The sequence below is a fragment of the Flavobacterium rhizosphaerae genome, from assembly GCF_046000445.1.
In the GTDB taxonomy this organism is placed as follows: Bacteria; Bacteroidota; Bacteroidia; order Flavobacteriales; family Flavobacteriaceae; genus Flavobacterium; species Flavobacterium rhizosphaerae.
In genome coordinates this window covers 118474-176144 of sequence record NZ_JBELPZ010000006.1, presented here as the reverse complement: position 1 = coordinate 176144, position 57671 = coordinate 118474, and the positions used below count along the sequence as shown (strand labels likewise).

Genomic DNA, 57671 nt, shown 5'->3' with positions numbered 1-57671 from the left:
CCTTTTTATATTTATTTCCGTAGGCTACGGCACTCTGGTGCTCCATGCCTAAATACGGGGTTTCTACCAGTTTATAGCCGTCTTCATAAAAAGGGTAGGGGCCAAATTTCTCCTGAAAACATTCCAGCATTGGCTTAACTTCCTCAAACTGCTTAGCCGCCTTATCTTTATTTTCCTGAAGCACATAATAATCTAAATCCAAACCGTTTAGGTTGTCATGAATGTGGGCGTAATCGGCAATATTTACCGTAATGTCATAGTTGTTTATGGGGTTTTTTACTTCCCAGTCCCAACGGGTATAGCCATTACCCAGGTTGGTACGGCCCAATAGACTGCCGTTGCTAACATCCATAAGGCCGTTGGGTACTGCTACTTTTATGGTAGCACCTTGGTCAGGCTCATCGGTCTGGGTATCTTTAACCGGGTACCACAGGCTGGCCCCTGTACCCTGAACCGCTACGCCTATCCAGGGTTTATTGTTACTGTCCTGGCTAAAAATAAACCCGCCGTCCCAAGGGGCATTGCGGGCAATTACAGGGTTTCCGCTGTAATAAAAACATATTTTTTGCTCTGATTTTTCTGCTAAACTTTTAGGGAAATGTATAAACACAGCATCGTTATCACGTTTGTACTCCAGTACTTTATTTTCAAAAACAATACTGTCTACCTGCATGTTTTCAAACAGGTCAACCTGTATTTTAGCAGTTTCGGCTACCACATTAAACGTAATATCATTATAGCCTGAGATATATTTTTTATCCGGATTTATTGTAATATTTAGGTCATAACGCTGCACATCATAACTGGTGCGCTCGGGGCGCAACCCTCCTTGCAAGGTATCGCGCCTTGTAAAAGTTTGGGCTGCTGCTGAGAGTGCAAACAGCAATAAAAGTAAGGTGTTTAAACAATTTTTCATGTATGCGCTAACGGTTTTTACGTGTTTTGCAAATTATGAAATTGTTACAGATTTCTAAGCATTTACTTACACAAAAAGTCACAAAAAATTTAATATTAGCTTTTTGATTTTGATACGTTTTTATTTGTACTTTAACGTCATAAATCACTTAACCTTAAATAATTAACAATGAAGCAGAATTTACTTAAACAGTTTCTGTTTGTAACCTTTATGCTTTGTGCTGTAGTAAACCAAGCGGCCGCACAAAATATAAATACAAACCCGTATTGGGCAGGCAGTATTAAGCTTGTTGATAGTACTATTAAAGAAGGATATGTTATGGTGCCTAATTCTTCAAAGGAAAATTTTATAGCCTTTAAACCTACACAAAAAGGTAAAAAGGAAACCGTAAATCGTTCTGATATTGAAACGGTAACGGTTACTTCTGAACAGGGGCATACCTACCATTATGAAAATATACCTGCTGTGCCTACAATCAAAGGTAATGCTTCATTAGGTAAATCATTGTTATTGATAGCAGGCCGGAACAATTATGTGACATTTTATGTTGAGTCTCAAAAATACCGGGTTAACAGTGAAACGGGCGAAATATATTTGTTTTACCGGTACGTACAGGGTCGCGATTTACCCACAACGGCTTATTACATAAGGAAGAAAGGCGCTGAAAAAGCCAATATGCTCTACATTACCGGACACCTGGGCGGTATAAAAAAGGGCGTAACCTATCACCTTACAGAAGACCCGGAATTGGTAGAAAGGGTAAAAAATAAAGAACTGAAGGGAGAAGAAGATATACCCGAAATAATTAGTACCTATCTTAAAACTACCGAAAATTTAACCCCTAAAGATCAAACTAAAGGATAAAACGGCAGGCGCAGTTTTTAGTTACACCTGCAATATCCCCATATTAAAAGGCTTTTCAATAGGGGCATGGTTAGCGGCCTCTATGCCCATAGAGATCCATTTACGGGTGTCCAGCGGGTCAATTATACCATCGGTCCAGAGCCTTGCAGCGGCGTAGTATGGCGATACCTGCTCGTCATACTTCGCCTTTATTTTTTTAAACAGGGCTTCCTCTTTTTCGGCATCTACTGCTTCGCCTTTGGCTTTAAGGGAGTGGGCTTCTATCTGCATAAGTACTTTTGCGGCCTGGGCGCCTCCCATAACGGCAAGTTCTGCGCTGGGCCAGGCGGCTATCAGGCGTGGATCATACGCTTTGCCACACATTGCATAGTTGCCTGCGCCGTAACTGTTGCCTACCACAATAGTAAATTTAGGTACAACTGAATTGCTTACGGCATTTACCATTTTGGCACCGTCTTTAATTATACCGCCGTGTTCGCTTTTAGAGCCTACCATAAAGCCGGTAACATCCTGCAAAAATACCAGCGGAATTTTCTTTTGGTTGCAGTTGGCTATAAAGCGGGTAGCCTTATCGGCACTGTCACTGTATATTACACCACCAAACTGCATTTCGCCTTTTTTACTTTTAACCACCTTCCGTTGGTTGGCAACAATGCCTACCGCCCAGCCGTCTATACGGGCATAGCCGGTAATGAGGGTTTGGCCATAACCTTCTTTATACTCTTCAAATTCACTGTCATCTACCAGGCGTTTTATAATTTCAAGCATATCATACTGCTCATTACGCGCTTTTGGCAACAGGCCGTAAAGCTCTTTTTCATCAAGCGCAGGTTTTGCCGCTGCTTTACGGTTAAAACCGGCTTTATCAAAATCGCCAATTTTATCAACAATATTTTTAATGGTATCCAGGGCATCTTTGTCATCCTTGGCTTTATAATCGGTAACACCGCTTATTTCGCTATGTGTGGTGGCGCCCCCAAGGGTTTCATTATCTATATTTTCGCCAATGGCAGCCTTTACAAGATAACTGCCTGCCAAAAATATACTGCCTGTTTTATCAACAATCAGCGCTTCATCGCACATAATGGGCAGGTAAGCGCCGCCGGCAACACAGCTGCCCATAACGGCAGCAATCTGGGTAATGCCCATACTACTCATAATGGCATTATTGCGGAATATCCGCCCGAAATGCTCCTTATCCGGAAAAATTTCATCCTGCAACGGCAGGTATACCCCGGCGCTGTCTACTAAATAGATTATTGGTAACCTGTTCTCTATGGCAATTTCCTGCGCACGCAGGTTTTTCTTTCCGGTTATGGGGAACCACGCCCCGGCCTTAACAGTGGCATCATTAGCTACTACTATGCATTGCCTGCCCTGCACATAGCCAATTTCTACCACAACCCCACCAGAGGGGCAGCCGCCGTGATCAGCATACATGCCATCTCCTGCAAAGGCGCCAATTTCTATGCGGGGTGCATTTGCATCTAATAGATAATCAATGCGTTCGCGTGCAGTCATTTTACCCTCACCATGCAGTTTGGCAATACGTTTTTCGCCACCGCCCAGTTTTACGTGTGCCAGTTTGCGTTTTAAATCAGAAAGCAATAGTTTATTGTGGTCTTCGTTTTTGTTGAAGTTAATATCCATTTTAAAGCGATAATTTTAATGATTATGCAATTTAATAAGGTAAAAATACGAAATCGTTTACGAATTACAGATTGTACTTTGATAATATTAATAAAATAAAAAAGGAGCCGGTTAAAAAACACAGCTCCTTTATCATTATAATTTAGCAGCGCTTAAAACCCAAAAAAATCAAGAAGGTCATTTTTAATGGCCGGGTTTACCGTTGCAGCCAGCATTACCGATATGATAAGGCCTATAGAGGCAAATAAAAAGTCTTTACCGATAAGGCGCATGGCTTTTGTTTTATGCTTTTTGCCTTTTTTAAGCCGAGCCAGGTTTACGGCTATTTCGCGCCCGCCAATAAGCCCCAGAAATACCCAGGTGGTACTCATGGGTACGGTACTTATAAATAATTTATAGATAAGTATCAGGGCATAAGTAAAATCAATAAGTGTGGCAGCCCTTACATCAGAAATGCGTACTTTTTCGCTCACAACCTGCTGAATTTTATCGCCCCTAAGGTAAAATAGCAGGCCAAGCCCACAGAATATCACCAGGCAAAAAATAACAAATTGTGTAATATCCAGCCTTCGGGGTAAAAATACTGCCACATTAGCGCCATCCTGCATTACCCATACAGACCACAGCAGGCCGCTTACCAGCCATTGGGCCACCATCCAGCCGGGGTGTACCTCCCTGCTTTTAAATTTGCGGCGTATATAATTATAGCCAAAATACCATATCAACGCAGATACGATAAACGCTATAATATAACCCGAGACGCTTTTGGTTACCATAGAGGTAATACCGCTTGATGATGCCGTAAATACACTAAGCATTAAAAAAGTGGTAGATACCGGCATCCGTAAACGGGTTAGTATCAGCAGCACCAGGGGTGCCATAAGCATAAAAAACGAAAATTCTTGCGGGTGGGGGTATGGGCTGTTGCCCTGGGCATCCAAAAGGCGCTGGTAGGTAACATCGCCATCAAAAATTATGTAACTTACAGTTACTGTTGCCACAAAAATAGCCCCAACATACAGCCAGAGTACATACCATTTACGCTGCCTGTTGCTTTCTATAAACGTGCCGAGCGATTGTATACTGTCATTAGATACTGTGGCATAGGCTGCAGTTAAAAAACCTATCCACATAGCAACCTGTGGCTGCCCGTAAAATAGGGCGCTGGCCATAAAGATGCAGAAAATAATTATCAGGAATACTTTTTCGTCAGAAAAACGTTCTATAAGGCTTAAAGGAGGAGTTTTTTTTCGCTGTTTTATTTTCATTTGTATGTTATTTACAAGACAAAAGTAGCTTTTACATATGTAATTGCCCGTGTATGTTTTTAAAGCGATTGTTAAATCAGGCCATAACGCCATATAATAGGGGCCGGCCAAATTTAAAGTTAATGCATAAACAAAACAGTTCAAGTTAATTATAATACGTTTACGTAGTGTTTAATAATGTGTTGTTTATAATTTGTTAACCATTTCTTAACACATCAAAGGTACCTTTGCGGCAGTTTAAATTTATCTAAATGTCTATAAACAACATCTTTCAGTTTCTTGTACCAAAAGACAGGAAATTTTTCCCATTATTTGAGCAAGCTACTCAAAATCTGGTAATTTTAGCCGAAACACTGCATGAAGCTGTAAATGCGCCAAAATCCCAAAGGGAAGAATATTTCAGGAAAATTGAGGAATTAGAATCGGTTATAGAGGGTATAGCCCATACTATGAATCTGGAGCTGAGCCGTAATTTTATTACACCTTTTGACCGTGAAGATATTTATGCCCTTATATCATCTATAGATAATGTAGCCGATTACCTTTATGGCGCTGCCAGCAGGATGCGTTTATACCAGATAGAAAAAATTACCAAGTCTATACGCAAAATGACCGAGATTACCCTTGACGCGTGTAAACTGATACAAACGGCTGTATTTGACCTTAAGGATATGAAAAACCTTAAAGGTATTACCGAAGCCTGTAAAAAACTGAACAAGCTTGAGAATAAGTCTGACAGTGTTTTTGATAAGGCGGTTGCCGATATTTTTGAAAACGAAACCGATGTTAAACAGATCATTATTTATAAAGAGGTGTTATCTGCATTGGAGTCTGCTGCAGATAAATGCAAAGGGGTTTCTAATGTTTTAGAGTCTATTGCTGTAAAACATTCTTAATTACTAAATCCTGTACTACAACATTATGTTTACACTTCTTATTGTAATAATTGTTTTAGCATTTGCATTTGACTATATAAACGGCTTTCATGATGCCGCCAACTCTATAGCCACCATAGTAGCCACAAAAGTGCTTACACCTTTTCAGGCGGTGCTATGGGCAGCGTTTTTTAACTTTCTGGCTTATTTTATTTCGCGCTATATTATTGGCGAATTTAAAATTGGTAATACCATTGCCAAAACAGTAAGTGAAGATTTTATTACCCTCGAGGTTATTTTGGCGGGGCTTATTGCGGCCATCACCTGGAACCTGCTTACCTGGAAACTCGGTATACCCTCGTCATCATCGCACACGCTTATTGGCGGTTTTATGGGCGCAGCCCTTGCGCATGCAGCGTTGGTAGATGGTGCAGACCTTAGTACTGTAATAAATTATGCCAAGGTTATACCTATTGTACTGTTTATTTTCGCAGCGCCCTTTTTGGGTATGGTTGTGGCATACCTGCTTGCGGTTTTACTGCTCAATATTTGCCGTAATGCAAACCCAAGCAAGGCAGATAAATGGTTCCGCCGCCTGCAGCTGGTGTCTTCGGCGCTTTTTAGCCTTGGGCATGGTGCTAATGACTCTCAAAAGGTAATGGGTATTATTGGTGCTGCCGTAATTTATTATCATATCAGTACAGGCGACCCTGTATTTATAAATTCGGCAGACCCTTTTAAAACTTTTGTAATGGAGTGGGGCTGGGTGCCGCTTACCAGTTTTATCATGATGGGTCTTGGTACCATGAGCGGTGGCTGGAAGATTGTAAAAACCATGGGCAGTAAAATAACCAAAGTAAACTCTTTTGAAGGTGTGGTTGCCGAAACCTCAGGCGCTATAACACTATACCTTACAGAACATTGGGGTATACCTGTATCTACCACACATACCATAACCGGTTCTATTATTGGGGTAGGTATAACCAAAAGGATATCTGCTGTGCGCTGGGGTGTAACCATAAGCTTGCTTTGGGCGTGGATACTTACCATACCTGTTTCTGCTGTATTGGCAGCCATTGTGTATTACGTTATAAGAGGCATAACCGCATTATTCAGTTAATTTGCACAAAAAATATACTTAAAATCCGTTGCCTGCCGGTAACGGATTTTTTTTGTAAGATTTTCTAATAAGAGTTTAGTGAGCTTTTCTATCTTTACCACAAAAAGTATTGGCAATGAAGCGATTTTCAGTCGTTATAGTTTTATTAATTATAAATATTACAGCCTCGGCTCAAATTGCTTCAGTTTTTAATAATTCACGCCCGCGTTCTATGTCGCAACGGTGGGAGCTTGATACCCTTACTTCATCCGGTACTTTTGTATTTACCCCTTATAAACCCGTATATCTTTTACCCCTGCGGTGGAGCAGCCACCCTAACGGGCAACCCCAGAGCGGTAATACGGGAGAAGATTATATAAACCCCAATAATATAGACCTTAATAATCTGGAGGCTAAATTTCAGTTGAGCTTTAAGGTAAAAATATTTCAGGGAATTTTTTGGGGGCATGGCGATTTGTGGGGCGCGTATACCCAAAAGTCGCATTGGCAAATATATAATGCCTCTTTATCGCGCCCTTTTAGGGAAACCAATTATGAGCCTGAATTTATACTTAATTTTGCCACCAACTGGGATATATTCGGGGTAAAAAACCGCATGCTGGGTATAGCGCTTAACCACCAGAGCAATGGGAGGGATACCCCGCTGTCACGAAGCTGGAACCGTATTATAGTACAGGCCGGTTTTGAGGTGGGCGATTTTCAGGTATACCTGCGCCCGTGGTACCGCATGCCTGATGATGTAGATGATAACCCGGATATACAGCATTTTATAGGCAGGGGAGAGGCCATAGGTATTTATACCGCCGGCAGGCATATTGTAACCTTTACAGGGAGTACAAATTTTCAGCTTAACAGCCATTTGCACGGCTATGCCGAAGCCTCGTGGTCATACCGTATAGATGGCAACCTTAAAGGGTATTTGCAGGTAACACATGGCTACGGCGAAACGCTTATAGACTATAATAACCGCCAAACCACTATAGGTATTGGTATATCGCTTATAGAATGGCTTTAAGTTAAGCCTGTTTGTATGAATTACCGGGCACTGCCTCGGCTGCCTGTTGCCCAGAAGCAGAATATTTAAAAGGTAAAGACACAATAAAGGTAGTACCTTTTTCTTTACCCGGGCTCATGGCATAAATATTACCCCTGTGCAGCTCGACAAAAGATTTTGTTATAGATAACCCTATACCGGTTGAAGTTTCTTTACCTGTGGGCTTAGAGCTCAGCTTGGCAAATTTGGTAAATAATTTTTGAAGGTCGTTAAAATTAAGCCCCTGTCCTTCGTCTTTCACTTCAATATGCAAATAATTTCCGGCTTCGCGGGCACTTACTTTTATGGTAGTGTTATGGTAACTGTATTTTATGGCATTACTAAGCAGGTTGTGTAGCACATCCAGTATCTTTTCGCGGTCAGCCTCTACAGAAGGCAGGTTGTCATCAATATACAGCTCAATTTTTTGTTTTTTGCGATGCGCAAGCAATTCAAAATTGTTTACCAGGCGTTTAAACATGGCGGTAATATCTACATCCTGAATATTAAGGGCCATATCTTTTTCTTCCAGTTCACTGTGTGCCAGGTATTCTGAAAGTTTTTTCTGTATATTGTCTACTGCCGATTTTATATTAACAGTCATCCTTTCGGCAGTGGCAGTATTTTTGGTAATAATCTCATTAGCGAGTTTGATACTCGCCAGCGGATTTTTTATTTCATGCAGCGCAATATTCATCAGGTTAACCTGGCTTTCTAATGATTTGCGGTAACGCATTTTATTCTCCAGCTTATCAATAATAATCTTAGAGAGTGTCTTTAATATAGTAAGCTGCTCAGGCGTGCACTCGCGCGGTACAGAGTCAGTAACACAAATAGTGCCCATATTAAAACCTTCGGGCGATTTTAGCGGTGCCCCGGCATAAAAACGTATACCCCCATCTGCCGATACATAAGGGCTTTCAAGCAACTCCGGTTCGTTATGGGTGTCATTATAAACCGTTACCTCATTATGAAAAATGGCACGGCTGCAAATACTGTCGTTACGGTGAATTTCGTTTTTGTTGAGTGGGCTCAGGTTTGATTTTAAAAACACCCGGTTTTCATCCACAAAAGTTATAAAGGCCGAAGAAGTGCCAAAAACCTGTAGGGCCATTAGGGCTATGTTATCAAACGTATCTTCAGAATGGGTATCCAATATCTGGTAATCGCGTAGCTTTTCAAGCCGCAGGCCGTCGTCTTTCGGTATAAGGCTTTTCTTGGTCATTGTCATACAACATCATCAGGAATTTTAAGAAATGTTTAAAGAGAAAATTCCTGCCTGTAAAAATACAATTTATATTTTTATTGTAGTTATATTAACATAATATTATAATAAATAGGGTTGTAGGATGTAAATTCTTATTTGTCATTTAATTCCTTTAATCACTTTAATTTCGGCTCTGAATTATATTTTGATTTATAAATTCAATTTTAATAAAAAAACCTGCAACTTTTCAAGTGCAGGTTTACTATTGTAGATTTTTCCACTCGACTTTGTTCCGTCGAAATGGAAAATAGCTTACTCTTCTTCTTTTTGCCCCATCATCATCAGGTAGGCTTTTAAAAACGGATCAATTTCGCCATTCATTACGGCATCAACGTCACTGGTTTCCTGCCCTGTACGTACATCTTTTACCAATTTATAGGGGTGCATTACATAATTGCGTATTTGCGAGCCCCATTCAATTTTCATTTTACCCGCTTCAATTTCGTCGCGCATGGCCTGGCGTTTCTTTAGCTCAATTTCATATAATTGAGATTTAAGCAATTGCATGGCTTTGGTTTTATTATCCAGCTGCGAACGGGTTTCGGAGTTTTCAATAATAATACCCGTAGGGTGGTGGCGCAGGCGTACTGCAGTTTCTACCTTGTTTACGTTCTGGCCTCCCGCACCGCTGCTTCGCATAGTTTCCCATGATATATCGGCAGGGTTTACCTCAATTTCAATAGTATCATCGGCAAGCGGGTACACATATACCGAGGCGAATGAGGTATGGCGTTTGGCATTACTGTCAAACGGGGAAATGCGTACCAAACGGTGTACCCCGTTTTCACCTTTCAGGTAACCAAAACTATAATCGCCCTCAAACTCCAGCGTTACGGTTTTAATACCGGCAACCTCCCCGGCCTGAAAGTTAAGCTCTTTAACTTTATAGCCTTCTTTTTCGCCCCACATAATATACATACGCATCAGCATACTGGCCCAGTCGCAACTCTCGGTACCACCGGCCCCCGCAGTAATCTGCAATACGGCGCTCATGCTGTCGCCCTCGTCGCTCAGCATATTTCTAAACTCCAGGTTCTCTATATGGGTAATAGTGGCATTATATTGCTCGTCAAGCTCTTCGGCACTAACATCGCCCTCCTTAAAAAACTCATACATTACCTGTAGCTCTTCGGCCATGGTAGTACCTTTTTCATAGTCTTCAACCCATTTCTTTTTGCTGCGCAGCTGCCGCACTATAATTTCGGCTTCTTTAGCATTGTTCCAAAAATCAGGGGCAAAAGTCTTCTCTTCTTCGTTAGCTATTTCTATTAACTTCCTGTCGATGTCAAAGATACCTCCTCAGCGCACCAAGACGCTCTATAATACCTTTTATCTGTTCGGTATTTGTCATAAATTAATGTAGTTTTGTAGTTACGTTACGCAAAAGTAAGCATCCTTTTTTAATAATATGGAAATAAATCTGGTAAGCGATACGGTAACCAAACCGGGGCACGAAATGCTGCAGCACATGTTTAGGGCAAAGGTGGGTGATGATGTGTATAAGCATGACCCAACCGTGAACGAACTGGAAGAAACGGTGGCAAACCTTTTTGGTATGGAAGCCGCATTGTTTTTTCCCTCCGGTACTATGGCAAACCAGGCGGCCATTAAGCTGCACACCCAGCCGGGCGATGAGCTTATTTGTGATAAATGGGCGCATGTATATAATTATGAAGGCGGCGGTATTGCGTTTAACAGCGGGGTTTCGGCAAAGTTAATTGACGGTATCCGCGGCATGGTTACTGCCAAACAGGTGCAGGATGCTATAAATCCGCCCGATTTTTATCACAGTCCGCTCACTACACTGGTGTGTGTGGAAAATACTACCAACAAAGGTGGCGGAGCCTGTTACAGCCTGCAAACCCTGAAAGAGATAAAAGAAGTTTGTACCAGCAACAATCTTAAATACCACCTTGATGGTGCCCGTTTATGGAATGCGCTTGTGGCAAAAAAACAGCACCCCAAACAGTTTGGAGAGTTGTTTAATACCATATCGGTATGCTTATCTAAAGGATTGGGCGCTCCCGTAGGCTCAGTGTTAGCAGGCAGTAAGGCCGATATAAACCGGGCATTACGCATACGTAAAGTACTAGGCGGCGGCATGCGGCAGGCGGGGTACCTGGCTGCGGCAGGGCTGTATGCGCTTAAAAATAATGTAGGCCGCCTTGATGAAGACCATCGCCGCGCCAAACAACTGGGCGAAGTGTTACAGCAAATGCCATGGATAGATGTTGTAGAGCCGGTAGAAACTAATATACTTATATTTTCACTCAGGCCGCAGTATAATGAGCAGGCATTTATAGAGCTATTAAAACGCAGAAATATTTTTATAAGCGGGCTTGGTAAAGGCAAACTGCGCATTGTTACCCACCTTGACTATAAAGAGGTGATGCACCAGTATGTATTAGAAACGTTGACTAAAATCAATATTTAATTTTGTTTAAAGTTTCAGGTTTCGAGGTGCAAAATACTAAATATCTCTCCTTTGACATTATCTTAGATATCACTATTTTTAATTTACAATTCAGATTTTTTTAGTATGAATATACCTACTATTGGGTATTGTAATATTTTGATTTTCAGTTATATTTACACTATAACTTTAAAATTACTAAAATGGCAATTATTTACTATGATGCAGAAGACTTTTGCAATGTTTCGCAGGCTTCGTTCCCACTCACAATTTCAGTCAAAATAGGAGATGGGCAAGGGGGCGGTTATTTGATATTCAATGGTATTGATCTGATTAGTACCAATGCCCCGGGTACTATACACAGCATTAATGAAGCCGACCAATGGGTTACTGTTGCTGTTACCGTAAAGGATAAATTGTTAGAAACAAACTGGACGAGCATGACTGTTTATCTACAAAATGCTAACCAGGAAGAACGTATAAAGTTTGGCCCCTATAAAAAGGAAGTGCCACAACATCTTGATACGGTATGCTATACACTGCAATTGAAATTGAACAAACTGGAGCTATGAAAATAAAATTATTTTTAATTTTTCTGTTTATTAATGCAGCGGTATGGTCTCAGGATTTGCAGATACCCAACACCCCGGCATTTAGCATACTGGATTACGAACCATCGGCTGTAATGCGGCCTAATAACACAAAAAAATTAGCAACCGACGTACTTAATTCCTTTGACGAAAGCGGTAAACTAAAAATGAACCTGGGTATGGAAGTAGCTCCTTACTGGCTTAAAAGCAGGCCCCAACTTAGCCGCGAAGAGTATCTGGAGGCTAAAGGGAAACAGTTGCTATTACAAACGTTATCCCTTTCTGCCGCAACGGTACAAGATAGTGTTTCAGGTAATAATAATTTGGGTGTCGGGCTACGTATTCAATTGATTAGAGGGGTACTTACGGATGAATTTGAAAAAAAGGAAAGAGATTTAAAAGATAAACAAACCATTATGAGTTTTTTCAGCTCGGCACGTGGGTTTGTTAATAGGGGCAGTATCACTACAAAGCAAGCATTAATAGATAATTTAACAAGCAATATGCAAAGGGAAAATACTTCACCTGAATTAGTGGATACTTTCCTATCTATTACTAATGCAATAAAAGATAATTATGATGACACAAAAGAATCGCTTATAATGTTTTGTGCAGAAATTAACCGCCTTTTTGCTGAAAAGACCAATATGGATGCTTTAGCCGAAAATGTCATAGAACTTAGTAATAAACGTATAGGGTTTAGCCTGGAACTTGCTTCTGCAGCCAAATTTCAGACTGAAGTACACGACCAGGCATTTCAAAAATTTGGGTTGTGGCTAAATGCCAATAACTATTTTACTGATACTGATGCATGGACACTTACTACACGTTTTATGACACGTGTATCTGATACCACAAGTTATAATATGGATGCCGGTATAGGATATATTAAAGAGGGAAAAGATTTTAATGTTTCTGTTGAAGGTATGGCGCGGTGGTACCGCACCGAGATACCGGACTTAAACAGTGGTGGTATGGCAATTATACGCGTAGAAAAAGACTTTACTTACCGCCTGGCAGCCCAGGCATCATATACCTTTACCGAAAATATAAGCTTTAATATATCACTCGGAAAAGATTTTGACGATGTAAGAATAACCAACAATACTTTCTTTTCAATCTTTGGGCTTAATTATTCATTATTCAGTAAACAGAAAGTCACACCCGAACTAAATTAGTTATAGATAATGTTGAAAAAAGCCGCAACTTTTTAAGGGTTGCGGCTTAATAAAATAACAATATATATATAACCTAAGCGGTAGTGGCAACGGCAGGCTCAAAATCCATGATGACCTGGTTGCGGGTAATGTCTTCAAAAGTTTCGCGCTGGCGTATCAGGTGGCCTTTGCCTTCGTACCAAAGTACTTCGGCAGGGCGCACACGCGAATTATAGTTACTGCTCATGCTAAAGCAATAAGCGCCTGCATTTCTAAAGCAAAGCATGTCACCTTCTTTAATTTCGGCAATACGGCGGTTACTTGCAAAAGTATCTGTTTCGCAAATATATCCCACTACGCTGTAAAAACGCTCTTTACCTTTAGGGTTACTTATATTTTCAATAAAATGGTGAGACCCATAAAGCATAGGACGTATCAGGTGATTAAAACCGCTGTCTATCCCGGCAAATACTGTACTGGTTGTTTGCTTTACTACATTTACCTTAGCAATAAAAAAGCCTGCTTCGCTCACTAAAAATTTACCCGGCTCAAAGGCCAGGGTAAGTTCACGCCCATAGGCCTCGCAAAAAGTATTAAACCTGCGGCTTAGTTTTTTGCCAAGTTCTTCAATATCAGTTTGTATATCGTCTTTTTTATAAGGCACCTTAAATCCGCTGCCAAAGTCAACAAATTCCAGTTCTTTAAAATGCATGGCAGTTTCAAACAAAATTTCTGCAGCATATAAAAATACACCCACATCTAAAATATCGCTGCCGGTATGCATGTGTATACCGTTAATGTGCATGCCTGTATTCTCTACAATGCGCAATAAGTGTGGTAGCTGGTGAATACTGATACCAAATTTACTGTCTATATGCCCAACCGATATATTACTGTTGCCCCCCGCCATAATGTGTGGGTTTATGCGTATGCATACCGGTGTTTTTGGGTGCTTTGCGCCAAACTGCTCTAAAATAGAAAGGTTATCTATATTTATTTGTACGCCCAGTGCGGCTACTTCTTCAATTTCCTCCATACTTACACCATTTGGGGTATAAATAATAGTCTCTGGTGCAAAACCGGCCAAAAGCCCAAGGCGTACCTCCTCTATAGAAACCGTATCAAGCCCGGAGCCCATCTGCTTAAGCAATTTTAATATAGATATATTGCTGAGTGCCTTTACAGCATAATTTATCCTTAAATTACCTACTTTAGAAAAGGCTTTTTCCAGTTTACGATATTGTGATTGTATTTTAGCCGCATCGTAAACATACAGTGGCCCCCCAAATTCATCTGCTAATTGCAACAGCTGTTTCGCTTCCATATTTTTTGTTTATGTAAAGCAAAATTAGTCACTATGTTCTATGTAAACAAGCAAATAACAGAAGGTTAACAAAAAATAACAAATTGTTTTATTTATAACAAATATAGTTAATGATGTTATTTTCCGCTTCCTGTTCCAAACAGTACTAAAATGGGAAAAAAGATGATAAAAATTAATGTCTCTTTCATACCTATCAATTTTAAAGGCGGTAAGCCTGTTAATAATTTTAATGATAGCAAGGTGATGGTATGTAGTTTATGATTTTTTAAAAGTGAGTGTAAATCCGTCTGCAATGTGCAATTGTTTTATTACCATAGTTTCGCCTTCATTGCTTAGGTCTATACACCCTATCTCCATTTCATTAGCGGTTAAAAACTGTGGGCATAAATTTTCATCTGCCGCTATAGTAAAGCTATAGTTGCCACTGTCAAAAAAATCTTCTGCCGTTTGATCAGTATTATTATTTACAACGGTAATAGTGCTGTTGTCATTGTTAAAAGACCAGGTAATAGAGCCGGGCTCAAAGTCAGAATCAAATCCGCCAAAGCCACCGCTCACATTAATAAGGTTCCAGTTGTTGGTATATTGCACCGGTGAAGGATCATCGCCGTTGCAGGAACTGGCCAGTAAAATGGCGGACGTAATGAGGGTAAAAAATTTCATGTGTGGTGTGTTATTTACAGGTTTACATATATAGCTGTGGGGCTATATGCTATAGTAAGATACAAACCCTGTCTTGTGGTTGCGTTTTGCAGATGTATTTTTTTACAGGGCAAAAAGTTAAAAATTACTTTCAGCTATTGGATGTTATTTGCTATTTTTGTTCCACTTTTAATAAGAAAATGCATATATCATGAATTTACACGAATATCAGGGAAAAGAAATACTGGCAAGCCACGGTGTGCGTGTGCAGCGCGGTATTGTGGCAAACAATGCTGCCGAGGCTGTTGCAGCCGCTAAAGAACTTACAGCACAAACCGGTACCGGATGGCACGTAATTAAAGCCCAAATACATGCGGGTGGCCGTGGTAAAGGCGGTGGTGTTAAGCTTGCCAAAAACCTTCAGCAGGTTGAAGAGATTGCAGGGCAGATAATAGGTATGGACCTTATTACCCCGCAAACGCCTCCTACCGGTAAAAAAGTACACAAAGTACTTGTGGCTGAAGATGTTTACTACCCTGGTGACAGTGAACCTTCAGAATTTTATATGTCTGTACTACTTAACAGGGGTGCAGCGCGCAATATGATTATGTATTCTACCGAAGGTGGTATGGATATAGAAGAAGTTGCCGAAAAAACTCCGGACCGTATTTTTACCGAAGAAATAGACCCGGCTGTGGGCCTACAGGGCTTTCAAGCCAGGAGGATTGCTTTTAACCTTGGCCTTAGTGGCAATGCGTTTAAAGAAATGGTGAAGTTTGTTGACTCACTTTACAAAGCATATGTAGAGAGCGACTCTTCTATGTTTGAAATTAATCCGGTACTTAAAACGTCTGATGATAAAATTCTTGCGGTAGACGCTAAAGTAGTATTAGATGATAATGCACTTTTCCGCCAAAAGAAATATGCCGATATGCGCGATGTGCGTGAGGAAAACCCAATTGAGGTTGAAGCTAAAGAAGTTGGGCTTAACTATGTAGACCTTGACGGTACAGTAGGTTGTATGGTTAATGGCGCAGGCCTTGCCATGGCAACTATGGACCTTATTAAATATGCAGGCTTTGAGCCGGCAAACTTCCTTGACGTGGGTGGTACTGCCGATGCCAAGCGTGTAGAAACAGCTTTCCGTATCATTCTTAAAGACCCTAACGTAAAAGCAATCCTTATAAACATATTTGGAGGTATTGTACGTTGCGACCGTGTGGCCCAGGGTGTGGTTGACGCTTATAAAAATATGGGCGACTCTATCAAAGTGCCTATAATTGTGCGCCTGCAGGGTACTAATGCCGAAATTGCAAAAGAACTTATAGATAACTCAGGTATGCCTATTCTTTCTGCAACATTGTTCCAGGAAGCGGCAGACCAGGTTAAGGCAGCTTTGTCTTAATTAGAGAATAATATACCGATAAAAAATGGCTGCCGTAAGGCAGCCATTTTTTATTACGCAACGTTTTTATTTTTTATGCATCTTAATAAAAAACCATAATCAATTTTATCATGAAAAAAATATTTTCGCTATTAATATTGTCATTTTTATTTATGGGTTGCAATAATGATGATACAAAAAAACAAGAATATGGTAATCATCCCTCTATGCTTGTTGGGCAATGGAAATTAGTTGGCTGGTATAGTGATGAACCTCTTGACATCAATAATGACGGTGAAGCATCAACCAATCTTTATTCACAATGGAACGGTTGTAATAAAAATAATATACTTGTATTAAATGCTGATGGTACAAGCCAAATGATGGTTTTGGGTAATCCTGAAAACAGTGATTGTATTATATTTCATGATAATTATGAATATCTTCCATGGTATACGGAAAATATAAATGATCCGGCATTTTTCACGCTCACATTCATGGGTGATGATTATAATATTACCAATCAAATTGTACAGATGAGTGGAACACTCCTTACACTTAAAGACTCAGGATTTTTAACTTGTTGTGATCCGGGAATATCAAATTTCACAGGAGGCTATCTGAAATTTGAAAAAGTTTTGCAGGAATAGTAGATATATAAAACATTTTAACATTATCATAAATTTTAGTAAGACCAGCCTCAAAATCATTATCTTAGTACCATATCACTTACTATATGGATATTCTGGAAGTTGAACTGCACAGTAGCGATATTACTGCGACAGAAAAATTTTATAAAAAAATACTGGATGTTGAGCCTTACCATAAGGAACAGCAAACTCTGCTGTTTTACCAGATTGGTGGTACCAAATTAATATTTAAAGCTACAAGTAACCGCAAGCCGGTATACCATTTTGCTATAGAAATTCCCAACAATCTTTTTTTAGAGGCCTACCGTGTAATTAAAGAACGGGTTGAACTACTGCCGGTGCAAACCGGTGGTACCATAGCCGACTTTGCCAATTGGAATGCAAAGTCATTTTATTTTTATGATAATAACGGCAATATAGTTGAGGTAATTACCCGCAACTCCAAAAAAAACTCAGGGAGCATGCCTTTTACAAATGAAAGCTTTATAAACATTAGTGAAATAGGCTTTGCAGATGATAATGTGCCTGCTCTGGCCGCTTATTTGTGGCAGGAGTTTGGTATACCCAATTATATAAACCAGCCACCCAGAGATAATTTTACCGTAGTGGGCAATGAGAACGGCCTTTTTATTTTAGCACAAAAAGGCAGGCATTGGTATCCTACGGCAGTACAGTCGCACCAATATCCTTTGCGCGTGCTGTTTATCAACGATGGCAATGTAAACCACATTATCAGGGAATAATTACGCTATATTTTTAAAAATTCTCAGCAATTTGCTAAATTGCAGCCTTAAAATTGAAGATATTTCATTATGCAACCTGTAACTCCTTATATTCCTAAAAATAAAGTACGTATAGTAACCGCAGCCTCTCTTTTTGACGGGCATGATGCTGCCATAAACATTATGCGCCGCATTATACAGTCTACCGGTGTAGAAGTAATTCACCTCGGGCATGACCGCAGTGTGGAAGAAGTTGTAAATACGGCCATACAGGAAGATGCCAATGCCATAGCCATGACCTCGTATCAGGGCGGGCATAACGAGTATTTTAAATACATGTATGACCTTTTAAAGGAAAAAGGGGCAGGGCATATAAAAATATTTGGCGGCGGGGGCGGTGTAATACTGCCTGAAGAAATAAAAGAATTACAGGAATACGGTATAACCCGTATATACTCACCAGACGATGGGCGTGAACTTGGCTTACAGGGCATGATAAATGATCTTGTGGAACGCTCTGATTATCCTATTGGGGATAAACTTAACGGAGAGGTAAAGCATTTGGAAGATAAAAAACCTACTGCTATTGCAAGGGTTATATCTGCAGCAGAAAATTTCCCTGAAGTAGCAAAACCGGCACTGGAAACTATACATGAGCAAAATAAAGATATATCTACCCCTGTATTAGGTATTACCGGTACAGGTGGCGCCGGTAAATCATCATTAGTAGATGAACTGGTGCGACGCTTTCTTATTGATTTCCCCGAGAAAACACTGGGTATTATTTCTGTAGACCCATCTAAACGTAAAACAGGTGGCGCGCTATTGGGCGACCGTATAAGGATGAACGCCATAAATAACCCTCGGGTATATATGCGTTCGCTGGCTACAAGGCAAAGCAATCTGGCGCTTTCTAAATATGTTGCTGAGGCCATACAGGTACTTAAGGCAGCTAAATATGACCTGATTATTCTTGAAACATCGGGTATTGGGCAAAGCGATACCGAGATATTAGAACACAGCGATGTTTCTTTATATGTAATGACGCCTGAATTTGGTGCCGCTACACAGCTTGAAAAAATTGACATGCTTGATTTTGCCGACTTAGTGGCGATAAACAAGTTTGATAAACGCGGTGCGCTGGATGCGCTGCGCGATGTAAAAAAACAATACCAGCGTAACCATAACCTGTGGGATGCCAAACCCGATGATTTGCCAGTATTTGGTACTATTGCCTCGCAGTTTAACGATCCCGGTATGAATACGCTCTATAAAAAAATTATGGATGTGTTGGTAGATAAAGCAGGTGCAAACCTTACTTCTACCTTTGAAATTACAAGGGAAATGAGCGAGAAAATTTATGTTATCCCGCCAAAACGTACCCGTTACCTTAGTGAAATTGCCGAAAACAACCGTAATTATGATGCTATGGCTGCCAGCCAGCAGGAAGTAGCACAAAAACTTTACGGTATATATAAAACTATCGAATCTGTTGCGGGCACACAACCGGAGCTTACCAAATTTGGCTTGGATAGTGATAAGCTTAATGCTAAGGGAAGCGAAGACTTCCTTAAAATGCTCATTGCTGAGTTTGACCGTGTAAAAATGGATCTTGACCCTTATAACTGGGAGGTTATTACAACGTGGGATGATAAAGTAAATAAATACAAAAACCCGGTGTATACGTTTAAGGTACGCGATAAAGAAATTAGTATAAAAACACATACTGAGTCGTTATCACATACACAAATACCAAAAGTTGCCCTGCCAAAATACCAGGCGTGGGGAGATATTTTGCGTTGGTGCCTTCAGGAAAATGTACCCGGAGAATTTCCGTACACCTCAGGGCTTTATCCGTTTAAAAGGGAAGGGGAAGACCCAACCCGTATGTTTGCCGGAGAAGGCGGACCTGAGCGTACCAACAGGCGTTTCCATTACGTGAGTCTTGGGATGCCTGCAAAACGCCTTTCTACAGCTTTTGACAGTGTAACACTTTATGGTAATGACCCGGGGTACAGGCCTGATATTTACGGTAAAATTGGTAACGCTGGGGTATCCATCTGCTGTCTTGATGATGCCAAAAAGCTATATAGCGGCTTTAACCTTGCCCATGCCATGACATCGGTAAGTATGACCATAAACGGGCCAGCGCCTATGCTGTTAGGCTTTTTTATGAATGCTGCCATAGACCAGCAATGCGAACTCTATATAAAAGAAAACGCACTTGAAGATGAGGTTAATAAAAAAATAGAAGATATTTATAAATCCAAAGGCACTCAGCGCCCACGCTACAACGGAGAGTTACCAAAGGGTAATGATGGCCTTGGCCTTATGTTGTTAGGGGTTACGGGTGATCAGGTGCTTCCGGCGGATGTATATAATGAAATAAAAGTACGCACACTCAGCCAGGTACGGGGTACCGTTCAGGCAGATATATTAAAAGAAGACCAGGCACAGAATACCTGTATTTTTTCTACCGAATTTGCCCTTCGTTTGATGGGCGATGTGCAGGAGTATTTCATTACACAAAATGTGCGTAACTTTTATTCGGTTTCTATTTCGGGCTATCATATTGCCGAAGCAGGGGCAAACCCCATAACGCAACTTGCATTTACGCTTTCCAACGGCTTTACTTATGTGGAATACTACCTGAGCCGCGGTATGGATATTAACGCCTTTGGGCCTAACCTTTCGTTCTTCTTCAGCAATGGTATAGACCCGGAATATGCAGTAATAGGCCGTGTGGCACGCCGCATCTGGGCTAAGGCACTTAAAAATAAGTATGGCGCTAACGAGCGTGCGCAAATGCTAAAGTATCACATACAGACATCGGGGCGTTCTTTACACGCGCAGGAAATTGATTTTAATGATATACGCACTACGCTACAAGCATTATATGCCATTTATGATAACTGTAACTCTTTGCATACCAATGCATATGATGAAGCCATAACAACGCCTACCGAAGAAAGCGTGCGCCGTGCAATGGCAATTCAGCTTATTATAAATAAAGAATTAGGGTTGGCCAAAAATGAAAACCCGATACAAGGCTCGTTTATTATAGAAGAATTAACCGACCTTGTAGAGGAGGCTGTTTTAGCCGAGTTTGACAGGATAACCGAACGAGGAGGTGTTTTAGGCGCTATGGAAACCATGTACCAACGCAGCAAGATACAGGAAGAAAGCCTGTATTATGAAACCCTTAAACATACGGGCGAATTTCCTATTATAGGCGTAAATACCTTTTTGAGCAGTAAGGGGTCGCCTACAGTTGTGCCATTAGAGGTAATACGTGCTACAGAAGCCGAAAAACAGTTTCAGATAGATACGCTGGAAAACCTTCATGAAACATATAAAAATGAAGCACAGGAAAAATTAAGTACAATACAGGAAATTGCCGTTAAAAACCAGAATATTTTTGAAGAGTTGATGGAAGCTACCAAAGTATGTTCATTAGGGCAGATTACCGCTGCTTTGTTTGAAGTAGGGGGGCAGTACCGGAGAAATATGTAATTGAACTTTTTTTAAACCTGTATTTGAGTGTGTTTATTTATATTTAGATATTTGTTTTATGAAACAATATACTGTTTTAAAAAATGGAGCGCGTGAGTTTACCATAAAAAGAGAAGAAACCCTAATAGGGGGTATCACTTTTGCGAAATGGTATTCAGCGTATCCTCAAATACACCTTGCTGATGGCAGTGTTATCCGTACTGAGCAAAAAAGTTTTTGGAAAGGTACGCGGGAAATACTTTTAAATGAACAGCCCTGGCTGGAATTAAAAGGCAGGATTAACCCAATGTTTATACCGTATAAGCAGGCACATCATTTTTATAAAATAAAACAACGTGGCTTTTTTAAACAGGGGTACATTATAGTAAATTATAAAGGAGAGCAGGTAGCGTTGTTATATTCAACCTTTAGCTGGAAGGGTTTTAAAACTGAATACATACTTACGTGTGAAGATGATTTTGGCAACACGCCAACCGAAAATTTTTTATTGGTATACCTGGTATATTACTATAAGGAACAGCAACGTGTTGCCGCATCAGCAGGTTAATTAACGCTCACAATACCCTAAAAGGTAATATATTACAACAAAGGCAACAATAGTGCCCACACAGCCGCCGCCAAGTTTTTTGGCGCCCCAGCCCGCTATAAGGGCTTTAATTAGTTTGTTCATGATGTTTTATTTATTTACTAAAATTAGTAACATTTAAAACCGGCTGTGTATACTTTAACGTTTACTAAACAAAAAGCCCTGCAATTTGCAGGGCTTTTTATTGAAATACATTTTTATATTACTGTATTTCAATATGTTGTTCTTTTACGCCTTGTTGTTGTAAGGCAGACATTACCGCATCATAATTACTGGTGTCTAAGGTTTGTGAAAAATAACCCGGTATTATTACAATCCTGAATACCTGGTCAAGAGAAAAATCCTGCCTTAACATAGCATCAAAATCCGCATCAAAGTAGATTGACACACTATTTACTGAAAAATCAGTATAGTAATTCACAGTTCCTTCTGCAAGAGGATAGGTAGTAGGTATTTGTTCCCAAATGTCATTACCCTGATCAGATCCACTAAGCCTGTATACTAATATTACATCTTCGTTATTAATTCTAGGATTAAGGGGTATAGTAACGGTATAATCGCCATTTGCTGTAAAGTTAACATGATCAACTTCAAATACCTCGCTTCTGATATCGGTACCTGGGTAATAGTTATTATTATCATCGTCGTTAGAGCAGGCTGTAAGTGAAAATAAGCTGATAGTGGCGAAAAGTAAAAGTATCTTTTTCATAATTTAAAATTTTACTGGTTTATAATATAAGATGCTAAACCAAAAAGCAAGCCAAAAAATGTATTTTAAGAGATTTTACAAAAAAAAGTTTATTTTATCTTTGCCAAACTATGGAGAAACAACTAAAATTATTTATGGTTTTACTGGGTTGTACGCCCCAAAGCCGTGTTACAGAACAGCACGATATTTTTTTTGGTATTGGAGAATCATTATCTTCTTTAAAAGAGGATATGTATGCTTTTTGGCCCGAAGGAGGCGACCTGCATATTGACTCCTGGCGCGCCGTTACCCATGTGGGCGGGTATGATATACACATTGTGCCAAAAAAAGAAATGACAGAAGAAGAAAAACTGTTTTTTCTTAACCTGGGCGGTTATAAGCCCGGCGACCCCGAAGAGTATCATTATAAAATGCTGGCAGTGGCCCCGGCCATGTCAACCGCTGTAAAAGCGGCTAAACAAACTGCTTTTTATAAGCATTACGGGTTTAAGGGTGCCGAAAGCCATATTGATGAAAAATATGCCCTTGATGTAGATGATATGCATAAGGTGGAAGACCTTATACCCACGCACCTAAAAGAACTTTACAGCATTACCATACACAAAAATGAAGCCGGTACGGATGATGAATATCATATTGGTTACCTTAAGATAAGCAAACTGTAATTAAGGCTTTTTTGCCAGTTTATAACTGCCGCCTTCATATCCGGTTATGGTTACTGTATACAGCCCTGCCTGTAGCGTAGCTATATCAAGCTGGCTGCTTTGGCTTTCGAGCATGCCTGTAAGTATAACTTTCCCTGTAGCATCTGTAATATAAAAACTCTGGCCAATAAGGCTAACAGGGCCTTCTATATATAAATTATCAGCTGCCGGATTTGGGTAAATTCTTATCCCGGCACGGGCAAAAGTATCATTCATTACGCTAAGGTATTGCCCAACATATTCTGAAAGGTCTACAAAGTGCAATTGCTGTGGTGTATTAATAGCATTACCCTGCTGAAAATGTTCATTGCTCAGATAGTACCTTATGCCGTTATCCGTAGTGATACCTTCAACCTGATAAAATGGTAAGGCTACATTAATCTTTCTTTTATTACCGCTTAAAAAATCGGTATCCTTGTAATCATACAACAAATAAATAAAAGGCTGTAGGGTAACTGTATAACCGCTCAGGGCTATAATATTATTTTGTTCTATCCAGGTAGCCCCTGTTACCAGGCCTCCTACATCTAAAGTACCCATTAATTGCGCAGTATAATTGCCTGGTATTTTGGGTATGCTGTATATACCGGTTTGTTGGCTAGTCCATTGTTTGGTAAAAATATATATGTTGTTAATACCTGCAACAATTGCCTCACAGTCAAAGTCGGTAGTGTTGTTATTGGCAGTGCTAAAATCGGTTTGGTCTTCATAAGAAAAGTTAATATACTCTACCTGTGGTGTTGTGTTTGAGAGTTGCGTTTTATTTACACGTATTATTCTCAGGTCGGTACGATTACCATGGGCATTATTACCAGTATCGGCTATGTAAATAAAAGCATCATCCTGTGCTATATCTTCCCAGTCAACATTAGTTGCTCCGGACACAGGTAAAGTACTGCTTATCTGTCCTGTTACTGGGTCTATTCCATACACGTTAATATCATTATCATCATTGTGGGTATATACTAATCCATTCCACAGTATTAGCCCAGACGTTTCATTTACAGCACCGTCAAGGTTTACCGATGATTCCGGCGTTACAGAGGTTGTTGCATAGGTACAGGTTCCGTTATTTACTGTGGCATTAGGATTATAGTTCATAGACATAGGGTCTGTACAGCCGTATACCTGTGCCTGTACACCACTAGTAATTAAAAAGAAGGAAATTATGGTGTAATATAGTTTCATTTCAGTATGTTTTTAGTGATTCTTATAAAGTTACCACTAAAATTTTATAAACCCTTTTATTTAAATGGTAATAACTTAATTTTAAGGCTTATATATAAAATATGTTAAATTAAAAAAGCCATTCTTTAGGAGAATGGCTTTAGTTAAAAGTATATGGTTATTAACCTATTGCGGCGATTTTAGCGGCTTTAATTTTCCGCCTGAAATATATGGCATTGGCATTGCCAAAATATTTGGTAATAGTAAGCCGTGCCATAAGATAGCTTACGGTGCTTTCCGCGCCCTGATTAAGGTTTACACTATATTGTTCAAGCCCGTCAAAACAACCGCCCGTGCAGGGATTGTAAATAACATGCTGAAGGTGGTTGTTACCCAAAAACCAGTTAAAGGCAACTTCCATTTTATTAAGGTAAGTTTCTTCCTTAAATATATCATGAAATTTTTTCAGGGCCAGTATGGTATAGGCAACATCAATTGGCTGCTCGCCAAAACGCTCTTTATCATGTCCTTTAATCAGCCAGCTACGGTTAGATATTACTTTGATGCTGTTTTCCTCAAAAGTCTGAGAAATTAAAAAGTCCATTGCTTCTTTGGCAACATCTGCATAAACCTGCTCATTAGTTATGGCATAGCACAACAATAAAGCTTCCGGCAATACACTGTTGGCATAGGTAAGGTAACCTTCAAACCATTTCCATTCCTCGTCAGATTCGTGTCGGTACATTTGTACCAAACGGTCAGCAAATAGTTTTATATAGATAAGCGTATCTTTATCTTTTACATGACGGTTATAATAATATAACCCTTTAACTACAAAAGCCATAGCTCTTGTTGAATACATATTTTTGGTAAGTGAAAGCGATTTCTGAAAAACCGCCTCAGCCTTTTGGATAAAGCTTTCAGGGAGTATAGGCCCAAGCGAAATAAGGTATCCTAGTGCCCACATTGCCCTTCCGGAACTGTCTTCAAGGTTTTCATTGTCATTTTGGGTTGTAAAATTTTTATTTACATCCACATAATTCTTCAATCTTCCGTCTTCACTCTGGCAGAATGCAATATAATTAAGGTATGTTTCTATATATTTTAATACACTGGCATCACGGTATTTTTTATAATGCATGCACATAGAAATCATGGCGCGGGCGTTATCATCTATGGTGTAGCCTGACTCCAGGTCTGGAATGTTAAGTTTTGAGAACTGAAGCATACCAAAATCTGTAGTCATGTTTTTAATATGGGCAAGATTTATATCTGGGTTACGGTATTGCAGTTTTATGGCATTTCCACCGGCAGTTTTCTGCAATAATTTTGCATGGCTTACCGCTGAGTTTTCCCATGCGGTGTGCACTATTTTATGCAGGCCGTTCAGCATCATCCTTTCCCTTAGTTCAGGGTTTAAAAGCAGTGTGTTTATACCTGCTGAAAGTTGCCTGGAGTTGCCAAAATCAAATATTATGCCTGTATCTCCTGCCAAAACTTCCTGGGCATGTGGTATAGGAGTTGATATTATAGGGCATCCGCAGCTAAGCGCATACGAAAAAGTGCCACTTACCGCCTGGTTAGGGTCATTACTTGTAAACAAGTAAATATCAGTTAGCTGGAGGTATTCCAAAAGCTCGTCAAGGGCTACGTATTTATTAATAAATGTAACGTTGTCCTCAATATTTAATTCCTGTATTTTTTTGTTTAAAAATTCGCGGTATACTTCCCCTTCGTTAATAACAACAGTGGGGTGTGTTTTACCAATAATAAGAAACATTACATCTGGATTTTTTTCTATTACCTCCGGCAGGGCATCAAGAGTGGTTTCAATACTTTTACCAGAGCTTAGCAAACCAAATGTAGAAAGTATTTTTTTACCTTCCAGGCCGTGCTTACGTTTAAGTTCGGCCTTATGGCCATGTGATACTAGGTGGGTTCCGTGGGGTATAACAGCTATTTTTGTACGTTCAACCACATAGTCGCGTACCAGTATATCGGCAGCATTATGTGTCATAACAATAAGTGAGTCGGCACGGTTAAGTATATGCTGTACATTGGCTTTAAATACCTCATCAGGGTTTGGCAACACAGTGTGGAATACTACTGAAAGCGGTTTTTGCACAGCATCAATAAAAGCATTAAAATATTCAACAGTTTCGGCTACCAGGCCAAATTCATGCTGAATAAGTACTGCTTTTATGTTTTGGTTTTCATTAATAGCCTTATATAACTTTGTATATGATTCAGGGTCGGAAGTGTTGAGTACATATTTTACATCAGGGTCACTATAATTATGTTGCTCGTCTTTAGACTCAATAGCGCATATATTTATAGTAAAAGAATCAACATAGTGCTCTTTGAGCGCTTTTATTAAATCCTGGCTGTAAGTAGCTATACCACATTGCCTTGGTGGAAATGTAGTGATAACCAATATTTCGGGCAAAAGGTCATTAAAACCGCCCGCAAGGGTCTCGGCGGCAATCTGTTCAAGTAGGCTGCTGTGGTGTTGAAATTTTTTTTCAGCAATTTCTCTGGCTTTCATGGGTATTCAATCGTTAGCTGTTATAGTATTTTAGAGGTTTTATTGTTGGTACTTAAAAACCGGTTATTAATAAATAATAACCGGTTTGCTTTTACTTGCGAGTATTAGCGATATCACATTAAGCTTTCGCAGTATTTTTAACCCATTTATTGGCACGTTCTTTCGCTGCGTTTACAGCTTCTTCAGTACCATCAGCACCTTTAGAAAATTCTTTTTCAGCTTTATGCTGTAATTCGTCAAGTTTGCTTTTAAAATTGGCTTTAGCTTCATCTACACGTGCCTGGTATTTTTTACTGGCTTTTGTACGTGCTATATATACTGCTGCTCCTGCAACTACTGCCGCACCTGCGGCTATACCTGCTATTAGATTTTTATTCTTCATTTGGCTTAGGATTTTTAAATTATTCAGCCAAATTATTCAATTCTTATTAAGTGGTCAATTTGGTTAGTAAATATTTAACTTAATTAACTTTTGTTTGTATTTTTTAAATTAAATTTAACCATTGTAAGAATTTTTTTGAAAAATACTCAAAAAGGTTACTTTCCTGTAAATTTACGTAAAAATTGCTGTTCCCCCTAATAGTTGGGGTATTATTACATTATTTTCATTTTGTTGAAAATTAACCCCTTTGTAAACGCAGGGTAATTAAAATTTGCAACATTTTTTTGTACATTTGCACAGCATTTAATTTATCATTAACATAAAATAAGAAGTTTCATGTCAACATTTCGTTCTCAGGCTATTAGCCAGACATATGGCAGAAAGCCTGTACATGTAGAAGAACTGGATAGAAAATCAGTTATTTTTGGTAGCAATGTATTCAACAGCAAATCAATGCGCCAATTCCTAACACCAGATGCTTACAAAGCCGTGCAAAGTGCCATACAGCATGGGGCTAAGATAGACCGTAAGGTAGCTGAGTATATTGCTATGGGAATGAAAGAATGGGCACTTAGCAAAGGTGTAACCCATTATACACACTGGTTTCAGCCCCTTACAGGTGCTACTGCCGAAAAGCATGATGCCTTTTTTGAAACTTCTTTTGACGGTAGTGACCCTATAGAAAAATTTGGCGGAACACAGCTGGTACAACAGGAGCCGGATGCTTCAAGTTTTCCTAACGGGGGTATACGTAATACTTTTGAAGCCCGCGGTTATACTGCATGGGATCCAACTTCTCCCGCTTTTATATTTGGTACCACACTATGCATACCTACCGTATTTGTATCATATACGGGTGAGGCATTAGATTTTAAAGCACCACTATTACGAGCTCTTGCCGCTGTAGATGATGCCGCAACTGCCGTTTGCCAGTATTTTGATAAAAATGTAAAAAAAGTGTCGGCTACACTGGGCTGGGAGCAGGAATATTTTCTTGTAGATTCTGCCCTTGCCGCATCAAGGCCAGACCTTACCCTTACAGGCCGTACCCTTATAGGGCATTCATCAGCCAAAGGGCAACAGTTAGATGATCATTATTTTGGTTCTATACCAACACGCATACTTAATTTTATGAGAGATCTAGAAAATGAGTGCATGCTGTTGGGCATACCTGTTAAAACACGCCATAATGAGGTGGCACCAAACCAGTTTGAGCTTGCCCCTATATTTGAGGAAGCTAACCTGGCGGTAGACCACAACTCTCTTATTATGGATGTAATGCAAAAAGTTGGCGAACGCCATAACTTTAAAGTATTGCTTCATGAAAAACCTTTTGCCGGTATAAACGGTAGTGGTAAGCATAACAACTGGAGTATGAGTACCGATACCGGTGTAAACCTTTTAGGCCCCGGTAAAACACCTATGAGCAACCTGCAGTTTCTTACCTTTTTTATAAACACTATTAAAGCGGTATATAAAAATGAGCAATTGCTAAGGGCTTCTATTGCTACAGCAAGTAATGACCACAGGCTGGGTGCTAATGAGGCGCCACCGGCTATTATCTCTGTATTTATTGGACAACAGCTTACTAAAGTACTAGAAGACCTTGAAAGCGTTTCTAACGGGAAACTTTCTCCGGAAGAAAAAACTGACCTTAAACTTAATGTAGTAGGTAAAATTCCGGATGTATTGCTTGATAATACTGACAGGAACCGTACTTCTCCATTTGCTTTTACCGGTAATAAGTTTGAATTTAGGGCAGTAGGCTCAAGCGCCAACTGTGCTAATGCTATGACAGTGCTTAACGCCATAGTAGCCAAACAGCTAAAAGACTTTAAGAAGGAAGTAGATTCGCTTATTGAAGGCAAAGAAATGAAGAAAGATGATGCTATCTTCAATGTATTGAGGGAGTACATCAAAGAAACCAAAAACATACGTTTTGAAGGTGACGGCTATAGCGATGAATGGGCTGAAGAAGCTGCCAAAAGGGGGCTTAGCAATCACAAAACCACTCCTCAGGCTTTAAAAGCAAAAGTATCAGAATCTGCACTGGCTTTATTTGAAGAGCTTAATGTGATGAACCACGTTGAGGTTGAGGCACGTTATGAAATTGAACTGGAAGAATATGCCAAAAAAATACAGATAGAAGGCCGCGTACTGGCAGATATAGCCCGTAACCATGTAGTGCCTACTGCTATACGCTACCAAAATGTACTTATAGAAAACGTAAAAGGCCTGAAAGATATTTTTGGTAATAATTTTGAAATTATCGCCAAAGAGCAGATAAATATCATCAAAGAAATATCAAGCCATATCTCTACCATTAATGCAAAATCTGAAGAAATGACAGAAGCCCGTAAAAAGGCTAATGCATTAACTTCTACCGAAGAAATGGCAAATGTATATTGTGATGAGGTTAAACCTTATTTTGATGTTATAAGATACCATTGTGATAAGCTCGAAAATCTTGTTGACGATGAGATCTGGCCACTTACAAAGTACAGGGAACTTCTTTTTACCCGATAAGGATAAAATAATATGAAGCACTTCAATGGCTTCTTTAGATAATAAGTTGAAAGCCTGCTGTAGCAATACCGCAGGCTTTTTTAATATATACTACAATACGCTGTTAACCGTTACTAATAAAAACATCACTGTAATATGAAGAAATTATACATTTTTGTTCTACTCTTTACTGCAGCTGTGCATGCCCAGCAAACTTTTACTGTTTATTTTGATCTTGATAAAGATGAGGTTAATGCGGATTCTTATAATGCATTACAACAATGGATGCAAAACAATAAAGATGTTACAGTTTTCAAAATAGCAGCATTTACAGACAGCCGGGGAACTGATTATTATAATAGGGCACTTTCAGCCCGCAGGGCAGCTAATGTAGAAAAACTGCTGCAACAAAATGGCGTGTTGTTTTCTGAAGCTTATACGGCAACTGGCTTAGGAGAAATAGCAGGGGGAGATTATGATAAAAACCGAAAGGCTGTTATTAGTTTTATTGTTCGGCAAGTGCTTGTTGAAGAAGAGTCAGAAGCTTTAGCGCCTAAAAATGAAGAAAGAGAGGTTAACAACACAATTTCAGAAGCCATTAAAAGCAAAGGTACAGGTAAAACAATAGTGCTTAAAAATCTTAATTTTTATGGTAACTCTGGTATAGTTTTGCCAAAGTCAAAACCTGTACTGCTTGAACTTTTGAAAGTTATGGAAGATAACCCTAATCTTAAAATTGATATACAGGGGCATATATGCTGTCTTAGAAAAGATAAAGATAATATTGCACTTTTACGAGCTAAATCAGTTTATAAATTTTTAGTAGATAATAATATAGATAAAAGCAGGCTCACATACAAAAGCTTTGAAGGTAAACATCCAATATACCCAATCCCTGAAAAAACACATGAAGAGGAGGTTGCTAACCGCAGGGTAGAAATTGAAATTATTTCTGAATGAGCCATACACACATCAGGCACGCTGTTTGATTATGGGTAAGTAAAAATTTGTATTTTAGTTACCCCGAATAAATCCATTATGAAAAAAATCATAGCTTTCTTAGTACTCCTCTATGTAACGGGTGTATCGGCCCAAAATGAGTATTCTGTTTATTTTGACAGTAATAAGTACCAGGCAGGGCAGGAGCAATTAGGTTTTCTTGCAAACTGGCTCAATGCCAATAAAGATTCTAAGGTTGTTGCTATAAATGGCTATACCGATGAAGACGGTACTACCAAGTTTAATGATACACTCGCACAACGCCGGGTAGATTATGTGTTTAGCCTTATAAAAGATAAAATTAAAATACGCGACGATTTTAAAACCCGCAGTTTTGGCGAAAAGCACCAAATGTCTCCTGATAAGGCTAAAAACCGTAAGGTTACCATTTATTATCTAAGGCCGGAAGACCTGCCCCGGGAAAATGAGATATTGGGTATAAAGGAAGAGCCTAAAGAAGTAGTAAAGATTGATAAACAAAAAATACGCTACCCGGACAGGATTATGGTACAGGGCCCGCAGGGCAGGGAAGAAATTAAGCTGGATACTGTTTTTATGAAGAAGATTACGCTCGCAAAACCGGGAGAAAACCTGCGTATTGAGAATCTTAATTTTTATGAAAATACGTTTGCCATAATGCCTGATTCACGCCCTAAATTATATGAATTATTGGCGGTAATGCAAGCCAACCCAGGGCTTAAAATTAAGTTGGAAGGCCATGTGTGCTGCATGACTGCAGACAGGCGTCACCTGAGTACCGACAGGGCAAAAGCGATTATGATGTTTTTAAACCGTAACGGTATAGAAAAAAGCCGCCTTTCTTTTGAGGGGTTTGGTGTAAGCAAACCTTTATACCCCATACCCGAAAAAACACCCGAAGAGCGGGAAGCCAACCGTAGGGTAGAGGTGGTAATTGTGGAAAATCCGTAGTGATAATTTAAAATTGCTGTATTTTCAAATTATCAGATTTCCAAATTAACCTTATCTTTGCGGTTTACAACACAAACTATACTACATGAGTTCTGATACCAGTAAGCGCTACAGCCAGAGAGGGGTTTCGGCTTCTAAGGAAGATGTTCACAATGCCATAAAAAATATTGATAAAGGCTTATTTCCTAAAGCTTTTTGCAAAATAGTACCAGATTACCTTACAGGTGATGAAGAGTACTGCCTTATTATGCATGCCGATGGCGCGGGTACAAAATCTTCTCTCGCCTATATGTACTGGAAAGAAACCGGAGATATAAGTGTATGGAAGGGCATAGCCCAGGATGCACTTATTATGAATATAGACGATTTGCTATGTGTAGGCGCTGCTGATAATATTATGCTGTCATCAACCATAGGGCGTAATAAAAACCTGGTACCGGGCGAGGTAATTTCTGCCATTATAAACGGTACGGAAGAGTTAATTGAAGAATTAAAATCGTTTGGCGTTACCATACATGCAACCGGGGGCGAAACTGCCGATGTGGGCGATTTGGTGCGTACCATAATTGTAGATAGCACCGTTACTGCGCGTATAAAGCGTAATAATGTTATAGATAATGCCAACATCAGGCCGGGAGATGTTATTGTAGGGCTGGCCTCTTTTGGGCAGGCTACCTATGAGAAAGAATATAACGGGGGTATGGGTAGTAATGGCCTTACCTCGGCACGCCATGATGTATTCAGCAAATACCTGGCACAAAAATATCCTGAAAGTTTTGATGCTGCCGTACCGGATGAACTTGTATACTCTGGTAACGTAAAACTTACCGATGCTGTAGCAGATAGTCCGTTAGATGCGGGTAAATTGGTGCTTTCGCCAACCCGTACTTATGCACCTGTAATTAAAAAAATACTGGAAAAATATTCTCCCCAGGATATTCATGGTATGGTGCATTGCAGCGGTGGTGCGCAAACTAAGGTATTGCATTTTGTTGATAATGTACACGTAATTAAGGATAACCTGTTTCCTGTACCGCCTTTATTTAAGTTAATACAGGAGCAGAGTAAAACCGACTGGAAAGAAATGTACCAGGTGTTTAACTGCGGCCACAGGATGGAGGTATATGTACCGGAAACAATTGCCCAGGATATTATCAACATCTCACAATCGTTTAATATAGACGCCCAGGTTATAGGTAGGGTAGAAGCTTCTGATGGTAAAAGCCTTACTATTAAAAGCACGCACGGTACGTTTGAGTATTAATATATCCTCTCTTATACGGTATTATATGCGTATGCCGGGAGGCAGCAGGCTTTTATAGCCGGGGTTTTTCCTGAAAAAAGATACTACTGTGGGGTGTGTTGGCATTACCCTCAGCCTTCTTTCTTCGGCAATATCCATTATTTCTTTCAAAAATTCGCTAACCAAAGGCTCCTCTTCGGCGCCATCGGGTACGTTTACCTTAGTCAGGAATATTTTGCGGTCCTGTAGTGAATACTCTACCGAAAACATCTGCTCATCTATGGTAGTTTCAAACTGCCTCGAAAATTCATTGTCTTTAATCTCCATAAGTGTCGTTAAATTTCATGGGCACCTCTATAATTAAAATTTTAGACGGTGCTTTGGTTTCTATGGTTATTGTGTCAAATTCTATTGCGCCATAGGCATCACGTTCATTAACTTCCTGCCCGTTAATTTCCAGTTTTCCTTCTATAAGAAAAAGGTATATACCGTTTTCAGTATCATTTATGGTATAGTTAATTTCCTGTCCACTTTCAAATACCCCTAAATATAAAAACGCATTTTGGTGTATCCATAGTGCATTGCCATCTGTTTTATTTTGCGGCGCTACTATTTTTATAAGTTTGTTAGGGTGATTTTCGGGGTTAAAAGCCTTTTGGTCATAACGCGGGGGTACATTTTGTCTATCAGGAAAAATCCATAATTGCAATGTTTTGGCATGTTCGGTTTTACTGGCATTCATTTCACTATGGGTTACACCCGTACCTGCGCTCATAACCTGTACCTCGCCAAAACGCACAGTAGCCTCATTACCTAAATTATCGCGGTGAGTAAGGCCACCTTCCAGCGGTATGGTAATAATTTCCATATTTTCATGCGGATGGGTACCAAACCCCATGCCTGCAGCTATAGTATCATCATTAAGTACACGAAGCATGCCAAACTGCACAACTTCCGGGTTATAATAATTTCCAAATGAGAAAGAAAAGTTAGCCTGAAGCCAGCCGTGGTTAGCAGTACCCCGCTCATTTTTTGGAAAAAGCCTTGTCTTCATAATTTTTTGTTAATCTGCCCAATTAGGCAGTATGGGTAAAGAAAATATTTAAAAATGCTTTATTTTTATACAAATTTCGGAATAAATATTTATTATAGGCCCACGGGTGCCGTTAAAACTCGTAGTATAATGAACAAAATACCCGTATATTTTATGCCGGGGCTGGCCGCAAGCCCCAAAATTTTTGAGAATATAAACTTACCAGAGGAGTATGAATGCCACTACCTCTCCTGGATATTACCTAAAGACAAGAATGAAACGGTAAAGGCGTATGCTACACGCCTGGCCCAAAGCGTTAAACATGATGACCCTGTGCTTATAGGGGTTTCTTTTGGCGGGGTAATTGTGCAGGAAATGGCCGGTATAGTAAATGCCCGAAGGGTAATCATAATCTCGAGCGTGCGTTGCAATACAGAATTTCCTAAAAGGATGCAGTTTGCAAAGAAAACACATGCCTATCGTTTTTTCCCAACAGGCATCCTCAATAAAATGCACGTGCTGCGCAAACTTACCATGAATAATAGTGTAATGGCAAAAAGGCTGGACCTTTATGAAAAGTTTATTCACCTGCGGGATAAGAAATACCTGGACTGGGCGTTTAAGACAATTATAAACTGGGACCGTTGCGAACCCGACCCACAAGTGGTTCAGGTACACGGTGATGCCGATGAGGTTTTTCCACCCAAATACCTTGATAATTTTATACCGGTAAGGGGCGGCACCCATATTATGATAATCAATAAAGCAAAATGGCTCAATAAACATCTGCCCGATATTATTAAAAACGGCAGTTTGGGCTGATTTTTGCATGGTAATAATCATCTTATTATATAAATAAAAAAAAGAAGTAGGTATGGAATGGATTAAACGCGCAGGAGTAATCACTTCTGCACTGGTGGTTACCGGCGTACTGGTGCATACAGAAACAGCAAAGTTGAAAGCTACCCCTCAAAAAGCAGATTCTATAAAATCATTAAATTTTCCTGTTACAATAGATTTTGCGGGCGAAAAAGCACCGCTGAATATAGCCGATGTACACGAACGGCTGGATAGGGAGCTACTGGTAAATGCCAACCTGCATGCCAGTACGCAAATAATACTAAAAAGGGCAAAAAGGTCTTTTGTGGTTATAGAGCCTATTTTAAAACAGTATGGCGTGCCAGACGATTTTAAATATCTTGCCGTATGCGAAAGTAGCCTGAGCAATGCGGTTTCTCCGGCAGGGGCAAAAGGGTTCTGGCAATTTATGCCCGATACAGGCAAACAGTACGGCCTTGAAGTTAATGATGAGGTTGATGAACGTTACCACCTGGCTAAAAGTACCGAGGCGGCCTGTAAGTACCTGCTTAACGCAAAACAAAAATTTGGTTCATGGACACTCGCGGCTGCCTCATATAATGCAGGGCTGGCGGGTGTAAACCGTTTAATGACTTTTCAGGGAGTGGATAATTATTATGATTTGTTACTCGCTGATGAAACAAGCCGCTATGTTTTCAGGATATTGGCGCTTAAGGAAATTATGGAGCATCCGGCAAAATATGATTTTTACCTTGAAGATAATGATGCTTACCCAGTAATACCCGTAAAACCTGTAACTGTAAATAGCACTATACCAGATTTAGCTGTTTTCGCCAAAGAACAGGGAATAAATTATAAAATATTAAAAATACATAACCCGTGGTTGCGTGACCATAACCTTACCATAAAGTCCGGTAAAGAATACACCATAGAGGTTCCATTGTCAGGATATTAATTTATTTTAATGATATTAACAAAAAAAGTATTGTTTTAATGGTAAATGTGTAATTATCATCAAAATAATAACTTTAACTGTGTGTTGAAAAAAAATAATTTTTACTTTAGCCATATCAGAATTATGAAAAAGCTAAGCATCATACAAATATTCATTGTCATTATTGTCATTATTGGCTGTAGTGCAGGGAATCTTTTATGATGTTGTAAAAAATATAACAAGTAAATAAAGGCCGTTCCCAAAATGTGAAACGGCTTTTTTTTTGCCCTTAAATTGACAGTAACGAATTAAATATATTGCGTATGTACTATAATGAAGATACAGTAATCTACTACAACGGCAATTTTGTAAAAGCTGCCGAAGCCACAACCGGGCTCTATGGACAATCATTACACTATGGTTATGCCATTTTTGAAGGGATAAAATCATATAAAACAGCAGAGGGTACAAAAGTTTTTAAAGCAAAGGAACATTATGACCGCCTGCGCCGTAGTGCAGAGTTGATGCATATGCCTTTTAATTATACTACGGATGAACTTGTGAGTCTTACTTATCAGGTGCTGGAGCGTAACGGCTTTAGCGATGCTTATATCAGGCCGCTGGTGTTCTGCTCGCCAAATATGGGATTAAGTAAAGCGAAGGAGAGTTACCTGACTATACAGGCATGGGAATGGACAAACGGCTATTTGGCAAATAAAATGCGTATAATGACCAGTAGTTTTGAGCGTCCCAACCCTAAGGCTTTTCTGGTAGAGGCTAAAGTAAGCGGGCATTATGTAAACTCTATACTCGCCTGCCAGGAAGCTAAAGATAAAGGATATGACGAAGCATTGGTGCTGGATGCAAACGGTAATGTAGCCGAAAGCAGCGGCGCCAATGTTTTTTTTGAGAAAGAAGGTACACTATACACCCCGGCAAAAGGGAGTATATTACCCGGCATAACCCGCGCCACTGTTTTAGATATGTGTAAAGAGTTAAACATTCCCGTTGAGGAAAAATTCTTTACACCCGAAGAAATGCGTGGTGCCGATGCCGCATTTTTTTGTGGCACGGCTGCAGAGGTAGTAGCATTAGAATCGTTAGACGATGTGCAGTTTACCAAAAACTGGGATGACAGCCTATGTGCGCTTATCCAGAAAGGGTACAGGAACCTGGTTCAGGGCAAAACACTGGACGAATTTAAAAAGAGCAAAAATGCTCTGGAGCTTGAAACCGAAGCATAGTTAAAACAATACAAACAAACTAAATTATATTCTGAACGGTCAACTGTAAGCGGTTAACCGCAAACTAAAAATGGAATTAAATAAGTATTCAAGGGTTTTTACACAAGATGGTACACAGCCCGCTGCTAAGGCCATGCTGTATGGTATAGGCTTTACAGATGAAGATATGGATAAAGCGCAGGTAGGCATAGCCAGTATGGGGTATGACGGAAATACCTGTAACATGCATCTTAACAGCCTTGCGCAACTGGTAAAACAGGGCACCTGGCAAAAAGGCCTTGCCGGCTTGGTTTTTAATACCATAGGCGTAAGCGATGGCATGAGCAACGGTACCGATGGTATGCGTTACAGCCTGGTAAGCCGCGATGTGATAGCCGATAGTATTGAGGCAGTGTGTGGAGGACAGTATTATGATGGGCTAATTACCATACCGGGGTGCGATAAAAACATGCCCGGCAGCATTATGGCCATGGGCAGGCTTAACAGGCCTTCTATAATGGTATATGGCGGTACTATATCCCCGGGATGTTATAAGGGTGAAGACTTAAATATTGTTTCTGCTTTTGAGGCGTTGGGCCAAAAAATAGCAGGCAACATGAATGATGAAGATTATAATGGTGTAATACGTAATGCATGCCCCGGGGCAGGAGCCTGTGGCGGTATGTATACTGCTAATACCATGGCTTCTGCTATAGAAGCACTGGGTATGAGTTTGCCATATTCGTCATCTAATCCGGCACTGAGTCCTGAGAAAAAGCAGGAGTGCCTGCAGGCAGGGGAGTATATTAAAATTCTTTTGGAAAAAGATATTAAGCCCCGTGATATAATGACCCGTAAGGCATTTGAAAATGCCATACGTATTGTTATAGTATTGGGCGGAAGCACCAATGCAGTACTGCACCTTATTGCTATGGCAAAAAGCGTGGGCGTGCCGCTTACACAGGATGATTTTCAGCAATTAAGTGATATTACGCCTGTGCTTGCTGATTTTAAACCCAGCGGTAAGTACTTAATGCAGGATTTACACAACAATGGCGGCATTCCTGCCGTTATGAAATATTTGTTGCAAGAAGGTTTACTCCACGGCGATTGCCTTACAGTAACGGGTAAAACTGTGGCAGAGAACCTTGACGGTGTTTCTCCACTTGATTTTGAAACCCAAAAGATAATACGCCCGGTATCTGACCCTATAAAGCCAGACGGGCATTTGCGGATTATGTATGGCAACCTGGCAACGGGGGGCAGTGTAGCTAAAATTACCGGTAAAGAAGGTGAAAAGTTTAGCGGCCCGGCCCGGGTTTTTGATGGTGAAAAGCAGCTTATAGAAGGTATAGCCAACGGCAGGGTGCAGCATGGTGATGTAATAGTAATAAAAAATGAAGGGCCAAAAGGCGCTCCCGGTATGCCGGAAATGCTAAAGCCTACCAGTGCGCTTATTGGTGCCGGTTTGGGTAAAAGCGTTGCATTGATTACTGATGGCCGATTTAGCGGAGGTACACACGGCTTTGTAGTGGGGCACATTACCCCGGAGGCTTATGAAGGGGGTGTGATTGGGCTGGTACAGGATAATGATACTATAGAAATAGATGCTGTAAACAATACGCTGAATGTGCTTTTGAGTGCAGAAGAACTCACAGCCCGAAAAGATGCCTGGCAACAGCCGGAGCTTAAAGTTAAAAACGGTTTATTATATAAATATGCCCGCACAGTGTCATCTGCCGCAGAAGGGTGTGTGACCGATGAGTTTTAGAGTTTTCATTTCAAAAGTATTTACTACTAAGCGTGGCAGTAAATTAATGATGAGCCTGAATTTTGATAAAGGTTAAACCGACCAATATTAGTAAAAAAACAGTTATGGAAAAGACAATGGAGAAGACAGCACCGGCTGTACAGCCGCAGCCTGAAGAACTCAAAACCTATACGGGTGGGCAGATAGTACTGGAAGCCTTTTTAGCCGAAGGTGTAACCACCATTTTTGGTTACCCCGGTGGGGCTATTATGCCCATTTATGATGTATTATATGATTATACCGATAGGTTGAAACATATACTGGTGCGCCATGAGCAGGGCGCCATACATGCTGCGCAGGGCTTTGCAAGGGTATCGGGTAAAACCGGTGTAGTGTTTGCTACCAGTGGCCCCGGCGCTACCAACCTGGTAACAGGGCTTGCCGATGCCATGATAGACAGTACCCCTCTGGTTTGTATTACCGGGCAGGTATTTGCCCATTTGCTGGGTACCGATGCTTTTCAGGAAACGGATGTAATAAATATTACCACGCCTGTTACTAAATGGAATTGCCAGGTTACCGATGCCGAAGAACTTCCGGCAGTTTTGGCAAAGGCATTTTATATAGCAGGTTCAGGCAGGCCGGGTCCGGTTTTGATTGATGTTACTAAAAATGCACAGCTACAAAAAATAACCTTTAACGGGTACCAAAAATGTAATTTCATCCGTAGCTACAAGCCAAAACCAGAGATTAGGAAAGAGTATATAGAGGAGGCAGCAAAACTTATAAATAGCGCCAAACGCCCTTTGGTTGTTTTTGGGCAGGGGGTTATTTTAGGTAAGGCTGAAGAAGAATTTAAAGCCTTTATAGAAAAAGCAGGTATACCCAGTGCCTGGACTATTTTAGGGATGAGCGCTATACCGACGGACCATCCGCTTGGCGTGGGTATGGTGGGTATGCACGGTAATTATGGCCCTAATAAACTTACGAACGAGTGCGATGTGCTTATTGCTATTGGTATGCGTTTTGACGACCGTGTTACCGGCAGGCTGGATATGTATGCCAAACAGGCCAAAATTATTCATCTTGATATAGACCCTGCTGAAATTGATAAAAATGTGAAAGCAGATGTTCCGGTATGGGGAGACTGCAAAGAGACACTGCCTTTGCTTACAGCATTGGTTGATAAAAAAAGCCATGGTACATGGCACCGTAAGTTTACAGATTGCCAAAAGCGGGAACAGGAAAAACTCATTAATACCGAACTATACCCTACAAATGGTATGCTTACTATGGGTGAAGTTATCCGCCTTGTAAATGAACTTACAAAAGGGGAAGCTATTATAGTAAGTGATGTGGGCCAGCACCAAATGGTAACCTGCCGTTACGCCCAATACAACAACAGTAAAAGTAACATTACCAGTGGAGGCCTTGGGACTATGGGTTTTGCACTTCCCGCAGCCATAGGCGCGGCTTATGGCGACCCTTCACGCCCAACAGTGGCAGTAATAGGCGATGGTGGTGTGCAAATGACTATCCAGGAGCTGGGCACTATTATGCAGTTTAAACCCAATGTAAAGATTTTAATTCTTAATAATAACTTTTTAGGGATGGTACGCCAATGGCAGGAACTTTTTCATGAAAGGCGTTATTCGTTTGTAGATATCCAAAGCCCTGATTATGTACAGGTAGCTAAAGGTTATGGCATACCCGGCAATAGCGTTTGCGAAAGGGAGCATTTGCAGGATGCCATACAAACCATGTTAGCGCATAATGGTAGTTATCTGCTTGAGGTAATTGTTGGTCAGGAAAATAATGTGTTCCCCATGGTGCCCCAGGGTAAAAGCGTATCAGATATTGCCCTTGGCCCGGATGAAATGTAAAAGGGCACAGCCCGTGTTAATATAGTTTAAAGTTTCAAATTTCAGGTTGTTTTAAAATCTGATATGATTATTTCAAATAACTACTTTAAACCTTAAACCTGAAACAAAAAATATGAAACAGGAATATACCATAACCGTTTATACCGAAAACCAGGTAGGGCTTATCACGCGGATAGCAATTATCTTTTCACGCCGGAAAATTAATATAGAGAGTATTAATGCCAGCCCGGCAGAGGTAGAAAGTATTCACCGTTTTACCATCGTAATAAACGAAACCGAAGAGGTAGTACAAAAGCTGGCAAAGCAAATTGAAAAGCAGGTAGATGTATTAAAGGTATTTTATAATACCGACGAGGAAATTGTATGGCAGGAAATGGCCATGTATAAAGTGCCCACTAAAGTTATTGCCGAGCAGGTAAAAGTAGAACGCCTGCTGCGGGAGTATGGTGCACATGCGGTGGTTATACGTAATGACTATACGGTATTTGAAACCACAGGCCATCGGGAAGAAATTGATGCTCTGGCCGAGGCGCTGCAACCCTGGGGGCTTATTGAGTTTGTACGCAGCGCGCGCATAGCAGTAATAAAAGCCAGCGAGGGTATACATAAAGCAGTACTTGAATTTGAGGCAGCAAAACCCGGCGAACCTCCTGTTGAAAATGAATTTTTAGACCAGCGCGATGAGGTATTTACTATGTAATGCCCTTTATTGCCAAATGCGGCAAGGGTAATCAGGTAGTATAATTTCAATTTTAAACAAAAAAATATAACAAATAAAACAAAGAACATGGCAAAATTAAACTTTGGCGGTATAGAGGAAAATGTGGTAACACGCGAAGAATTTCCGCTTAAAAAAGCCCAAGAAGTATTAAAAGATGAAGTAGTAGCTGTAATAGGTTACGGAGTGCAGGGCCCCGGACAGGCGCTTAACCAAAAAGATAATGGCATTAATGTAATTGTAGGCCAGCGTAAAAATTCAAAATCGTGGGATAAGGCGGTTGCAGATGGTTTTGTACCGGGCGAAACCCTTTTTGAAATTGAAGAAGCCTTAAAACGCGGTACTATTATTTGTTACCTGCTTAGCGATGCCGCACAAATTGAATACTGGCCTTTGGTAAAAGAAAACCTTACTGCCGGCAAGGCCTTATATTTTTCGCATGGCTTTGGGGTTACTTTTAATGGGCAAACGGGTATTGTACCGCCGGAAAATGTAGATGTTTTTCTGGTGGCACCAAAAGGTTCAGGTACATCGTTACGCCGCATGTTTCTTCAGGACCGGGGGCTAAACAGTAGCTTTGCCATTTTTCAGGATGCTACAGGCAGGGCGTGGGACAGGGTAGTAGCGCTGGGTATTGCAATAGGCAGTGGTTATTTATTTGAAACCGATTTCCAGAAAGAAGTGTATAGCGACCTTACGGGTGAGCGGGGTACGCTTATGGGCGCCATACAGGGTATATTTGCAGCCCAATATGAAGTGCTGCGTGCCAAAGGGCACAGCCCAAGCGAGGCGTTTAATGAAACTGTGGAAGAACTCACACAATCACTCATGCCATTGGTGGCAGAAAACGGTATGGACTGGATGTATGCCAATTGTTCTACAACAGCCCAGCGTGGCGCGCTGGATTGGTGGAAACGTTTCCGGGATGCTACCAAACCTTTGTTTGAAGAATTATATGAAAGTGTAGAAGCAGGCCATGAGGCAGGGCATAGTATTGCCAGTAACAGTAAGCCTGATTATCGCGAAAAGCTTGAAACAGAACTGGCAGAGCTCCGCGAGAGCGAGATGTGGCAGGCGGGTAAAACCGTACGCAGCCTGAGGCCCGAAAATAATTAGATAATTAATGGTTGCGGGCATGGCAACACTTTTTAAATTAAGTTGTACTGTGCCCGCAATGATGTAGCCTATATATAGTAATGAATACTGATACAACATATTTCCCTACACTGCAAAAAGTAAAGCTTGCGGCGCAGCGGCTTCAGGGTATTATAACCCATACTCCGCTTAGCTACAACCGTACCGTGAGTGAGCAATATAATGCCAGCATATATTTTAAACGGGAAGACCTGCAACCTGTGCGTTCTTACAAACTACGCGGTGCCTACAATAAAATGGCTACATTAACCGCAGATGAGTTAGCCAAAGGCGTAGTGTGTGCCAGTGCAGGCAACCATGCCCAGGGCGTAGCTTTTGCGTGTAATAAAATGCAGGTGCACGGCACTATTTTTATGCCAACCCCAACCCCGGGGCAAAAATTGCAACAGGTTAAAATGTTTGGGGGGGAATATGCTGAGGTAATATTGGCGGGAGATACATTTGATGAATCTAAAGATGCGGCTATGGACTTTTGTAACGTGCGGGGCGCAGTATTTATTCATCCGTTTGATGACCCGCATATTATAGAAGGTCAGGCTACCATAGGGTTGGAGCTTTTAGAGCAGGCACCGCAACCTATAGATTATATTTTTGTGCCTATTGGCGGTGGCGGTTTGGCCGCAGGGTTAAGTAGTGTGCTTGGGCAGCTGTCTCCCGAAACTAAGATAATAGGCGTAGAGCCTGCCGGAGCACCCAGTATGCAAAAGGCACTGGAAAAAGGCGAACCCGTATATCTGGAGCGTATTAATAAATTTGTAGATGGTGCTGCCGTACAAAAAGTAGGCAGCCTCACTTTTGATATTTGCCGCTATACACTGCAGGATGTATGTACTGTGCATGAAGGCCGTATTTGTGAGGTAATACTGAGCATGTATAATAAAGATGCCATAGTGGCTGAGCCCGCCGGGGCGCTTTCTATAGCTGCTTTAGACCAATATGCCGACCAGATAAAGGGCAAAAATGTGGTGTGTGTTATTTCAGGCAGTAATAATGATATTACCCGGATGGAAGAAATTAAAGAGCGTGCTTTGCTCTATGCCGGGCTAAAACATTATTTTCTGGTAAAATTTCCGCAAAGGCCGGGCGCATTACGCGAATTTGTTATGAATGTGCTGGGGCCTACCGATGATATTACCCATTTTGAATATACCAAGAAAAACAGCAAGGAAAAAGGTACTGCAGTAGTAGGTATTGAACTTAAAAGCGCCCCCGATTTTGAAGTGCTGCTGGATAATATGAAAACAAAGGGCTTTTTTATAGATTACCTTAATAACCAGCCCCACCTGCTTAACCTGCTGGTATAATTATTTTGAAATGATAAAAGCACACATATCTCCCCGGTTTTTGTTGTTGAGCTGAACGGCTTTTTCTTTAAAAGAATGTATTTCTTCTTTACTGAAAATGGATGCCGAAGGGTTAACAGCATATGATTTTTCATCAAAAAGCGGAATGCCTTTAATATACTGTTCGCTTCCCCAAAACTGAAAGTCGGTAGAATCATAAACAATTTCTTTTATTTTGAGTCCGGCACCGGCTACAAGCTTTTCCATACTTTTTTTTGTGTGCAGGAAAAAATGCCTTGGGGCATCTAACTGAACCCAGTTTTCACGGTAGTGCTCCCAGGCATACCCAGAGGCAACAGGGATGCGTATAAGGCAATGGCCATTTTGGGTTAGCCTGCCCGCTACTGATTTTAGTGTTTCTAACGGATCGCTTATATGTTCAAAAGAATGATGAAACATTATTAAATCCCATTCTCCCTGTATTTGATGTATAGACTGTTTGTAAATTTTTACCACATCATAACTTATGTCATCAGCAATAAACGGATCGGCACCGGTAAGATTTGTAAAGCCTATATTTGCCAGATAATTAAGGAAAAGCCCCCCACCACAGCCTACATCAAGCACACGGCTGTTTTTTTTAAGTGGGAAGTTTGAGAGTAGCCTGAAGGTAGCATCCGGAAAATATTTAATTAAAAATTTTCCAATAATGCCACGGCTGAATACGGCATATTCATTCCGTTTGTTTCGTATAAAACGTTTAATAAAGTTTTCTTTTTTTATACCGCCCGAAAAACTATAATAATTTTCAGGATAATATTTACTTATGTTTTCCGGAATTTGTGCAATTTGCAGGCAATCGCATTCAGAACATTGATAATAACTAAAGTTATCCTTAAAACCAAACATCATCTCTTTTACCTGATATGCTTTATTGTTGTTTGAATTACCGCAAACCCTGCACTCCATATTTTTATAATTTTTTCCTAAAATAGTTTTTTTTGGTTACGTAGCCATATTAATTTCAGTATCCTTCCTCTTTTACTGTAGGGGCTTTAACCTGAATTTTTATATAACGGTAGTTGTAATGGGCTTTTTTACGGCTTTTCATTTCTTTACCCCTGTAGCGTTCTGCTGTCAGGGTAGGCATAACCGCGATATAATAGCAATTGTCAGCACCCCAAAATCCATCGCCTATGGGCGACCAGTTGGCAAATTCTTTATAAGTGTTTTGCATATAGCCGTCATGGTCTTTCCATTTATATATATTAAGTATAGTAGGAGAATTGCTAAAAAGTTGCCCCAGGTCTATAACAAACTCGAAGTTTTTAGAAAAAACAGGAATATTAGTAAAGGAAGAAATTTCTTCCCCTGTAGTTTTATCTATAAGTTCATAGTTATATTCTTCACAGGCTGAGCACATATACTCTAATAAATAAGCATTAAGCTTTTTATATTCGCCAATATAAGAGTAAATATTTGGCTGGTGCCCCTCTCCGTAACCATCCCTGAATTTTTGCCCGCCTATGGTAATAGTGCTGTCTTTTTTTACCAAAGCCTTGTTCCTGATTAGGTAATCGGGGGCGGCCGTTTTTTTTCGTTTTAAAAATTCTTTTTCTGTTATAAGCGTTACCAACACATCATGATAGTCTTCGGCATTAAAACTTTCCTCGTAATTATAACCTTCTTCGTTTAAACCCTCACCGCAATTATTGCCAAAACTAAGTTTATCGTCAAAAGGGTTGCCCTCGGTATAGCGCTCATTAAGGTCATAGTTACTTAACGGAATGTCAGTTCTTTACCGATATACTTTTTATGCACATAAAAAAATTCGTCGTTCTCAAAGCGGTCATGCCTGCTGGAAGCCACCAAAACCAAAGTGTCATTTTCTTTAAAAACGGGTAGGGATGCAAGATAGTCAAAACAAAAGCCAGTGTAATCCATATTTTCGGTGTATACTTTTGCTCCGTTGCGGTTTATAATATAACCTTCATAAAGCACACGTTTGCCATTAATTTTATAGGCTGGCGGCTTAGGAGTATAGTTTTGGTTTTGAGGAAAGGCTAGTTTTAAAGTGCAAAGCATTAAAAAACAGAGAAATATTTTCATTTAGTAAGCGGTTTTGTAGATAAAAGTATAAAAAAAGTATACCATATTATTTAACCGCCAGCATTTCTTTTTTAATTTCCCGGTCTAAAAGTAACAGCGCCATGCCATCTAAAAAAGAGTTGTAGTTAACGGCCATAGCCTTTTCTTTTTCGGTAGCCTTAAAGCGTGGTAATGTGCCACAGCGTCTGATGTCTTTTACTGTACGGTTTTTATCAAGATATACAGCCAGCGGTAAACCCAGGGTATGTTTAAGTGAGGAGACCAAAGGGGCATCTGCCCCATAATATTCATGCGCATAACACACAGTTATGCGACCGCTGAATTTACGGGCAATTTTTTTCATATTCTTTTTCCGGTCCCAAAACAATACTACAAACTGCACTTCTTTACCATATTTCTGAGCCAGGCGGTTAAGCGCATCTATTTCACCTGTACCCCGTACACACCATGAGGCATAGGTTATAAGCACTACCGGTTTATCAATGGTGTTAAATTTTAATTTACCTCCACTACACTTTTTAATGGTAAAATTATCAAAAGTAGTACCGGCAAGGCGGTACTTTACAAGCGAGTCGAATAAAAAAGCTGTACGCCCGGCATCGTGGTGCCGGCAGGCATATGCGGCGTCTTTTTTATATTTATTAAAGTTAATACGGATTGCATTAGAGAAAATAAGGCTGTCTCCCTGGCTGTAAAGTAAGAGAGGGCATAGTATAAATGCTATATATACTACCAATGCCTTCATTTGGTGTAGCAATTAATACAATAAATGTACTAAAAATTTAATTAAAGTGTTGTTTTTTAATGGTTTAATTTAGGTTATAGTATGGTAAATAAAAAGCCACCCGTTTGGGTGGCTCTCTATAGTGTTTAATTTATAAATTAATACCTTCTCATTTGCTGCACGGGGCCTCTTTTCATCTGTTGCTTCATCATAGTAATCTGTTCTTTAAGCATACCCTGCTTATCCAGTTTTTTTGCCTCAGCGAGTAATTTTTCGGCTTCAATTTTTCGGTTTTTTGTCATGGCTATTCCCGCCAGGTTAAGTTTTGCCATTGCCAGGTCCTGGTCCATATTCAACCCGAGCTGTACTGCTTTTTTAAGGTACTTCTCAGCCTGTGTAAGATTAGTCTGGCTCAGCATCAGGCCATTCAGGTAATTGTAATATCCTTCCTGCTTTTGTACCAACGCCGTATGTGGGTCTTTAATTTTATCGAGCCATTTCTTGGCGCCGTCAAAATCCTGTTTCCTTAATTTAAGAAAAGCCAGTAATATAAATTCATTTTTGAAATACAGTAATATAACCAGACCAGCCAAAAGCAACAGGAAAATACCGTTACCTATATTTTTTTCTGTAAATTGCCAAACCGCTACAATGGTTATTAGTGCGGCTATTATAAGTTTAATATTTTTATTGAACATGATGTATCGGGTTTTACGGTTGCAAAGGTAATAAAAATGGATAAAAATATTTTTTATAAAACTGCTTGCGCGAAAAAAAAACCTTTGTATATTTGCACTCGGTTTTGGAAGAAGTAAATTCCGAAGGTCCCGCTAAAGATTTTTCATTAAGAATTAAAGATACAAAGCAATGAGTAAGAGAACGTTTCAACCATCAAAGAGAAAAAGAAGAAACAAGCACGGTTTTATGGAGAGAATGGCATCAGCCAACGGTAGAAAGGTGCTTGCTCGCAGAAGGGCCAAAGGAAGGCATAGACTAACAGTTTCCAGCGAACCTAGGCATAAGAAATAATGTTTTATTAAAGCATACATAAAGGCGTTACTTTTTTTTAGGTAACGCCTTTTTTTGTACCCTGCCATTAACTCCCCAGTGCAGGTATAAACTACCGTAAAGAGTTTTGGGAGAGAGTACATAAATGCCTAAATTTGCACATCTGTAACAGGAAATTATAACACAACTACAACATATACAATGCCTAAAGACACATCCATTAAAACAGTACTTATTATCGGCTCCGGCCCAATTATTATAGGGCAGGCTTGTGAATTTGATTATGCAGGGTCTCAGTCGGCGCGCTCATTACGCGAAGAGGGAATTAAGGTAATACTTATAAACTCTAACCCGGCTACTATTATGACCGACCCTTCTATGGCCGACCATGTGTACCTGAAACCGCTTAATACCAAATCTATAATAGAAATTTTAAAAGCGCACCCTGAAATTGATGCTGTATTGCCTACCATGGGTGGGCAAACCGCGCTTAACCTTTGCCTTGAGGCAGAAGAAAAAGGGATATGGGCTGATTTTAATGTGAGGCTTATAGGGGTAGACGTAAATGCCATAAATATTACCGAAGACCGGGAGCAGTTTAAACAACTCCTGGAAAAAATTGGTATACCGGCTGCTCCGGCAAAAACGGCTACTTCGTTTTTAAAAGGTAAAGAGATAGCACAGGAGTTTGGCTTTCCGCTTGTTATACGTCCGTCTTTTACTTTGGGGGGCAGCGGGGCATCTTTTGTACACCGTAAAGAAGATTTTGATGAACTGCTTACACGGGGCCTTGAGGCTTCGCCAATACATGAGGTACTTATAGATAAAGCCCTTTTAGGCTGGAAAGAATATGAGCTGGAGTTATTACGTGATAAAAATGATAACGTAGTAATTATCTGTTCTATAGAAAATATGGACCCGATGGGTATACATACGGGCGATAGTATCACTGTAGCGCCTGCCATGACGCTTTCTGACCGCACGTATCAGAAAATGCGTGACATGGCTATAAAAATGATGCGCAGCATTGGTAATTTTGCCGGAGGCTGTAATGTGCAGTTTGCTGTTAGCCCCGATGAAAAAGAAGATATTGTAGCCATAGAAATTAACCCCCGCGTGTCCCGTTCATCAGCACTGGCCAGTAAGGCTACAGGTTATCCTATTGCAAAAATAGCCAGCAAGCTGGCGCTGGGTTACCACCTTGATGAACTGATGAACCAGATTACAAAATCTACCTCGGCATTATTTGAGCCTACGCTTGACTATGTTATTGTAAAAATACCACGCTGGAACTTTGATAAGTTTGAGGGTGCAGAGCGTACACTTGGCCTGCAAATGAAATCGGTAGGGGAGGTAATGGGCATAGGCCGCTCGTTTCAGGAAGCTTTGCATAAAGCTACCCAATCGCTGGAAATTAAGCGTAACGGCCTGGGAGCAGACGGTAAAGGCTACACCAATTATGACCAGATTATAGATAAGCTTACCAACCCAAGCTGGGACCGTGTTTTTGTGCTTTATGATGCCATACAAATGGGTATACCCTTAAACCGTATACACGAAATTACTAAAATAGATATGTGGTTTCTTAGGCAGTATGAGGAGTTATATACGCTTGAAAAAGAAATATCAACGTTTAAACTGGATACGCTGCCAAAAGAATTGCTTTTAGAAGCCAAGCAAAAAGGTTTTGCCGACAGGCAGATTGCCTATATGCTGGGATGCCTTGAAAGCCAGGTATATAACAAGCGTGAAGAAATGGGCATTAAGCGCGTTTATAAACTTGTAGATACCTGTGCTGCCGAGTTTGAGGCAAAAACACCGTACTACTATTCTACTTTTGAGGAAGAAATTGAAAAGGCAGACGGTACCCGTTATGTGCATAATGAAAGTATTGTGAGCGACCGTAAAAAAGTAGTAGTATTAGGATCAGGGCCAAACCGCATAGGGCAGGGTATAGAGTTTGACTATTCCTGCGTGCACGGTGTATTGGCAGCATCTGAATGTGGTTATGAGACTATAATGATAAACTGTAACCCCGAAACAGTTTCAACTGATTTTGATACGGCTGATAAACTGTATTTTGAACCGGTTTTCTGGGAACATATTTACGATATTATCCGCCATGAAAAACCTGAAGGTGTTATTGTACAGCTTGGTGGGCAAACGGCGCTTAAGCTGGCTGAAAAATTAGACCGATACGGTATAAAGATTTTAGGAACAAGCTTTGAAGCGCTTGACCTTGCCGAAGACCGCGGCCGATTCTCTGAACTGCTTACTGAGCTTAAAATACCTTTCCCTAAATTTGGGGTGGCATCAAGTGCAGAGGAAGCCGTAACACTGGCTGACGATCTGGATTTCCCACTATTGGTGCGTCCGTCTTATGTACTGGGTGGCCAGGGGATGAAAATTGTAATCAACAAGCAGGAGCTTGAAGAGCATGTTATAGACCTGCTTAAAAGCATACCGGGCAATAAACTATTATTAGATCATTATCTTGATGGGGCTATAGAGGCGGAAGCTGATGCCATTTGCGATGGTGAGGATGTATATATAATAGGTATTATGGAGCATATTGAGCCTTGTGGTGTGCACTCAGGCGACAGTAATGCTACACTACCACCGTTTAACCTGGGCGAATTTGTAATGCAGCAGATAAAAGACCATACTCGTAAAATTGCGCTTGCGCTTAAAACGGTTGGGCTTATCAATATACAATTTGCCATTAAAGATGATACAGTATATATTATTGAAGCTAACCCAAGGGCATCGCGTACCGTACCGTTTATAGCTAAAGCGTATGGTGAACCTTATGTAAACTATGCTACTAAAATAATGTTGGGTGAGAAGAAAGTGAAAGATTTTACCTTTAACCCACAGCTTAAAGGCTATGCCATAAAACAGCCGGTATTCTCTTTCAATAAATTTCCGGGTGTGAATAAAAAACTGGGCCCTGAAATGAAATCGACAGGGGAGAGCATCCTGTTTATTGATGACCTTAAAGATGACCAGTTCTACGAGTTATATTCCCGCAGGAAAATGTACCTGAGTAAATAATAAATAGCAAAAAAGCCCTTTGAATCATCAAAGGGCTTTTTTTATCTTCAATTTGCAGCAGGTAATTTAAACATTTTTGGATGTTGTAGCTGTAATGCTGCTGCGGCGGCTTTCCAGTATCATGTAATATTGTATGCCAAATATTATAGAGGCTATAACTACATGCACGGTTTGCGAAGCAAACGGAAACTCAAAATTATACATGGCAATACCTGAAGCTATTTCTATAAGCAGCAATACCAGTACCCATGATGTTTTTGCATAACCCAGTTCTTTTTGTTTATTCATAATAAACAGCCAGATGTTAAGACCTAACACCAATATGGAAAAAGACCGGTGCACATAAAAGGTAACGGTTGGGTTTTGCATTACAAGCGCCATATTTTCGTACCCCAGCAATTTTATCTGTTCATCTACAAACTGCCTAACCTGTGTACCCAAAATTACTTGTATTAGAGTAAACAGCAGGGCTACCCAAAGCAGTTTTTTAAAGAAGCCATCGTATTTATATATTTTCTCGGTATGGGTAATTTCTTTTGCCTTATCTAGTATATTAAGGAGTACCAGTACAATGATAAGTGCCATAACCATGTGGATGGTTATTTTAACCGGGTTTAGTACACTATAAACTACCGTAGCCCCCAACCAGGCCTGGAAGCCCATAAAAAATACAGAGAGCCAGGAGAGCAGTATTACTGAGGTTTTTGTTTTGCTAAATGCCTTGATTGATGCTACTGCCATAGCCAATACTGCCAACCCTGCCAATGCGCCCACAAGCCGGTTAATATATTCTACCCAGGTATGCATTGGGTTAAATTCGGCATAGTCATGTTTGGTATACGGCTCCCAGTTTGCTTCATTATATTCATTACCAGTGGTAAAATTTTCATGGGCTACCCAAAGCTTTTCATCTTTAATAATGACCTGCCCACGCTTAAATTCACGGTTGGGCGCCCATTGCAGCTCGTTTATATCAGTAGGGGGTATATAGTATCCAAAACATTTGGGCCAGTCCGGGCAGCCCATGCCGCTACCGGTCATACGCACCAACGCACCCGCAACAATTACCAAATAAACCAGTATAAGGGCAGTCTTAGTTATGGGGATAAAGTATTTTTTCATGTTTATATTTAAAGAGTTATTAGTAACCCACAAATGAACTCAAATTATTATACGCAACGTATGATATATATCATTTCCAGTTATCTGTTACATTTGGAAATCCCGGGATTCTTCAGTGCTACTTTACTACTTCAAGCCCCATTTTTTTAGCATGTTCCATCATAAAATCATGGGCAGCCTGATATTCATTATCTATTTCACCTTCCAGTATAGCCTCTTTTATAGCTTCTTTTAAAACGCCTATTTCCCGCGACGGTTTCAGGTTGAATATTTCCATAATTTCTTCCCCTGTAATAGGTGGCTGAAAGTTACGCACATGATCGCGCTCCTCAACCTCCACAATTTTCTGGCGTACTATTTTAAAGTTATTATGGTATTTTTTAAACTTTTTAGGATTTTTGGTGGTAATGTCTGCTTCGCATAGTGTCATCAGGCTGTCAATATCCTCACCGGCATCAAAAATAAGGCGGCGTACTGCGCTGTCAGTTACAATATCCTGCGCCAGTATAATAGGCCGGGAGCTGAGCATTACCATTTTGGAAACAAACTTCATTTTGTTGTTTAGCGGCATGTGCAGGCGTTCAAACAATTTTTTTACCATTTTGCCACCTAAAAACTCATGCCCATGAAATGTCCATCCCTGTTTTTTTACAAACCTCTTGGTTGGCGCTTTACCTATATCATGCAGGAGTGCCGCCCAGCGTAGCCATACATCATCGGTATTTTGGGCTATATTATCTACAACTTCCAGTGTATGGTAAAAATTATCTTTATGCGTTTGGCCTTCTACTTCTTCAACCCCCTTAAGGGCGGTAAGTTCCGGTAAAATAATATCTAAAAGACCTGTGTTATACAACAGCTTAAAACCAACAGACGGTACGGGGGCCGCCAGTATTTTATTCAGCTCATCCACAATACGCTCATTGGTGATGATCTTTATACGGTCTTTATTACGCGTTATGGCATTAAGCGACTTTTCTTCAATAGTAAAGTTAAGCTGTGTGGCAAAACGTATGGCGCGCATCATCCGCAGGGGATCATCACTGTAGGTAATATCCGGATCTAAAGGGGTGCGTATTATTTTATTTTCTAAGTCGTCTACACCATTAAAAGGATCAACCAGTTCACCGAAATTTTCTTCAGAAAGTGATAGTGCCAATGCATTAATAGTAAAATCACGGCGGTTCTGGTCGTCTTCCAGCGTACCGTTTTCTACTATGGGGTTGCGGCTGTCTTCGCGATAGCTTTCTTTGCGGGCGCCTACAAACTCCACATCAATATCCTGATACCTTAGCATGGCAGTGCCATAGGTTTTAAAAACCTGTACTTTGGTTTTTTTGGGTATAAGCTGTGCCACTTTTTCAGCAAGTGCTATACCGCTGCCCACCGCAACAATATCAATGTCTTTTTTTAAATTGCGCTGTAATAAAAAATCACGCACATAGCCTCCAATAACATAGCTTTCTACATTAATAGCTTTGGCAGCCTGAGCGGTAATATCAAAAATTTTATTTGTAAGAGCTTCTTTGTATGAAGTTTTTCTTTCCATTATGGGCGTATCACTTTAACCGTCATGTCATTCCCCAACTTAATAATAGCCGAGGGTTTGGCGGCAATTTTATCGTGGTGCAAATTTACAATATAGTCTACGCCGTCCAAAATATGGTGGTCAATTTCTTTAAAAGAAGACGGGGTAGGCTGCCCGCTTATATTTGCCGAGGTTGAAACCAGTGGTTTTTTCATGCGTTCCATCAGCTTATAGCAAAAAGGCTCGGTTACCATGCGTACCCCAAGGGTGTTATCCGGTGCTATGAGGTTAGGGGACACATTACGTGGCTTATCCAGTACAAAAGTAGTGGGCTTTTCGGTCAGGTCCATAATCTGGAATGCTGTTTCAGGAATTTCATTGAATATCTGGTACAGCAAGCGGTCACTATTTACCAGTACAATCATGCTTTTGCTTTCGGCACGCATTTTCAGGTCATAAATCTTTTTAACCGCATCGGGGTTGGTAGCGTCGCAACCAATACCCCAAACGGTATCGGTAGGGTAAAGGATGATGCCCCCGGCCTTTATGGCTTCAAAGGCATTATGTACCTCCTTGTTGATTATATCTTTTTCTGTCATTGGTAACTATTTAAAACGTCAACTATAGTTTTAACTTCTTCATCGGTAAGTACCGGGCTTATAGGCAAACTCAACACCTCATTATGGATAACCTCAGTAATAGGGAATGATAGGTGGTTGTATATTGCATATGCCTGTTGTTTATAAGGCGGTATAGGATAATGTATTAAGGTTTGTATGCCATTATCTGTTAAATACTGCTGTAGCCTGTCACGTTGCGGTGTGCGGATTACAAATAAATGCCATACATGCGCTTTTTCATCTTGCGGGGCTTGGGGCAGTTTTATTACTGCATTTTTTATATTTTGACTATAATAATTTGCAATTTCCCTGCGGCGGCTATTTTCAGCATCAAGATGCTTTAGTTTTTCATCCAGTACCGCTGCCTGAATTTCATCCAGCCTGCTGTTTAACCCTTTATACTTATTTACATATTTTTCTTCGCTGCCGTAATTAGCCAGCGCCCGTACAACTTCTGCCAGATCATCATCATTAGTGCTTACAGCACCGCCATCGCCCAATGCGCCTAAATTTTTGCCCGGGTAAAAACTGAAACCGGAGGCATCGCCAAGGTTCCCGGTTTTAATACCGTTCCATTCCGCGCCAATTGCCTGGGCATTATCTTCAATAATTTTAAGGTTATATTTTTCAGTCAAAGCTTTTAACTGCTCACTAAAAACGGCCTGCCCATACAAATGCACCACCATTATAGCTTTAGTTTTTTTAGTTATGGCGTCCTCAATTTTAGCTATATCTATATTAAAGGTTGCTGTTTCCGGCTCAACAAATACAGGGGTAAGGTTATTATCGGTAACGGCGAGTACCGAGGCTATATAGGTATTGGCGGGTACTATAACTTCATCACCCGGCTGCATAAAGCCAAGCGCTGTATACCCTTTAAAAATAAGCCGCAGGGCATCCAGCCCATTGGCTACACCTATTATATGCTTTGTGGCTATATATTGTGAAAGGTTTTGCTCAAACTGCTTTACTTCCTGCCCTAAAAGATACCATCCGCTGCGAAAGGTTTTCAGCAGCCGTGCTTCTATAGCTTCCCGGTGGGCAAGGTTCATTTTTTTCAGGTCGAGAAATTTTATCATCACAAATACAAATTTCAGGCAAAAATACCGAAAAGTTTATCAAAGCGGTTATGTTGGCAGCGCTATCGGGTTAAAAAAGCGATAATTAGCTTGTGCTTTATAGCATAAGTAATATTTTTGCTGAAAATTGACTACTACATGAGGCTTATTCAGTTTAGCGCAGCCAAAGGATGGCGGGGCCACGAACAGAAAATTATCTACCTTTATGAAGCCTTTAAAGACTTTGGCTATGTAGAAGACCAGTGGATTGTTTGTGTGGAAGGCTCTGAACTGCATAAGGCTGCACAGGCAAAGAATATGCAAACCATTACGTTTGACCTGAAAGGCGAATATGACCTGAAGTTTGCCAAACGGTTTAAAAATATAGCCGACCAGACAAAGGCAGATGTAATTTTTATACACAGCAGTAAAGCACATACACTTTCGGTTTTATCATCGCTGGTATATGGGTTAAAAGTGCCTTTGGTGTTATGCCGTACCATGATTAAACGTGTTGATACCAATATATTACGCAAGTGGAAGTATAATTATAAAGCCATTAAAAAAATAATATGTGTTTCGCACCCGGTTGTTAATGTGCTTAAGTATGCCGTAAAAGACCATTCTAAACTTTGCGTGGTAGGCAGTGTTACCGATGTGCATAAATTTAAATATGCCGATACCGCTATACTGCATAAAGAGTATGCTATTGCGCCCGGTTATAAAATTATAGGCAATATAGCGGCATTTACAGGTATGAAAGACCTGCATACCTGGATAAGGACAGTTGCTGAACTGAATAAAAGGGGGCTGAAAGCTAAATATATTTTAGTAGGTGAAGGCCCTCAGGAGGCTGAAATAAAAGCTCTTGCCGAAGAACTTGGCGTAGCGCAGGAAATTATTTTTACAGGTTTCAGGAAAGATATACCGCAGATACTGCCTGAATTTGACCTGTTTTTATTTACCAGTAATAATGAGCCTACAGGGGGTGTATTGTTAGAGTGCTATGCCTGCCATGTACCTGTGGTGGCTGCCAACGCAGGAGGTATACCCGAAGTGGTTCAGGATGGCGTTACCGGGCTGATGGCCGAAGTAGGCAACCCTGAAAGTTTTGCCGATAAGATAATGTATATGCTTGACAACCCTGATTTGCAGGAAAAATTTACTAAAAACGGCTACCAGTTTCTTTTAGGTAACTTTACTAAAGAGGTTATTGCTAAAAAAATGTTTGATGAGCTGCAGGCTGTGGCAACCGCTAAATAGTTATTGTTTTAACCTGTAAATGCCCAATGCTTTCTTCAGGGTTTTATTAAACAACACCCAGTTTACATATAGCGCATTTTTAAAGCTGGTAAACCACCATTTGCTGTAGGGCAAAATATTGGCTGCAATGGTAGCACTCATTTCTTTGGAAAGAATGAAATCATTTTTCACATCATCCCAGGTAATATTGCCATAACCGTCAAATTCATTTACCTTGTTTTTTTCGTGTATTATAGACATCCACAGGCGTTTATCAGTAACCTGAATAATACGTGTTTCTTTTTTCCAGTGGTTATGGTCGTTCTTCCATACCGTTTTTGGATCGTCATTTTTTTCTATAAGGCTTATAAAAGGGTTAAAAACATGCTCTTTTTTACCCAGCATTATTACAGGTTTTATTTGTAGCGAATATCCTTTTATAACATCAATAGCCAGGTACTCCTGCTGGTTGAATTTTTTCTGCACTTCATCAATAAACGTATTGCGTATACAGTCATCATTATCAATACGGCTTGTAATAAGGTAGGGGATATCTGCTGTTTCTGCTGTAATAAGCTTTTTAATTTCAGGATAAAAAGCCGGCATACCTTCAATATACATCAGCCTAATGTTGGGCTCATCCCCTATAATTTCAGCTATTTTTTGGCGGTAAGTTTGTGGCGTAGTAATATCAAAATAAATAAGCCATGTAAAATTACGGTTTGTTTGTGCTACTACAGAGGGGTAACAAAAATTTTTAAACAGCCATAGGCGGTGCTCCAGCCACTCATCAGTAAGCAGGCTTTCTTTATTTTTTGTTACATCCCATTTGGGATTTTTAAGGTTAAAACGCGTTATTAAATAATGGCTGAACATGCTTTTGATTTAGGCTTTAACCTGCAAAAATAAAATAGACGGTTTAAATGTGTGGTATAAAATGGTTATTTTTGTATAAATTTACTTTTCACAATGAATATAACCATTCATCCTGACTTTATTTCTCAATCTGCACCAATTAACCATATTATTACCCATTTTTCTACTGAAGGCACTTTATTTATTGATGGAAGGCGTAATAAGATTAAGACCTTTCCTTTAGGAGATATCACTGTAAATGTAAAATCGTTTAAAGTACCCAATTTTTTTAATAAAATAGCCTACCGTTTTTTACGGAGCAGCAAGGCACAGCGCTCTTATGAATATGCAAACCGCTTGATGGAAATGGGTATAGGGACCCCGCAGCCCATTGC

General features: G+C 40.2%; 53 protein-coding genes (2 of these 53 only partly in view). 29 read left to right on the top strand and 24 right to left on the bottom strand.

What is annotated here, in order from left to right:
• Positions 1-916, bottom strand: partial view of a M1 family metallopeptidase gene (locus ABS766_RS08220; protein ID WP_408084652.1) — the 5' portion only. It extends 704 nt beyond the left edge of the window; only the first 916 of its 1620 coding nucleotides appear in the window; it begins with the start codon at positions 914-916; its stop codon lies beyond the left edge, outside the window.
• A gap of 168 nt (positions 917-1084) precedes the next feature.
• On the opposite strand from ABS766_RS08220, the gene ABS766_RS08215 reads away from it, so the two are divergent.
• Positions 1085-1780: a hypothetical protein gene (locus tag ABS766_RS08215; RefSeq protein ID WP_408084651.1), complete on the top strand. Its 696-nt coding sequence runs from the start codon at positions 1085-1087 to the stop codon at positions 1778-1780.
• Between the two features lie 21 nt (positions 1781-1801).
• Here ABS766_RS08215 and ABS766_RS08210 read toward each other — a convergent pair whose 3' ends face one another.
• Complete coding sequence (locus ABS766_RS08210) at positions 1802-3430, bottom strand: acyl-CoA carboxylase subunit beta (RefSeq protein WP_408084650.1); 1629 nt, start codon at positions 3428-3430, stop codon at positions 1802-1804.
• 152 nt (positions 3431-3582) lie between these two features.
• Positions 3583-4698 (bottom strand): hypothetical protein, encoded by a 1116-nt coding sequence (locus ABS766_RS08205; RefSeq protein WP_408084649.1) that lies wholly within the window; start codon positions 4696-4698, stop codon positions 3583-3585.
• Positions 4699-4949: 251 nt separating this feature from the next.
• On the opposite strand from ABS766_RS08205, the gene ABS766_RS08200 reads away from it, so the two are divergent.
• The 3 genes from ABS766_RS08200 to ABS766_RS08190 all read left to right on the top strand — a co-directional run bounded on the left by ABS766_RS08200 (position 4950) and on the right by ABS766_RS08190 (position 7708).
• Complete coding sequence (locus ABS766_RS08200; protein ID WP_408084648.1) at positions 4950-5594, top strand: DUF47 domain-containing protein; 645 nt, start codon at positions 4950-4952, stop codon at positions 5592-5594.
• A 25-nt stretch (positions 5595-5619) separates the two neighbouring features.
• A complete protein-coding gene (locus ABS766_RS08195; protein WP_408084647.1) occupies positions 5620-6693 on the top strand; it encodes an inorganic phosphate transporter in 1074 nt (357 codons plus the stop codon).
• A 115-nt stretch (positions 6694-6808) separates the two neighbouring features.
• Positions 6809-7708 (top strand): phospholipase A, encoded by a 900-nt coding sequence (locus ABS766_RS08190; protein WP_408084646.1) that lies wholly within the window; start codon positions 6809-6811, stop codon positions 7706-7708.
• Between the two features lies 1 nt (position 7709).
• On the opposite strand, the gene ABS766_RS08185 is transcribed toward ABS766_RS08190, so the two are convergent.
• Together ABS766_RS08185 and prfB are read right to left on the bottom strand one after the other, a co-directional pair.
• Positions 7710-8957: a GAF domain-containing sensor histidine kinase gene (locus tag ABS766_RS08185; protein ID WP_408084645.1), complete on the bottom strand. Its 1248-nt coding sequence runs from the start codon at positions 8955-8957 to the stop codon at positions 7710-7712.
• Positions 8958-9245: 288 nt separating this feature from the next.
• Positions 9246-10344 (bottom strand): peptide chain release factor 2 gene (prfB, locus tag ABS766_RS08180; RefSeq protein WP_408084644.1). Its coding sequence is split into 2 segments (ribosomal slippage): positions 9246-10280 and positions 10282-10344, totalling 1098 coding nucleotides; the frame shifts between segments, so codons are not numbered across the junction.
• A 57-nt stretch (positions 10345-10401) separates the two neighbouring features.
• On the opposite strand from prfB, the gene ABS766_RS08175 reads away from it, so the two are divergent.
• The 3 genes from ABS766_RS08175 to ABS766_RS08165 all read left to right on the top strand — a co-directional run bounded on the left by ABS766_RS08175 (position 10402) and on the right by ABS766_RS08165 (position 13174).
• Positions 10402-11427: a threonine aldolase family protein gene (locus tag ABS766_RS08175; protein WP_408084643.1), complete on the top strand. Its 1026-nt coding sequence runs from the start codon at positions 10402-10404 to the stop codon at positions 11425-11427.
• 182 nt (positions 11428-11609) lie between these two features.
• Complete coding sequence (locus ABS766_RS08170) at positions 11610-11978, top strand: hypothetical protein (RefSeq protein WP_408084642.1); 369 nt, start codon at positions 11610-11612, stop codon at positions 11976-11978.
• Positions 11975-13174, top strand: coding sequence for a hypothetical protein (locus ABS766_RS08165; RefSeq protein WP_408084641.1), 1200 nt, complete (start codon positions 11975-11977; stop codon positions 13172-13174). Before ABS766_RS08170 ends, ABS766_RS08165 begins: the two co-directional genes overlap by 4 nt.
• A gap of 73 nt (positions 13175-13247) precedes the next feature.
• Here ABS766_RS08165 and lysA read toward each other — a convergent pair whose 3' ends face one another.
• Both lysA and ABS766_RS08155 read right to left on the bottom strand, forming a co-directional pair.
• Positions 13248-14477 (bottom strand): diaminopimelate decarboxylase, encoded by a 1230-nt coding sequence (lysA, locus tag ABS766_RS08160; protein ID WP_408084640.1) that lies wholly within the window; start codon positions 14475-14477, stop codon positions 13248-13250.
• A 255-nt stretch (positions 14478-14732) separates the two neighbouring features.
• Positions 14733-15140 carry a hypothetical protein gene (locus ABS766_RS08155; protein ID WP_408084639.1) on the bottom strand — a complete coding sequence of 136 codons (408 nt, stop codon included), beginning with the start codon at positions 15138-15140 and terminating at the stop codon, positions 14733-14735.
• Positions 15141-15330: 190 nt separating this feature from the next.
• On the opposite strand from ABS766_RS08155, the gene sucC reads away from it, so the two are divergent.
• The 5 genes from sucC to ABS766_RS08130 all read left to right on the top strand — a co-directional run bounded on the left by sucC (position 15331) and on the right by ABS766_RS08130 (position 21935).
• A complete protein-coding gene (gene sucC / locus ABS766_RS08150; RefSeq protein WP_408084638.1) occupies positions 15331-16524 on the top strand; it encodes an ADP-forming succinate--CoA ligase subunit beta in 1194 nt (397 codons plus the stop codon).
• Positions 16525-16634: 110 nt separating this feature from the next.
• Positions 16635-17153, top strand: coding sequence for a hypothetical protein (locus ABS766_RS08145; RefSeq protein ID WP_408084637.1), 519 nt, complete (start codon positions 16635-16637; stop codon positions 17151-17153).
• 86 nt (positions 17154-17239) lie between these two features.
• Positions 17240-17896 carry a VOC family protein gene (locus ABS766_RS08140; protein ID WP_408084636.1) on the top strand — a complete coding sequence of 219 codons (657 nt, stop codon included), beginning with the start codon at positions 17240-17242 and terminating at the stop codon, positions 17894-17896.
• A 69-nt stretch (positions 17897-17965) separates the two neighbouring features.
• Positions 17966-21388, top strand: a complete 3423-nt coding sequence (locus tag ABS766_RS08135) for a methylmalonyl-CoA mutase family protein (protein WP_408084635.1) — start codon at positions 17966-17968, stop codon at positions 21386-21388.
• A 58-nt stretch (positions 21389-21446) separates the two neighbouring features.
• Positions 21447-21935: a hypothetical protein gene (locus ABS766_RS08130; protein ID WP_408084634.1), complete on the top strand. Its 489-nt coding sequence runs from the start codon at positions 21447-21449 to the stop codon at positions 21933-21935.
• Here ABS766_RS08130 and ABS766_RS08125 read toward each other — a convergent pair whose 3' ends face one another.
• On the bottom strand, positions 21936-22058 hold the full coding sequence (locus ABS766_RS08125; protein ID WP_408084633.1) for a hypothetical protein: 123 nt from the start codon (positions 22056-22058) through the stop codon (positions 21936-21938). It lies immediately after the preceding gene.
• A gap of 118 nt (positions 22059-22176) precedes the next feature.
• Positions 22177-22683, bottom strand: coding sequence for a hypothetical protein (locus ABS766_RS08120; protein ID WP_408084632.1), 507 nt, complete (start codon positions 22681-22683; stop codon positions 22177-22179).
• A gap of 110 nt (positions 22684-22793) precedes the next feature.
• Here ABS766_RS08120 and ABS766_RS08115 point away from each other — a divergent pair, with 110 nt between their 5' ends.
• Positions 22794-23348, top strand: a complete 555-nt coding sequence (locus tag ABS766_RS08115; protein WP_408084631.1) for a DUF1543 domain-containing protein — start codon at positions 22794-22796, stop codon at positions 23346-23348.
• Here the strand turns inward: ABS766_RS08115 and ABS766_RS08110 are convergent, their stop codons facing one another.
• The 3 genes from ABS766_RS08110 to ABS766_RS08100 all read right to left on the bottom strand — a co-directional run bounded on the left by ABS766_RS08110 (position 23349) and on the right by ABS766_RS08100 (position 27481).
• Positions 23349-24575 (bottom strand): T9SS type A sorting domain-containing protein, encoded by a 1227-nt coding sequence (locus ABS766_RS08110; protein WP_408084630.1) that lies wholly within the window; start codon positions 24573-24575, stop codon positions 23349-23351.
• 160 nt (positions 24576-24735) lie between these two features.
• Positions 24736-27099 carry a glycosyltransferase gene (locus tag ABS766_RS08105; RefSeq protein ID WP_408084629.1) on the bottom strand — a complete coding sequence of 788 codons (2364 nt, stop codon included), beginning with the start codon at positions 27097-27099 and terminating at the stop codon, positions 24736-24738.
• Positions 27100-27217: 118 nt separating this feature from the next.
• The gene (locus tag ABS766_RS08100) at positions 27218-27481 is read right to left on the bottom strand and encodes a hypothetical protein (RefSeq protein WP_408084628.1); all 264 of its coding nucleotides are present in this window, start codon (positions 27479-27481) and stop codon (positions 27218-27220) included.
• A gap of 336 nt (positions 27482-27817) precedes the next feature.
• Here ABS766_RS08100 and ABS766_RS08095 point away from each other — a divergent pair, with 336 nt between their 5' ends.
• From ABS766_RS08095 to ABS766_RS08080, 4 genes are all read left to right on the top strand, one after another.
• Positions 27818-30007 (top strand): glutamine synthetase III family protein, encoded by a 2190-nt coding sequence (locus ABS766_RS08095; RefSeq protein ID WP_408084627.1) that lies wholly within the window; start codon positions 27818-27820, stop codon positions 30005-30007.
• Between the two features lie 135 nt (positions 30008-30142).
• Positions 30143-30946 carry an OmpA family protein gene (locus ABS766_RS08090; protein ID WP_408084626.1) on the top strand — a complete coding sequence of 268 codons (804 nt, stop codon included), beginning with the start codon at positions 30143-30145 and terminating at the stop codon, positions 30944-30946.
• Between the two features lie 78 nt (positions 30947-31024).
• Positions 31025-31915 (top strand): OmpA family protein, encoded by an 891-nt coding sequence (locus ABS766_RS08085; protein WP_408084625.1) that lies wholly within the window; start codon positions 31025-31027, stop codon positions 31913-31915.
• An 85-nt stretch (positions 31916-32000) separates the two neighbouring features.
• Positions 32001-33179: an AIR synthase related protein gene (locus ABS766_RS08080; protein ID WP_408084624.1), complete on the top strand. Its 1179-nt coding sequence runs from the start codon at positions 32001-32003 to the stop codon at positions 33177-33179.
• A 21-nt stretch (positions 33180-33200) separates the two neighbouring features.
• On the opposite strand, the gene ABS766_RS08075 is transcribed toward ABS766_RS08080, so the two are convergent.
• Positions 33201-33485 carry a GNAT family N-acetyltransferase gene (locus ABS766_RS08075; RefSeq protein WP_408084623.1) on the bottom strand — a complete coding sequence of 95 codons (285 nt, stop codon included), beginning with the start codon at positions 33483-33485 and terminating at the stop codon, positions 33201-33203.
• The gene (locus tag ABS766_RS08070) at positions 33475-34212 is read right to left on the bottom strand and encodes a pirin family protein (RefSeq protein ID WP_408084622.1); all 738 of its coding nucleotides are present in this window, start codon (positions 34210-34212) and stop codon (positions 33475-33477) included. The genes ABS766_RS08075 and ABS766_RS08070 overlap by 11 nt, the downstream gene beginning before the upstream one ends.
• 129 nt (positions 34213-34341) lie before the next feature.
• Between ABS766_RS08070 and ABS766_RS08065 the strand changes: the two genes are divergently transcribed.
• From ABS766_RS08065 to ilvA, 8 genes are all read left to right on the top strand, one after another.
• Positions 34342-35013, top strand: coding sequence for an alpha/beta hydrolase (locus ABS766_RS08065; protein WP_408084621.1), 672 nt, complete (start codon positions 34342-34344; stop codon positions 35011-35013).
• A gap of 52 nt (positions 35014-35065) precedes the next feature.
• Positions 35066-35965: a lytic transglycosylase domain-containing protein gene (locus tag ABS766_RS08060; RefSeq protein ID WP_408084620.1), complete on the top strand. Its 900-nt coding sequence runs from the start codon at positions 35066-35068 to the stop codon at positions 35963-35965.
• A gap of 302 nt (positions 35966-36267) precedes the next feature.
• A complete protein-coding gene (locus ABS766_RS08055) occupies positions 36268-37188 on the top strand; it encodes a branched-chain amino acid transaminase (RefSeq protein WP_408084619.1) in 921 nt (306 codons plus the stop codon).
• A 70-nt stretch (positions 37189-37258) separates the two neighbouring features.
• Positions 37259-38938 carry a dihydroxy-acid dehydratase gene (gene ilvD, locus ABS766_RS08050; protein WP_408084618.1) on the top strand — a complete coding sequence of 560 codons (1680 nt, stop codon included), beginning with the start codon at positions 37259-37261 and terminating at the stop codon, positions 38936-38938.
• Positions 38939-39042: 104 nt separating this feature from the next.
• A complete protein-coding gene (gene ilvB, locus ABS766_RS08045; RefSeq protein WP_408084617.1) occupies positions 39043-40800 on the top strand; it encodes a biosynthetic-type acetolactate synthase large subunit in 1758 nt (585 codons plus the stop codon).
• A gap of 112 nt (positions 40801-40912) precedes the next feature.
• Complete coding sequence (gene ilvN / locus ABS766_RS08040) at positions 40913-41500, top strand: acetolactate synthase small subunit (protein WP_408084616.1); 588 nt, start codon at positions 40913-40915, stop codon at positions 41498-41500.
• 87 nt (positions 41501-41587) lie between these two features.
• Positions 41588-42634: a ketol-acid reductoisomerase gene (gene ilvC / locus ABS766_RS08035; protein WP_408084615.1), complete on the top strand. Its 1047-nt coding sequence runs from the start codon at positions 41588-41590 to the stop codon at positions 42632-42634.
• Between the two features lie 80 nt (positions 42635-42714).
• The gene (ilvA, locus tag ABS766_RS08030) at positions 42715-43977 is read left to right on the top strand and encodes a threonine ammonia-lyase (protein WP_408084614.1); all 1263 of its coding nucleotides are present in this window, start codon (positions 42715-42717) and stop codon (positions 43975-43977) included.
• Here ilvA and ABS766_RS08025 read toward each other — a convergent pair whose 3' ends face one another.
• The 5 genes from ABS766_RS08025 to ABS766_RS08005 all read right to left on the bottom strand — a co-directional run bounded on the left by ABS766_RS08025 (position 43978) and on the right by ABS766_RS08005 (position 47487).
• Positions 43978-44925, bottom strand: coding sequence for a class I SAM-dependent methyltransferase (locus ABS766_RS08025; RefSeq protein ID WP_408084613.1), 948 nt, complete (start codon positions 44923-44925; stop codon positions 43978-43980).
• 55 nt (positions 44926-44980) lie between these two features.
• Positions 44981-45595: a hypothetical protein gene (locus ABS766_RS08020; RefSeq protein WP_408084612.1), complete on the bottom strand. Its 615-nt coding sequence runs from the start codon at positions 45593-45595 to the stop codon at positions 44981-44983.
• A gap of 140 nt (positions 45596-45735) precedes the next feature.
• Positions 45736-46065, bottom strand: a complete 330-nt coding sequence (locus ABS766_RS08015; RefSeq protein WP_408084611.1) for a hypothetical protein — start codon at positions 46063-46065, stop codon at positions 45736-45738.
• Positions 46066-46111: 46 nt separating this feature from the next.
• Positions 46112-46810 (bottom strand): TlpA family protein disulfide reductase, encoded by a 699-nt coding sequence (locus ABS766_RS08010; RefSeq protein ID WP_408084610.1) that lies wholly within the window; start codon positions 46808-46810, stop codon positions 46112-46114.
• Positions 46811-46947: 137 nt separating this feature from the next.
• Positions 46948-47487, bottom strand: coding sequence for a DUF2892 domain-containing protein (locus tag ABS766_RS08005; protein ID WP_408084609.1), 540 nt, complete (start codon positions 47485-47487; stop codon positions 46948-46950).
• Between the two features lie 169 nt (positions 47488-47656).
• Between ABS766_RS08005 and rpmH the strand changes: the two genes are divergently transcribed.
• Complete coding sequence (rpmH, locus tag ABS766_RS08000) at positions 47657-47818, top strand: 50S ribosomal protein L34 (RefSeq protein ID WP_252811998.1); 162 nt, start codon at positions 47657-47659, stop codon at positions 47816-47818.
• Positions 47819-47998: 180 nt separating this feature from the next.
• Positions 47999-50851 (top strand): carbamoyl-phosphate synthase large subunit, encoded by a 2853-nt coding sequence (gene carB, locus ABS766_RS07995; RefSeq protein WP_408084608.1) that lies wholly within the window; start codon positions 47999-48001, stop codon positions 50849-50851.
• A gap of 66 nt (positions 50852-50917) precedes the next feature.
• On the opposite strand, the gene ABS766_RS07990 is transcribed toward carB, so the two are convergent.
• The 4 genes from ABS766_RS07990 to ABS766_RS07975 all read right to left on the bottom strand — a co-directional run bounded on the left by ABS766_RS07990 (position 50918) and on the right by ABS766_RS07975 (position 55200).
• Positions 50918-51973: a COX15/CtaA family protein gene (locus tag ABS766_RS07990; RefSeq protein WP_408084607.1), complete on the bottom strand. Its 1056-nt coding sequence runs from the start codon at positions 51971-51973 to the stop codon at positions 50918-50920.
• Between the two features lie 118 nt (positions 51974-52091).
• Positions 52092-53522, bottom strand: coding sequence for a CCA tRNA nucleotidyltransferase (locus tag ABS766_RS07985; RefSeq protein ID WP_408084606.1), 1431 nt, complete (start codon positions 53520-53522; stop codon positions 52092-52094).
• Complete coding sequence (locus ABS766_RS07980) at positions 53522-54100, bottom strand: L-threonylcarbamoyladenylate synthase (RefSeq protein ID WP_408084605.1); 579 nt, start codon at positions 54098-54100, stop codon at positions 53522-53524. Before ABS766_RS07980 ends, ABS766_RS07985 begins: the two co-directional genes overlap by 1 nt.
• Positions 54097-55200: a DegT/DnrJ/EryC1/StrS family aminotransferase gene (locus ABS766_RS07975; RefSeq protein ID WP_408084604.1), complete on the bottom strand. Its 1104-nt coding sequence runs from the start codon at positions 55198-55200 to the stop codon at positions 54097-54099. Before ABS766_RS07975 ends, ABS766_RS07980 begins: the two co-directional genes overlap by 4 nt.
• A gap of 138 nt (positions 55201-55338) precedes the next feature.
• Here ABS766_RS07975 and ABS766_RS07970 point away from each other — a divergent pair, with 138 nt between their 5' ends.
• Positions 55339-56442: a glycosyltransferase family 4 protein gene (locus ABS766_RS07970; protein WP_408084603.1), complete on the top strand. Its 1104-nt coding sequence runs from the start codon at positions 55339-55341 to the stop codon at positions 56440-56442.
• On the opposite strand, the gene ABS766_RS07965 is transcribed toward ABS766_RS07970, so the two are convergent.
• A complete protein-coding gene (locus ABS766_RS07965) occupies positions 56443-57297 on the bottom strand; it encodes a glycosyltransferase (RefSeq protein WP_408084602.1) in 855 nt (284 codons plus the stop codon).
• Positions 57298-57390: 93 nt separating this feature from the next.
• Between ABS766_RS07965 and ABS766_RS07960 the strand changes: the two genes are divergently transcribed.
• Positions 57391-57671, top strand: the 5' end (the start) of a protein-coding gene (locus tag ABS766_RS07960) for a protein kinase family protein (protein ID WP_408084601.1). The gene runs 487 nt beyond the window's last position; 281 of the gene's 768 nt are visible here — the first part of the coding sequence; the start codon lies at positions 57391-57393; the stop codon falls past the right edge of the window.

Coding starts and splice junctions, on each gene's coding strand:
- rpmH (WP_252811998.1), top strand. CDS start 47,657: ATGAGTAAGAGAACGTTTCAACCATCAAAGAGAAAAAGAAGAAACAAG.
- ilvC (WP_408084615.1), top strand. CDS start 41,588: ATGGCAAAATTAAACTTTGGCGGTATAGAGGAAAATGTGGTAACACGC.
- ABS766_RS08010 (WP_408084610.1), bottom strand. CDS start 46,810: ATGAAGGCATTGGTAGTATATATAGCATTTATACTATGCCCTCTCTTA.
- ABS766_RS08100 (WP_408084628.1), bottom strand. CDS start 27,481: ATGAAGAATAAAAATCTAATAGCAGGTATAGCCGCAGGTGCGGCAGTA.
- ABS766_RS08120 (WP_408084632.1), bottom strand. CDS start 22,683: ATGAAAAAGATACTTTTACTTTTCGCCACTATCAGCTTATTTTCACTT.
- ABS766_RS08115 (WP_408084631.1), top strand. CDS start 22,794: ATGGAGAAACAACTAAAATTATTTATGGTTTTACTGGGTTGTACGCCC.
- ABS766_RS08170 (WP_408084642.1), top strand. CDS start 11,610: ATGGCAATTATTTACTATGATGCAGAAGACTTTTGCAATGTTTCGCAG.
- ABS766_RS08080 (WP_408084624.1), top strand. CDS start 32,001: ATGAGTTCTGATACCAGTAAGCGCTACAGCCAGAGAGGGGTTTCGGCT.
- ABS766_RS08175 (WP_408084643.1), top strand. CDS start 10,402: ATGGAAATAAATCTGGTAAGCGATACGGTAACCAAACCGGGGCACGAA.
- ABS766_RS08200 (WP_408084648.1), top strand. CDS start 4,950: ATGTCTATAAACAACATCTTTCAGTTTCTTGTACCAAAAGACAGGAAA.
- ABS766_RS08060 (WP_408084620.1), top strand. CDS start 35,066: ATGGAATGGATTAAACGCGCAGGAGTAATCACTTCTGCACTGGTGGTT.
- ABS766_RS08145 (WP_408084637.1), top strand. CDS start 16,635: ATGAAAAAAATATTTTCGCTATTAATATTGTCATTTTTATTTATGGGT.
- ABS766_RS08185 (WP_408084645.1), bottom strand. CDS start 8,957: ATGACAATGACCAAGAAAAGCCTTATACCGAAAGACGACGGCCTGCGG.
- ABS766_RS08195 (WP_408084647.1), top strand. CDS start 5,620: ATGTTTACACTTCTTATTGTAATAATTGTTTTAGCATTTGCATTTGAC.
- ABS766_RS08110 (WP_408084630.1), bottom strand. CDS start 24,575: ATGAAACTATATTACACCATAATTTCCTTCTTTTTAATTACTAGTGGT.
- ABS766_RS08105 (WP_408084629.1), bottom strand. CDS start 27,099: ATGAAAGCCAGAGAAATTGCTGAAAAAAAATTTCAACACCACAGCAGC.
- ABS766_RS07980 (WP_408084605.1), bottom strand. CDS start 54,100: ATGACAGAAAAAGATATAATCAACAAGGAGGTACATAATGCCTTTGAA.
- ABS766_RS08135 (WP_408084635.1), top strand. CDS start 17,966: ATGCAACCTGTAACTCCTTATATTCCTAAAAATAAAGTACGTATAGTA.
- ABS766_RS08025 (WP_408084613.1), bottom strand. CDS start 44,925: ATGGAGTGCAGGGTTTGCGGTAATTCAAACAACAATAAAGCATATCAG.
- ABS766_RS08155 (WP_408084639.1), bottom strand. CDS start 15,140: ATGAAATTTTTTACCCTCATTACGTCCGCCATTTTACTGGCCAGTTCC.
- ABS766_RS08055 (WP_408084619.1), top strand. CDS start 36,268: ATGTACTATAATGAAGATACAGTAATCTACTACAACGGCAATTTTGTA.
- ABS766_RS08015 (WP_408084611.1), bottom strand. CDS start 46,065: ATGAAAATATTTCTCTGTTTTTTAATGCTTTGCACTTTAAAACTAGCC.
- ilvN (WP_408084616.1), top strand. CDS start 40,913: ATGAAACAGGAATATACCATAACCGTTTATACCGAAAACCAGGTAGGG.
- ilvB (WP_408084617.1), top strand. CDS start 39,043: ATGGAAAAGACAATGGAGAAGACAGCACCGGCTGTACAGCCGCAGCCT.
- ABS766_RS07985 (WP_408084606.1), bottom strand. CDS start 53,522: ATGGAAAGAAAAACTTCATACAAAGAAGCTCTTACAAATAAAATTTTT.
- ABS766_RS08130 (WP_408084634.1), top strand. CDS start 21,447: ATGAAACAATATACTGTTTTAAAAAATGGAGCGCGTGAGTTTACCATA.
- ABS766_RS08165 (WP_408084641.1), top strand. CDS start 11,975: ATGAAAATAAAATTATTTTTAATTTTTCTGTTTATTAATGCAGCGGTA.
- ABS766_RS08085 (WP_408084625.1), top strand. CDS start 31,025: ATGAAAAAAATCATAGCTTTCTTAGTACTCCTCTATGTAACGGGTGTA.
- ABS766_RS08075 (WP_408084623.1), bottom strand. CDS start 33,485: ATGGAGATTAAAGACAATGAATTTTCGAGGCAGTTTGAAACTACCATA.
- ABS766_RS08065 (WP_408084621.1), top strand. CDS start 34,342: ATGAACAAAATACCCGTATATTTTATGCCGGGGCTGGCCGCAAGCCCC.
- carB (WP_408084608.1), top strand. CDS start 47,999: ATGCCTAAAGACACATCCATTAAAACAGTACTTATTATCGGCTCCGGC.
- ABS766_RS08090 (WP_408084626.1), top strand. CDS start 30,143: ATGAAGAAATTATACATTTTTGTTCTACTCTTTACTGCAGCTGTGCAT.
- ABS766_RS07975 (WP_408084604.1), bottom strand. CDS start 55,200: ATGATAAAATTTCTCGACCTGAAAAAAATGAACCTTGCCCACCGGGAA.
- ABS766_RS08140 (WP_408084636.1), top strand. CDS start 17,240: ATGGATATTCTGGAAGTTGAACTGCACAGTAGCGATATTACTGCGACA.
- ABS766_RS07990 (WP_408084607.1), bottom strand. CDS start 51,973: ATGAAAAAATACTTTATCCCCATAACTAAGACTGCCCTTATACTGGTT.
- ABS766_RS08125 (WP_408084633.1), bottom strand. CDS start 22,058: ATGAACAAACTAATTAAAGCCCTTATAGCGGGCTGGGGCGCCAAAAAA.
- ilvA (WP_408084614.1), top strand. CDS start 42,715: ATGAATACTGATACAACATATTTCCCTACACTGCAAAAAGTAAAGCTT.
- ABS766_RS08205 (WP_408084649.1), bottom strand. CDS start 4,698: ATGAAAATAAAACAGCGAAAAAAAACTCCTCCTTTAAGCCTTATAGAA.
- ABS766_RS08190 (WP_408084646.1), top strand. CDS start 6,809: ATGAAGCGATTTTCAGTCGTTATAGTTTTATTAATTATAAATATTACA.
- ABS766_RS07965 (WP_408084602.1), bottom strand. CDS start 57,297: ATGTTCAGCCATTATTTAATAACGCGTTTTAACCTTAAAAATCCCAAA.
- ilvD (WP_408084618.1), top strand. CDS start 37,259: ATGGAATTAAATAAGTATTCAAGGGTTTTTACACAAGATGGTACACAG.
- ABS766_RS07970 (WP_408084603.1), top strand. CDS start 55,339: ATGAGGCTTATTCAGTTTAGCGCAGCCAAAGGATGGCGGGGCCACGAA.
- sucC (WP_408084638.1), top strand. CDS start 15,331: ATGAATTTACACGAATATCAGGGAAAAGAAATACTGGCAAGCCACGGT.
- lysA (WP_408084640.1), bottom strand. CDS start 14,477: ATGGAAGCGAAACAGCTGTTGCAATTAGCAGATGAATTTGGGGGGCCA.
- ABS766_RS08070 (WP_408084622.1), bottom strand. CDS start 34,212: ATGAAGACAAGGCTTTTTCCAAAAAATGAGCGGGGTACTGCTAACCAC.
- ABS766_RS08215 (WP_408084651.1), top strand. CDS start 1,085: ATGAAGCAGAATTTACTTAAACAGTTTCTGTTTGTAACCTTTATGCTT.
- ABS766_RS08210 (WP_408084650.1), bottom strand. CDS start 3,430: ATGGATATTAACTTCAACAAAAACGAAGACCACAATAAACTATTGCTT.
- ABS766_RS08095 (WP_408084627.1), top strand. CDS start 27,818: ATGTCAACATTTCGTTCTCAGGCTATTAGCCAGACATATGGCAGAAAG.
- ABS766_RS08005 (WP_408084609.1), bottom strand. CDS start 47,487: ATGTTCAATAAAAATATTAAACTTATAATAGCCGCACTAATAACCATT.